The sequence below is a fragment of the Ochrobactrum sp. WV_118_8 genome, from assembly GCF_039631535.1.
Taxonomy (GTDB): domain Bacteria; phylum Pseudomonadota; class Alphaproteobacteria; order Rhizobiales; family Rhizobiaceae; genus Brucella; species Brucella anthropi.
Genome location: NZ_JBDIUZ010000002.1, coordinates 517,820 through 575,490 on the forward strand (window position 1 = coordinate 517,820; position 57,671 = coordinate 575,490).

Sequence of the window (57,671 nt, forward strand, 5' to 3'; positions counted from 1 at the left end):
CGCACGGATCGGGATGCAGAACGGCTGGGCGCTACTCGGTCCGCTTGCCGTTTTACCGTCGAGGCATCGCCAAGGCATCGGCACGGCCCTTATAGCCGAAGCTTTACTGCGACTTCGGGCAACCAGCAGGGGCGCCGCATTGGTGGGTGATCCCGGCTACTACGGCAGGTTCGGTTTTCGGACTTTCATTGACCTGTGCGTCGTCGGTTGCCCTCCCGAGTTTGTTCAGGCCTTGCCATTCGACGGCGTTGAGCCGCGTGGTGAACTGATCCATCACTCGGCATTCGGTCTGAACCAGCAGGGATGACACAAGGTTGGGCTGCATTTCCCGAGAGGTGCAGCCCGGCCCCTATCGTCGCAGACGGCGAATGCGACAGTGCTCGAACCGTCCTTCCGTTATTTTCCGATGCCGGCGGGAGCTTACCGCTCTGTTGCGTCGCGTATACGAAAAAAGCGGATGTCCGCTCTGATGCAGAAACAGCAACCGACAGATCAACTTCTCATAGCTTGCAATCGAGCTCCAGAGGCGCTCACCCAGCCAAGCGCGCCAGAATTGCTTCGACATCGTCGAGAAAGTCTGTCCAGGTGCCGTCCTCGTCAATGCCATTCATGCGCATGAGGAACAGCCCCTCCACCGCAAGAAAGGCCACACGCGCCGCCTGTGCATCCGGTGACGCTCCCGAAAGCCGGCGAAAAATCCCGAGATACCAGTCGCGTGTTTCACTAAGGTTCACCGGATCCTCCAGGTAGCTGACCAAAAGCCCGGCCACCTTGGCATTCATTGCTTGCTGTGAAGCTCTGGTCGCCGCGATGTAGCGTCTGACGAACGTGACCGGGTCCTCGGCAGCGTCGTCCCCCAGCATCGCGTCGAATTGGCTGGTCCAGCGATCAATTACAGCGCGCACCAGGTCGTCCTTGGTAGCGAAGGAATATTGCACCCCGCCTTTGGAAATCCCCGCCGCCTGTGCAAGGGCGCCGATGGTCAGCGCTGACCCGCCGCCACTACACACAATCTCTTCGGCTAAATCCAGCAACCTGTCGCGGCTGATCGTCGGTTTCCTGCCCATCGGTCCTCTGCCTGCTCACTCGCCTATTGAAATCCATACGTATGTATTTATATCGGAGCCTGCAACAGAATTCTAGGTGAATAGACTATGGCCGCCCTTCAACCCGATCCGAAACGCTGGCTGGTGCTGCTGGCCGTAATGCTAGCCTTTCTGCCAGTGGCGTTGGACATGACCATCCTTCATGTCGCGGTGCCAACGCTGACTCAAGCACTGGGTGCTTCCAGCACCCAGGTACTGTGGATCATCGACATCTATCCGCTGCTGATGGCCGGGCTTCTGGTTCCGATGGGGACGTTGGCAGACAAGGTTGGCAATCGCCGCATCCTCTTGACCGGGCTTACAATCTTTGGTGTTGCCTCGGCATTGGCGGCTTTCGCGCCGAATGCACCCATGTTGATCGCGGCGCGGATGCTGCTGGCGCTTGGTGGTTCGATGATCATGCCGTGCGTGCTCGGCATCATCCGCCGCACGTTTGATGATGAGTCTGAGCGCGGTCTGGCCCTTGGCCTCTGGGGAACAGTCGGCGCCGCGGGCGCGGCGGTGGGTCCGCTGATCGGTGGCGCACTGCTGGAGCACTTCTGGTGGGGCTCGGTTTTTCTCATCAACATTCCGGTGATGCTGGTCGTTGCCCCCGCCTGCTGGTTCCTTTTACCCCGGCGTGAGGAAACCAGTCCTGGCCACTGGGCAATCGGGCAAGCGCTCTTGCTGATCGTCGGAATGATCTCGGTAGTCTATGCAATCAAGGCAGGGTTCGGTGCCAAGCAGCCGCCGGCGGTGGCTCTGCTGGTGCTGGTCTTCGGTGTCGTTCTGCTTGTGCTCTTTGCCCAAAAGCAGCTGCGCACGGCTCAACCGATGCTGGATCTGTCACTATTCGCGCACCCGTTCATTGTCGCGGGCATGGTCATGGCGATGGTTGCCAGCGGAGCGTTGGCCGGGGTCGAGCTGACCTTGGCGCAAGAACTGCAATACGTGCTCGACAAGACACCGCTTCAGGCAGGGATCTTCATGATCCCGATTATGGCTGCCGCAGCGGTGGGCGGGCCGTTCGCGGGCTGGCTGTCGGGCCGGTTCGGGCTGAGACCCGTGGCCTGCCTTTCGATGGCGATCTCGGCACTGGCGCTGGCCTGGCTCGCAGTCAGGGATTTTCACACGCCGGGGCTGATCGTGCCGGCACTGCTGGCAATTCTGGGGCTGGCGCTAAGTATCGGTCTGACGTCTTCCTCAATCGCGATCATGGGATCTGTCGAGGCCAGCAAGGCCGGCGCAGGGGGATCGCTGGAGGCCACAGGCTATGAGCTTGGTACCGGCCTCGGGATCACACTGTTCGGAGTGTTCATGTCGGCCGTTTACGAGCGCAACTTCGAACTGCATTCGGAAATACCGGAGGGTCTAGCCCAACAGGCCGCGCGCTCCATCGGTGACAGCTATTTGGTGGCCCATCAGCTTGTGGCAGATCAGGGGAGCGAAGTGATCGCGGCGGGGAAAGCTGCGTTTTCAATGACCCATTCGGTACTGCTGATGACTGCCGCGGTGTTGATCGGAATGCTGGCGGTGCTGGTATTCTTTCTTCTTGCGGGGTCCCGAAAGGTCGCCAGCAGACATCATTGAAGCGTAGGCAGCCAACAGCCACCGCATTGAGCAAGCAAGTTCGAGTGGCAGCAATGGGCGGCCAAAATTGACCCAAGCTTCTGCGTGAGGGCAACAGCCTTAAGAGGAAGAGGACTTTGGAAGGGGGTCGAGTCCGTGCGGTCGAGAGAGAGCGCCGCCGGAACTTTACCCTTCCGACTCTCTGGAGGCATCAACCCCATGTCCTTATCCGATACCGCAGTACGCCTTGCTACACTCGTCCCTGAGCGCCGCCGTCAAACCTTCCTCCCAACGATGTTCGGCACTCGGCACCTGATCATCGCAGAGAACACCCTCTACAATCTCATGGGCTGGCTCAGTCCGCAGGATTACGGCGGGGGTCTCTGGGACTTCTACGAACAGGAGGGCATGCCCCTCTATCTTGTGCCAACCTCCAGGCCCCGCTACCGGATCGTCTGTGAGACGAACGGCTACGAGGGCGAAGTCCCCGCCGAGGCAGCCGGCATCATCGCCACGCTGTTCACCTTCTCCCATCTCTCGTTCAAGTACCAATCCGATCTTCTGGTCGAGGGGTATGACCGCCTCTATGCATATGCTGCGGATCATTCCGAGGCGTCCGAAATTTTTCAGGCCATCGACTGAGCATACTGAGCGCCCCGCCTCACGGCCGGGCGCTTTTTTCATGTCGGCCACGGCCGTTCCTTTCAGAGGAAGAGGAAGGCCGGGACGGGTTTGAGCCAGTGCGGTCGAGAGAGAGCGCTGCGCGGCTCGATCCGTTCCCGCTCTCCGAGGTTCCTCCCATGACCCACGCTTCCGTCGCCGCACCGCTTCCGGCGGCCCCGATCATCCCTGCCGTCGATACCGGCTCCGCCATCCATCAGGCCGGGCTTCTCCTTCTCCCCTATCTCGAGCGCGGCCAGCGCGTCGACGCCGCCACGCTGCGCGGCGCGATGGAAACCGCCTTCGGCGCGTCCGACGCAACCGGCGCCTGGAACTGGAAGACCGCCTATGAGGCCTGTGAGGCCGCGATCGTCCTCTTCTTGCGCAAATACGGAAAGGCACTTTTCCGCAAAGCCGGTTCTCAGGCGGCCAGCCTGCCGCTGCTGACGAAGATCGCCGGGCTTCTCCCCACCCACACGCGCCGCTCGGAAGAAAGCCAGACCTTCCAGCAGTTCTCGACGCCGATCCCGCTCGGACTGATCGCAGCGACGGCCGCCGCCATCACGCCCTCCGACCGCATTCTGGAACCCTCCGCAGGCACCGGCCTGCTCGCCATCCTGGCCGAGATCGCCGGCGGATCGCTCGTCCTCAACGAGCTGGCCGACACCCGCGCCGACCTTCTCTCCCACCTCTTTCCGGCCATTGCTCTCAGCCGTTTCGATGCGGCACAGATCCACGATCATCTCGACCCCGCGCTCGTTCCGACCGTCGTGCTGATGAACCCGCCATTCTCGGTGATGGCCAATGTCTCCGGCCGCATGGCAGAGGCCGCCTATCGTCACGTCGCCTCGGCGCTGGCGCGTCTGGCTGACGGCGGGCGGCTGGTGACAATCACCGGATCGAGTTTCGCACCCGACACGCCGGCCTGGCGCGACGCCTTCATCCGGCTTCAGGAACACGGCCGCGTGGTGTTCACCGCCTCCATCGACGGCTCCGTCTATGCCAAGCATGGCACCACCATCGACACGCGCCTGACGGTCATCGACAAATTGCCCGCCGACGACCCGGCCGCGTTTCCGGCTTCGCCGGGGATCGCGCCCGATGTCGCCACACTGATCGGCTGGATCGCGGAGCATGTGCCCACGCGCCTGCCGTTTGATGCCTCCGTCGCCGTTCCTGCCGCCACAACCGCCGATGCACCGCGCTCGGTTCGCGGCTATCTGGCACGCGCAGCCGCTTCCAGCCCCGCTCGCAGCCTCTCCGAACCGGAAGGCGTCGAACTCGCCTACGAGACCCTCGACTGGACCGCTGCCGAGGACGGCCGGATCACCGATGCGATTTATGAAGAATACGGATTGCAGGCAATCCGTATTCCCGGATCTCAGGCCCATCCCACCAAACTGGTGCAGTCGGCGGCCATGTCCAGCGTCGCGCCGCCGAAGCCGAGCTATCGTCCACGCCTCCCGGCCAGCATCGCCGCCGATGGCATCCTGTCCGACGCCCAGCTCGAAACCGTCATCTATGCCGGCGAGGCCCATGCCGACTTCCTCGCCGGATCATGGACGCTGGACGAGACCTTCGATCTCGTCTCCGCAGCAGCCGAAGATGCCGCAAACGCCGTGCGCTTCCGTCGCGGTTTTATGCTTGGCGACGGCACCGGCGCCGGTAAAGGTCGACAATCGGCGGGGATCATCCTCGACAACTGGATGCAGGGCCGCCGCAAGGCCGTCTGGATCTCCAAGTCCGACAAGCTCCTGGAAGACGCGCAACGAGACTGGTCGGCGCTCGGCATGGAGCGCCTGCTGGTCACGCCTTTGTCACGCTTCCCGCAGGGCAAGAACATTCGGCTACCGGAAGGCATCCTGTTTACGACCTATGCCACGCTACGCTCCGACGAGCGCGGGGAGAAGGTTTCGCGCGTCCGGCAAATCGTCGAATGGTTGGGCTCCGACTTCGATGGAGTGATCATTTTCGACGAAAGCCACGCCATGCAGAACGCCGCAGGCGGCAAGGTAGAACGTGGTGATGTCGCCGCGTCGCAGCAGGGTCGCGCCGGGCTTCGCCTCCAGCACGCCCTGCCGAACGCGCGCGTCGTCTATGTCTCCGCGACCGGCGCGACCACCGTCCACAATCTCGCCTATGCCCAGCGGCTCGGCCTTTGGGGCGGCGAGGACTTCCCGTTCTCGACTAGGGCGGAATTCGTCGAGGCCATCGAAGCAGGCGGCGTTGCCGCCATGGAGGTTCTCGCCCGCGATCTTCGGGCGCTCGGTCTCTACACGGCCCGCTCGCTCTCCTACGATGGCGTCGAATACGAGCTGGTTGAGCACCAGCTCACGCCGGAACAGACCCGCATATACGACGCTTATGCTGGCGCCTTCGCCGTCATCCATAACAATCTCGACGCCGCGATGCAGGCCGCCAACATCACCGGCGGCGACAGCGGTTCCGGCACCCTGAACCGGCAGGCCAAGTCCGCCGCCCGCTCGGCCTTTGAATCCGCCAAGCAGCGGTTCTTCGGCCATCTGCTCACCAGCATGAAGACGCCGACGCTGATCCGTTCGATCGAACGCGATCTGGCGGACGGCCATGCCGCCGTGATCCAGATCGTGTCAACGGGCGAGGCCCTGATGGAACGCAGGCTGGCCGAGCTGCCGACCGAGGAGTGGAACGACGTCCGCGTGGACATCACTCCGAGGGAATACGTCCTGGACTACCTTGCCCATTCCTTCCCGGTGCAGCTCTACGAACCCTTCACCGACAGCGAGGGCAATATGTCGTCGCGTCCGGTCTTTCGCGATGGCCAGCCCGTCGAGAGCCGCGAAGCCGTCGCCCGCCGCGACCGGCTGATCGAGAAGCTGGCCTCCCTGCCTCCCGTCCCGGGCGCGCTCGACCAGATCGTCCAGCGCTTCGGAACCGACATCGTGGCCGAAGTGACGGGGCGTTCGCGGCGGATCGTCCGAAGGGCTAGCCCCGGCGGTGTCGATCGCCTCGCCGTCGAGAACCGTGCCGCATCCGCCAACCTGGCGGAAACCGCCGCTTTCATGGACGACCAGAAACACATCCTGATCTTCTCGGACGCGGGCGGCACAGGTCGAAGCTACCACGCCGATCTCAACGCGAGGAACCAGCGGCTGCGTGTCCATTATCTCCTCGAACCCGGCTGGAAGGCCGACGCCGCGATTCAGGGGTTGGGCCGCACCAACCGGACCAATCAGGCGCAACCGCCACTGTTCCGGCCGATCTCGACCGACGTGAAGGCGGAAAAGCGGTTCCTCTCGACGATCGCCCGCCGCCTCGACACGCTGGGCGCGATCACGCGCGGCCAGCGCCAGACCGGCGGTCAGGGCCTGTTCCGGCCCGAGGACAATCTGGAATCGCATTATGCCCGCGACGCTCTGCGCCAGCTCTATCTCCTGCTGGTGCGTGGCAAGGTCGAAGGCTGCTCGCTCCAGATGTTCGAGGACGCCACCGGCCTCAAGCTGATGGACGACACCGGCATCAAGGACGAGCTGCCGCCAATCACCACCTTCCTCAACCGCCTGCTGGCGCTGACCATCGACCTGCAGGGCGTCCTGTTCACGGCCTTCGAGCAATTGCTGAACGCCAAGATCGAGGGTGCCATCGCGTCCGGCAGCTATGATGTCGGGCTGGAAACGCTGCGGGCGGAAAGCTTCGTCGTCACCGACCGCCAGACCATCCATGTCCATCCCGGCACCGGCGCCGAGGCCCGCTTGCTCACCATCACGCAGCGCGAGCGCAACCGTCCGGTCACGCTCACCGAGGCGCTCGACCTGGCTGCCGATCCTCGGGCGAAGCTGCTGATCAATGAACGGTCGGGCCGCGCCGCCGTCCAGATCCCGACCACCAGCGTCATGCTGGACGACGGCGAGATTGAACGGCGCGTCCGGCTGATCCGGCCGATGGAGGCGCATAACATTCCGGTCAAGATGATGGGCGAGACCCATTGGATCGAGGTAGACCAGACCGTGTTCGCATCGGCCTGGAACGCCGAGATCGCGGAGGTTCCTGAGTTCGTCGACAGCACCATCCACGTCGTCAGCGGCCTCCTGCTGCCGATCTGGAAGCGCCTGCCGAATGACTCGACGCGGGTGTACCGGCTCCAGACCGATGACGGTGAGCGCATCGTCGGCCGCCGCGTCTCGCCCGCCTGGGTCGCGGGTGCCATGGCCACCGGTACATCGACACTGACGCCGGACGACGCCTTCGTGGCGCTGGTGGACGGCAAGACCATCCTAGATCTCACCGAGGGGCTTCAGCTTCGGCGCAGCCGCGTCATGGGCGCCAACCGCATCGAACTGTCGGGCTTCACCGACGTCATGCGCGACCGACTTCACGCCTATGGGCTGTTCCACGAGATCATCTCGTGGAAGCTGCGGATGTTCATCCCCACAGATGCATCCGGCCCGGCCATCCTCGCCAAGGTGCTGGAACGCTATCCCGTTCAGCGCATCGGCGAACGGGAGGCCGCATAGATGGCTCGCCATGACGCCTCCGAACTTGCACACCGCCTCGGCCGAGAGGCCGAGGCGGTGTGCAAACACTATCTGTCGAACGGCCATCGCGCCGGGCGATACTGGGTGGTCGGCAATGCGCAGAACAGTCCGGGCCGTTCGATGTTCGTGCGACTGACCGGTCCGGAATCGGGCAAGGGTGCCGCGGGCAAATACACTGACGCCGCAACCGGCGAACATGGCGATCTGCTCGACATCATCCGTGAGAGCTGCGGCCTCGTCGACTTCAAGGACGTTGCCGAAGAAGCCCGTTCCTTCCTTAGCCTGCCAAGGCACGAGCCTGATCCCGCTCCCAAACCCCGTTCGGGGACGGCACCGACCGGATCGCCGGAAGCAGCACGGCGTCTGTTTGCGATGGCACAGCCGATTTCCCGGACAGTCGTGGAAACGCACTTACGGAAACGTGCGATTACGGCTTTGCACGATACCGGAAGCCTCCGCTTCCACCCCCGCTGCTACTATCGGCCCGAAGGCGGCGGACCGACCGAGACATGGCCCGCGATGATCGCTGCCGTCACCGACCTTGGCGGCATCCAGACCGGCGCGCATCGCACCTGGCTCCTGCCCGATGGCAGCGAGAAAGCCCCTGTCGAAACACCTCGGCGGGCGATGGGCAATCTCTTGGGGCACGGCGTCCGCTTCGGTATGGCGCAGGACGTCCTGGCGGCCGGCGAAGGGATCGAAACCGTGCTATCGGCACGCTCAGGTCTTCCCAATATGCCGATGTTGGCGGCGCTCTCTGCCGCTCACCTTGCCGCCATCCTGTTCCCCACGACGCTGCGGAGGCTCTATATCGTGCGCGATTCCGATCCGGCAGGCGATGGCGCGCGAGACAGCCTGGTCGAACGGGCGAGAAGCGTCGGGATCGAGGCGGTTGTCCTGTCATCAATGCTCGGAGACTTCAATGAGGATTTGCGCCAGCTCGGCATCGATGCTCTGCGCGCGGCCTTGCGAGTTCAGGTCGCGCCTGAAGACGTCGACCGTTTTCTGGCAGCGTGAGAACGCGTCGGTGGTGCCGGGGTTAAGGCCTACGGCCGCCCGAAACCTGCCGTATCCGGTCAGGATGTCCGCTCAATGGTCGCAAGAGCCGCAGCCCACGGCCTTCTGAGAGGGCGATCGGCCGTCAAACGGGCCGGAAAGGCAATGGCGGCGCCCGGCTATTTTCCGCCGGCGGGCAAGCCCGCCTTTGCAGCGCGAAGCAAAATAGCCTGACTTTGCCATCAGGCCCATCGCTGCGCTCCGGGTGCCAGTCCGGCCCGCTCGACGGCTTTCGTCGCCACGAAGGCCGCGATGGGCGCGGTCGATCCGACAAGGGCGAACACCATGATGACCGACTACGATGACGCAGGCTTCGAGCCGCCGCACACCTCATCCCCTACCGATCACATCCTCACCGAACTCCAACTCTACGGCTACCGTCCGTTTCAGGATGAACCCGACCCAAGGCCGCTTCCCGAAGGCAATGCCGTCGCCGGCGCCGTCGCCGACATCTTCGACGCCCTGATCGTCACCCTCGGCGACACCCGCCTCGAACCCGACCTTGACGAGCTTCTCTGGTCGACCGTCAATCTCTTCCACCGCGCCACCGCCCGGATCGAACGCGAACTCGACGATAACGAGCAGGCACAACGTCGCGGCCAGAGGGAACAGGACGGCTCGGAGGTGAAATCGGTCGAGCTGGAGCGCTTGACGGCAGAGGGGCAGACCTTCCTTGAGCGGCGCAACAGCATGGAACTCTTCCGCGACGTCGCCGCCGAGCAATTCGAGCGCCACACCGGATCGGCCTGGCGGCCGCGCTCCGGATCGATGGTCAACCATCGCAACCTGACCTCAGCAATGATCGACAGCCGGGACTTCCTCGCCGCCAAGCGCCGGGCTGAAACCGAGGTGATGCTGCCAGCCGGTCCCAAGGTCGCCTTCACGGGCGGTCTCGACTTCAACGATCACCGCATGATTTGGGTCAAGCTCGATCAGGTCCACGCCAAGCACCCCGATATGGTGCTGCTGCACGGGGGATCACCGAAGGGCGCCGAGCTGATCGCGGCAAAATGGGCCGACAATCGCAAAGTTCCGCAGGTTGCCTTCAAGCCCGACTGGACGAAGCATGCGAAGGCTGCGCCATTCAAGCGCAACGACGCCATGCTCAACGTCCTGCCCGTGGGCGTCATGGTCTTTGCCGGTACGGGTATTCAGGAGAACCTCGCGGACAAGGCCCGCAAGCTTGGTATTCCGGTCATGAAGTTCGACGGCGGCGCGTAAAGCGCCGCCTGTCATCAAGCGCCTCGTTTGACCGCAACGCCGCCGGTCATCGAGGCCAGATTAGCCGACGGTCTTTATCATCGTCGTCGTAGACCGAAATCCGAATACAGGTTTCAGAGCGCTCATCGAAACGTGGGATCGCGCCTCGAAGCCTCGCGACTGATAGAGAACCCGCGCCCTGGGGTTCTCGTCGATCACGTCCAGGCGAACCTGCTTCAATCCGTTCGCCACGGCACGACGCTCTATCGCTTCGAGCAACGCCGACCCGACACCAAGGCTGCGAGCTTCCGGACGCACAAAGATTCCGTCCATCAACAGCGTGCCGGGCTCGCACTTTCGTTCCAGAATGCCAATCAGCCAGCCTCGAGCGACACTGCCGAGCCAGCCATAGACCTTGGCCATTTCCTCCAAACCACCACCGACAAAGGCGCCAGCCGGTGTCTTGAAGCCAGCAACGCCCAGAAAGGCACCGTCCCGTGAAACCGCACTGATGGCATGGTCGGCGTCGAAAACCCGTTCAAGAAAGACAAGGGCCTTGTTCTCTGGGCCTAGCGGATAGCGGAGTTTACGCGAGAAGGCCTCCCAGTAGCCCGCCGCGGCAATCGCTCGGTGCTCTGTCCGGAGGCCATCTCTGATGGTGTAGCTCGCGCCGGAATCGCCAGCATTGATCATCGCCTTCTCCATATCGCTACATCACAAAGATAAGCGCGCTTTTCGGCATTTCCATAAAAACGTCTTGGTGGATGTAACAAAGCGCTAGAATTATATTCTGTCGTCCTCTGATTTGCGGAAATCACGAATTGATAGCAGCCGGGCGCTTTCCGTTTCAGGCTCTGCGAGCCGCTCGAACGCCAAGTAAATACCCAAACTTCTCGGGTCAGACAGTCACCGACATTCCGGTGAAGCAAGCACTAGCACTTGACGGCGACCTACTGATCTGGCTCAACTAGCGACTTATTGAAGCAACGGTAATTGGCATAGTCGCAGGCGGAGCGTATCCTCGGGTAGCCTGTCGTGATCACTCAATCGATCATGTGGAGGTTTCCATGACGCTGATCCTGCTCGCCATCTCCCTCTCGATCGCGCTCTGCGTGATTGCCTTCAATTTTGCTATCTACGCCTTGCCATTTATGGTCGGGCTCACGGCATTTCAGCATGTCTATGGAACAGGAGGCGGTTTCCTGATGTCGGGCTTCGCAGCCACCGTCGCCGCGCTGCTCTCAATCGGATTAGTCATCGCCGTTCTGGCCTTCGCGAAAAATCCGGCCCTGCGGCTCGTCGCGCTTGCGATCTTCGCCGTCCCTGCCGCCATCGCTGGCTACGCGCTCGTTTACGGCATCACCAAGAATGCGATCGACTCGACCATCGCCCTCAACTTGCTTGGTGGCGCGGGCGGCCTGTTCATCGGTATTGCGGCCATGCTGAACCTCAATGCCATCGGGGAAAGCGCCCTTTCACGCTGATCTCCAACTTGAGCAGGCACAAGCTCTCCAGGGACCAGCCCCAACGGCAATGGCCGCCGGGCTCTCCGGCTCCCGTTCAAAGCCGAACCGCATAATTTTCCGTCGAAGCTGCCTGTCGCATCAGATGGTCTTCTCGGCCCGCAGACGACAACTCGGTCGACGCCAATCTGTGAGGCGACAGCATCGTCAGGCTGTTTGTCGCCATGTTCGTGGCGGGCTGCGGTGGCGATCCAGAACCTCTCCCGTTGCCCATATCCTCCGTGCAGCCGGTAGCGTCAATGATGCAGTCCTTCTGCCACACCAATGCCAGCCTCTGTCTCCGGGAACCATGCCCTCCGTAAGAAGAGACACGGCGCGAAAAGCATCGTGTGGAACTTCTCCCCAGTAACGCAGGTCAGATACTGGTCACGCCACCAGATTGCCGGGAAACACGAAGGTTCTGCACATTGCTCCGAGGCAAGCTTCGCCGAAGGACATATCCCTCCGACTGACTGATCCCCTAAGCCCGTTCTGTTTCCACCAGCAACCCCCGCAGCTCCGTACCGAGTTGGCGCAAAGCGCCTGCCCGCACCACTCCGGGCCTTGGGGGTCAAGTCTCCGCTGAAGCGTCGATGCCAGAGTCTCCCGACGGGACTTGGCCGGGTCTCGTCGGAGGGACGGTCCCTCGGACGGAAGCAACGGAGCACTAAAATGCAGAACATCGTCATTCTCGCCGGCAACATCGGTCAGACCCCAGAAACCCGCTCGACCCAGGGCGGCACCAAGATCACCCACTTCACCCTCGCCACCTCGCGTCCCCGCTACTCCGAAGGCAAGGTCGTCCGCGACGAAAACGGCCACCGGGTTCAGGACACCGAATGGCACCGCATCACCGCATTCAACGGCCTCGGCAAGACCATCGACGAACATTGCAGCACGGGAATGAAGGTTCTGGTCCGCGGCCGCATCCATTACACCAAATGGACCGACCAACAGGGCGTCGATCGCTACGGCTGCGAAATCATCGCCGAGACAGTAGACTTCCTTAGCCGGGTGAAGCAGACCGAAAACAGCGAAGGCAAGTTCATTGACGACGAGGACATCCCGTTCTGAGCGGGAGCCGGAGAGCCCGGCGGCAAGAGCCGCCGGGCTTCTTTTTTACCTCGTATTGCGCTGTTGCCGCGAACGAATCACTCCCTGCACATTCCCGGACTTTGCTGCGCAGAACAGCGATTTCAGGTCGCCTTTCTGGAAAACTACGACTATAATAGCCGTAGTTCTGGCGTGAAGGACTGAGCTGGTGGGAGGTGATCATGCATGATCACCGCCCGACAAACACGGGCCGCGCGCGCATTGCTCGGCTGGACGCAGGAGATGCTCGCGGACAAGGCCAAAGTATCGCTGACCGCGCTTAAGCGCATGGAGTCGGCGATAGGAATGCGCGTGTTCGAAAGCACCAGCGATCAGATACGCAGGGCGCTCGAAGCCGAAGGCATTGTCTTCATAAATTCGGGGCGCAACGAAGGAGTGATGATTGTCGATGGGCAGGAATCTGCGAAACGTGGCTAGCTTTGATTGCCGTCGTCTTACTGGCGCCGCAGAGACCTTTTTTTGCGTCACATTATCGTGATACCAATCCAATTCAAATATCAACCTAAATAAAGAGCACAGCAGCGCTCTCGATGACGAAACTCGATTATATCGATCAAGCCCCTGAAGGCCCAGCGCTCACCGAGTATGACCGCCAGCACATTAAACTCTATATGCGACTCCTCGATGCCGAGAACGACGGCGCCTCCTGGCAGGAAGCCGTCGAAATCCTCTTTCAAATCTGCCCTGACAGCGAACCCGAGCGGGCACGTCGTGTTCATGACAGCCACCTCGCTCGCGCTCACTGGATGACCCAGCACGGCTACCGCCAGTTACGCCGTGGGTTGCCGAATTAGCTGGGGCCGTTGCCGCAACGACAACACCTGTTGCTCTTTCCTGATCTATGCAGGCTCTCTAATCCCCGCAATCAATTCCGGCAGACGTGTATTCAGTCAGTACGGGAAGTTGTTAATGGTACCCGATACAAGAGAATGGCGGACATCAACGCAATATGACTTCATGGACGAGGTCGATGCCAACAATCTTGCATGGGAGTGCTTGCGCCGTAGCCCCCTCTATCAGAAGGACTTCCTAGCGTCTGTCGGTTCAGCAAAGCAACCTCATGAGGTTGCACGCATTTCTTCCGGGTGGGGGTTGCGATTTCCTTGCGCGGCCCAGCCTAACCGGTCTCCAACAAAACGTCTTCTGGACGGCTGAAACCAACACTAGCGCCCTGCATATTGGGCCATCGCCAGAGATGGTCCTTACCGATCCGCGTTTTTCGTCGGATCTGCATCCTTCAAGTTCACAGCCTGCTATCGACGGACTGCACTTGTCTTACGAAGCCGGCACAGGACACATACATCTGATCCTGCTTGATAGCCTTCAGCCCGGCCAACCGATCAGCGCCCACGTTCCCCTTGATGCCGTAGGCCTCGACAGGATCGACGCTCTGTCTCGACTATGGCGAAAGCTACACGGCCACAAGGTGCCACCCGACACCCGGATGACCGCTCAGCAGCGCCGCCGACTGAAAAACATGCTGCGCGCCGTCGATGGTCGCATGAACCACGCCGACTATCGCGAAATTGCCGAAGTCATTTTCGGAGTCGAACGGGTCGCGGCCGAACCTTGGAAAACATCCGCTTTACGCGACGCGGTCCTTGATCTGGTCAAGGATGGCTTCGCCATGATCAATGGCGGATATCGCAAGCTCTTACGCCACCGCCGCCGCAACTGACCTTTATCACGACCCGGGGTGTGCGATTTTGGCCACCTCAAGTTCGCACTCCCCCCAGCCAATTGTTCTCCGCCATCGTGGCCCTCGTCCACCGCCGAACACCGGCGGCTCCAGAGAACCCCACGGAGGCCACCATGAAATCCGATCTTGCGACACTCCCGCCCCGCTTCCTTCGCACCAAGGAAGCCGCCGAGTTTCTCAGTCTCTCAGCTCGCACGCTGGAAAAGCATCGCACCTACGGAACGGGGCCCTCCTATCGCAAGTTAGGCGGTCGCGTCGTTTACGCCATTGATGAGCTGCAGGCCTGGGCCGGGCGCGGTGCCGTCACGTCGACGTCCGATCCACGCGGCAGCGTCCTTCCGGCCAAGCGCCATGAGACCACGCCGGCAGTCCATGCCAGCCGTCACGCCCGCTGATCCACGCGGTTCCCCTCATCATGACGGCGCGACATCGCCCATCCCCGGAGCGCGGACAGCTCGATCTGTTTCACGCACTCCCCGGCGACTTCGCTCCAAGAGACGCGCAGGATCTCATGGCCTATCCGTTTTTCTCCCTCTCAAAATCTCACCGAATCGCGCCAATCGATTTCGTCGCCGGTAGCGTTTCGATCCGGGTCGAAGCCGTTCCCGATCATGGCATGGCCACGATCTGGGATGCGGACATCCTGATCTGGGCCGCGAGCCAGATCGTTGAAGCCCGCGACAAGGGCCTGCGCACCTCGCGCCTCATGGCGGCCACACCCTACGAAATCCTCAATTTTATCGGTCGTGGCGTCTCGCTTCGCGATTACCAGCGCCTGAAGGCAGCGCTGGATCGCTTGCAATCCACGACGGTCGCGACATCGATCCGCCAGCTGACCGAAGGGCGCCGCCATCGCTTCTCCTGGATCAACGAATGGCAGGAGCGCACCGACCGCTACGGCAAGCCCGCGGGCCTCGAACTGATCGTGCCTGACTGGTTCTATCGCGCAGTTCTCGACGACGCGCTCGTCCTCACGATCGACCGCACCTATTTCGATCTCACCGGCGGCCTTGACCGCTGGCTCTACCGCATCGTGCGCAAACATGGCGGGCATCAGCGCAATGGCTGGCGCTTCGACTTCCGACATCTCCATCAGAAGTCGGGCAGCCTGTCGCCATTCAAGCGCTTCGCCTTCGAGCTGCGCGACATCATCCGGCGCCAGCCATTGCCTGGCTACACGCTCTTCCTTGAGGCCGAAATCGGCGGTCGCAATCTGCTCGCCTTTGAGCCGTCACCGCCCTGTGGACAATCTGTGGATAGCCTCGTGCTATCAGGAACCCGACGTGTCGTGCTATCGGGAACCGGGGGCTCGTGCTATCGGGAACCCAAAACGGGCATAACCTACGACAATAAAACACAAAATCCGGCCCTTAACTTAGAGTCTAACCAAGAATCTAACTCTGAAGAGCGCGCGCGCGATGTGGAAAACATCGCTGACCGGCCTGAAAAAGCCAATAAATCAGTCCGAGAAAACTCCACCTCTGCTCCGGCTTTCCTTGAAGCCGGCCTTCTTGACCGGTCTTCTTCCGACAACCTGAAACTCTCCTTTGGCAAAGAGCCGGGAGGGGCGGAATGATTGTCGCGCTCCTCAATCAGAAAGGCGGCGTTGGAAAGACGACGCTCGCTCTACATCTCGCCGGTCAATGGGCGGCCAAAGGCAAGCGCGTCACCCTGATCGATGCCGATCCGCAGGGGTCGGCACTAGACTGGTCACAGCAGCGCTCACGCGAGGGCCTGCCACGCCTGTTTGGCATTGTAGGTCTTGCGCGTGACACGCTGCACCGGGAAGCGCCCGAGCTGGCCCGTGATGTCGATCATGTCATCATCGACGGTCCGCCCCGTGTCGCCGGGTTGATGCGCTCTGCTCTCCTCGCCGCCGATCTTGTGCTGATCCCGGTGCAACCATCGCCGCTCGACGGATGGGCTTCAGCCGAGATGCTGGCGCTTCTGAACGAGGCGCGCATCTATCGCCCGCAGCTGGTCGCCCGCTTCGTCCTCAACCGCTGCGGCGCCCGCACCGTCATCGCCCGTGAGACGGCCGAGACGCTTGCGGATCACGATCCGCCCTTGCTGACTTCGACCGTCGGCCAGCGTGTCGCCTTCGCCGACATGGCGCAGTCTGGCCGCCTGGTCATCGAAGCCAACCATGACAGCACGGCCGCCCGCGAGATCGCAGCCCTCGCCGCCGAAGTGCGGAGGTTGGCGCCATGACCGGCCAGCCCCGCAAGCGTAGCTTTGCAGCGCGTCCTGCTGATCCGGAAAGCTGGATCAAGTCGCTGGAAGCGACGCCGTCTCTACCGTCTCGCGACGCTGGCTTTACCGCCCGACTGACCATCGACATCACGCCCGAGCTGCGCGGGCGCATCAAGATCACCGCATTCGAGCGCGGTACAACCGTCACGGAAATGCTGCGCGATCTGCTCGCGCGCGAATTCCCGCCACCTTCAGGAGATCCTTCATGACCGGCACTGCGGCCTCCCGCATGCGCGGCAGCGCAGTGCCGTTGCCCGTATCACCAGACCACCTGACCCACGTCGAACTGACGTGGATCGAAAAGAAGATCGAATACTGGATCAGGTTCGGCCAGCATACGCGCGAAACAATCCTTGATCGTCGTCGTCGTATCCTTTCGTTTCAGCCAGACACGATCTTCGCGTTCGTCCGCTGGGCTTCGAACGACTTCGGCACGATCATTTCGCGCATCGACATCGTGCGCGCAATTGCACCCGGTGAGGCCTATCAGACACTGCCCTTCGTGCGTCCCGGCGGCGACATTCTGCTGAAGATCGAAGGCTGGCCAAAAGTCGAGACTGTGCTGCACCTGGTCGACGCCATCGAGGCGATGGGCATCGCCCCTGCCGATGCAGCGCCCGACTATTGGCGGCACGTCCACAACCGCCTGACCGCCGGCCATCAACCGCGCGCTTACAGCCACGACCAGCATCGGGCCTGGTTGAAGCGCCGGAGGATCGCTCCATGACCCGCTTCGGCTACGTCATGACGACGTATTTCTCCGTGCTCGCCGTTGCTGGGCTGTCGTTCGTATCCAACGGGCCGAAGCTAATTTGGAACGCATCCGCCAGCGCGCCGATCGGCTTCTATACCGTCGAACCGGCCGATGGCCTCGATGTGACCGAACTGGTTGCGGTCGATGCGCCCGAACCGCTCGCCACCTTCCTGACAGATGGCGGCTATCTGCCGCGCGGAACGCCACTCCTGAAGCGCGTTCTGGGCCTGCCCGGACAGACCGTGTGCCGCATGAATCTCCTCATCACGGTCGATGACGTGGAGATGGGAACGGCGCTCGAACACGACCGCATTGGCCGACCACTGCCCGTCTGGCAGGGCTGCCGCGTGATCGCGGACAGCGAGATTTTCCTGATGAACTGGGAGGTGCCCGACAGCCTCGACGGTCGGTATTTCGGCTCGATTCCTTCCAGTTCGATCATCGGTCGCGCGGTTCCGCTGTGGACCGACAATGACGGCGAAGGCCGCTTCGAATGGCGGACGCCAACGCGGTGAGCGTCACGCCTTCGGCGCGCGTAACGCCCGCCGATCCCATCCCCACCGCACGATGAAAGGACATCGCCATGCCGCAAATCGGCGAATTCACGCGCGAAGAATTTGGTTTCACGGGCCGCATTCATACGCTCACCCTCTACCGTGAAATCACCATTCTCCCTGTCGAACCCTCGGAAGTGGAGAACGCACCGAACTACCGGGTCCACCATGGCGCTGACGACAATGCGCCAGAGATCGGGGCGGCCTGGACGGAGACCAGCGAGAAGGCCGGCGAGTATCTATCGCTGCTCATCGATGATCCGACCTTCCCACAGCCGATCCGCGCGCGCCTGTTCCAGAACGGCGCGGATGCAACCTCATGGTCCCTACACTGGAACCGTCCGCAAAAGCGCGGCGAACGGGAATAGATCATGCGAATCCTTCGTCCGAACCCCGTACCACTGATGTTAGCCTGGCGGCCTCGCGCTGCCCGGCGCATCATCCCTCTTCTCCTTTCCGGCCTCTGCCTTTCTGCAACGCCGTCGGTCGAGGTGCAGGCGCAAAGCGCCCCGCACATCAGGTCCTCAGTCGCCGATCCGCATGCCGGTTTCGTTACCGAAGCTTCGCAGCGTTTCGGCATCCCCGAGCACTGGATACGCGCCGTTCGCCGCGTCGAAAGCGCCGGCGATGTGCGCGCAATATCGTCTGCGGGCGCGATGGGCCTGATGCAGGTCATGCCTGATACCTGGGCGGAGCTGCGTATCCGTTATGGCCTCGGCCGTGACCCATACGATCCCCGCGACAACATCCTCGCAGGCACCGCTTATCTGCGCGAAATGCACGATCGCTACGGTTCGCCGGGATTTCTGGCGGCCTATAATGCCGGTCCCGGACGCTACGATGAATACCTCGCAGGCCGTCGCCTTCCGGCGGAAACCCGCGCCTATGTCGCGACCCTCGCGCCCCTTGTCGGTGGCGGTGAACTTGCACCGGCGACGCGAGGAAAAACCGTCGTCGCCACCTCCAATCCGAACGCATGGCGCCAAGCACCGCTCTTCGTCACGCCGTCTTTCAGCACTTCGGATGCAAGGCAACCGTCGCAAGCCGAGCACTCCAACGGCATGGCCGCTGCGCAGGCCGGGCACGCTGACCCCGCCGATGCACTGCAATCTGGCGACCTGTTTGTCGCTCGGCCCGGTGATGGAGACCGGCCATGAAGAGTCTCGTGGTCTGGCGCAGCGTGGCGTGGTCTGGAGAGGGCTGTGTGGAATTGGGGGGAGAGCAGGAAGGAACGACAGAAGGACGGCGAGATAAAAGGCCATGCCCGAAACTCTGTAAGTCTCTGACGAGACTGGCGTTTTTTCGTGCATGGCGGTCGGTCGCGTGCATGCTGCACGGTTTTTTCAAGCAATTTCAAGACCCCTTTATGCACGCCTCCTGCTTTTGGCTTGCGAGAGCTGCGTCATGAGCGAGGGCGACAGCGAATTCCGCGTCCGTCCTGGGCGCATCAAGAGCCCCCGTGCCGGCAAGCCAAAGAGCTTCATCAACCAGGTGCTGCGCGCCGCGAAGAAGTCTGGGCATGTCGCTTCGCCGTCGGCCTCCGGCAAGCGCGCTTCCGGTTATGGCCGCTCGACTTTCGGCCGCGGCCGCGGCAGCTTCAGCCGCAACCGTCTGTTCAGCTCTTCCCGCCGTGTCGTAGTGAAGGCCCGCGTCGTCCGCCATCAAGGCAAGTCGTTTCGCTCGGCGCCCCTGTCAGCCCACCTCTCCTACCTCAAGCGCGAGGGCGTGAGCCGGGACGGAGAGAAAGGCGTGATGTTTGACGCCGAGAACGAGCGCGCTGACGATCTCGCCTTCTCTGATCGGTGCAAAGACGACCGGCACCATTTCCGCTTCATCATCTCGCCTGAAGACGCGGCCGACATGACCGATCTGCGCGAGTTCACCCGTGACCTTGCGCGGCAGATGGAATCCGACCTCGGCACCAAACTCGACTGGGCGGCCGTCGATCACTGGAACACCGACAATCCCCACGTCCATCTTATCGTGCGCGGTGTCGACCAGACCGGCGCCGATCTGGTGATCTCACGCGATTATATCAGCCGCGGCCTGCGCTCCCGCGCCGAGGATCTGGTCTCCATCGAACTCGGCCCCAAACCCGAGCACGAGATCCGCAGCGCGCTGGAAAAGGAAGTCACGGCAGAACGCTGGACCCGCCTCGATGTCGAGATCCGCCTCGCCGCCGACGAAACCGGCTTGATCGATCTGCGGCCGGAGGCGCCCGGCGTGTCCGATCCATCGTTACGCCGTCTCATGGTCGGGCGACTTCAGCATCTGGAGAAGATGGGCCTCGCCGCGCCCGCCAGTCCCGGCGAATGGATGGTAGGCCTCGAGGCGGAAAAATCCCTGCGCGATCTCGGCATGCGCGGCGACATCATCAAAACCATGCACCGTGCCTTCACAGAGCGCGGACAGGATCGCGGTTTCACCGACTATGTGATCGATGGCACGGCAGGCTCGCCCGTCATGGGCCGGCTCGTGGATCGCGGCCTGCACGACGAACTCACCGGCGAAGCCTACGCCGTCATCGATGCCACCGACGGCCGCGCCCATCATGTACGCTTCCGCGGCATCGAGGCCTTCGAGCATTCCCCTGCCATCGGCGGCATCGTGGAAGTCAGGCGCTTCGGCGGCCCCGATGATGACCGCCCGACACTTGTGCTCGCCAACAGATCCGATCTCGACCTCAACCGGCAAATCACCGCGCCCGGCGCCACCTGGCTCGATCATCGCCTGGTCGAACGCGAGCCAATGCCCATGTCCGCCGGCGGCTTCGGAAGCGAGGTCCGCGAGGCGATGCAGGCACGCGCTGAGCATCTGGCCGAGGAAGGCCTCGCCCGCCGCCAAGATCAGCGTATCATCCTGCAGCGCGATCTTCTCAATACCCTGCGCCAGCGCGAGCTAGATGCCGTTGGGGCAAAGTTGGCCACCGAAACCGGGCTCGCCTTCCAGAAAGCGCAGGCCGGCGAGCACGTCACCGGCATCTACCGCCAGCGGCTCGCCCTCTCCTCCGGCCGCTTCGCCATGATCGACAACGGACTTGGCTTCCAGCTCGTCCCCTGGACCCCGCCGCTGGAAAAGAAACTCGGCCAGCACATCGTCGGCGTCGCCAAAAGCGGCGGAGGGATCGACTGGAGCCTCGGCCGCCAGCGCGCGCTTGGCCTGTGACCCTCAACCCCAACAGACAAGGACCACGATAATGTCCGCAACCAAAATCCTCTGGGGCCAAATACTCATCGTCTTCCTGATCGTGCTGTTCACCACCTGGGGAGCCACACAATATGTTGCCTGGCAGCTCGGGTTTCAGGCGCAGCTTGGGACACCCTGGTTCGCGTTCGGCGATATGCCCTTCTATTATCCGCCCGCCATCTTCTGGTGGTGGTACTTCTTCGACGCCTACGCCCCAGATATCTTCGCCAAAGGTGGCATGATCGCAGCATCCGGCGGCTTCATCGCTATCGCTGTCGCCATCGGCATGTCGGTATGGCGTGCCCGTGAAGCCAAGAACATCGAGACCTATGGTTCGGCACGATGGGCAAACCCACAGGAGATCAAGGCTGCGGGTTTGCTCAGCCCGGATGGCGTAGTGCTCGGCAAGCTCGACCGCGACTACATCCGCCACGATGGTCCGGAGCATGTGTTGTGCTTTGCGCCGACGCGATCCGGCAAGGGCGTCGGACTCGTCGTCCCGACCCTCCTGACCTGGCCGGGCTCAGTTGTCGTTCACGACATCAAGGGCGAGAACTGGCAGCTCACCGCCGGCTTCCGCTCAAAGCACGGCCGCGTGCTTCTGTTTGATCCGACCAACGTCAAATCAGCCGCCTACAATCCCCTGCTCGAGGTGCGCCGCGGCGAATGGGAAGTGCGCGACGTACAGAACGTCGCCGACGTGTTGGTCGATCCGGAAGGTTCGCTGGAAAAACGCAACCACTGGGAGAAGACAAGCCACTCGCTGCTGGTTGGTGCGATCCTCCACGTCCTCTATGCCGAGAAGGACAAGACGCTCGCCGGTGTCGCGGGATTCCTGTCCGACCCTAAGCGCCCGATCGAGACGACACTGGCGGCGATGATGACCACGCCGCATCTCCGCGAAAAAGGCCCGCATCCGGTCATCGCATCCACGGCGCGCGAGTTGCTCAACAAATCCGACAATGAACGTTCCGGCGTGTTGTCCACCGCCATGTCGTTCCTCGGCCTCTATCGCGATCCTGTTGTCGCCGAGGTGACAAGCCGCTGCGACTGGCGCATCGCGGACCTCATCGAGGACGACCGACCGGCCACGCTTTACCTAGTCGTGCCACCATCTGACATTTCGCGGACCAAGCCGCTCATCCGCCTTGTCCTTAACCAGATCGGGCGGCGCCTGACGGAAGACCTTCACACCAAGGAGCGTCGGCATCGCGTGCTGATGATGCTGGACGAATTTCCGGCCCTCGGCCGTCTCGACTTCTTCGAGAGCGCTCTGGCCTTCATGGCAGGCTATGGGCTCAAGGCATTCCTCATCGCCCAGTCGCTGAACCAAATCGAAAAGGCTTACGGCGCCAACAACTCGATCCTCGACAACTGCCATGTGCGTGTCTCCTTCGCCACCAACGACGAACGGACGGCGAAGCGCGTCTCCGATGCGCTCGGCACCGCCACCGAGATGAAGGCGATGAAGAACTATGCCGGGCATCGCCTATCGCCCTGGCTCGGGCATCTGATGGTCTCGCGCTCGGAAACCGCGCGCCAGCTCCTCACTCCTGGCGAGATCATGCAGCTCCCGCCCGACGATGAAATCGTCATGCTGGCGGCAACGCCGCCCGTTCGGGCGAAGAAGGCCCGATACTACGAGGACAGACGCTTCAACGAGCGCGTATTGCCCCCACCCGATCCGGCCAAGACCCGACGAACCACCCGTAAAGACGCCTGGACGGAATTGAAACCGCAAGCGCCGGATGCTCGTCTGCTCGCTGAAATCCAGAAGACGGAAAAGGATGCCGCCAACAGCGGACTGCGCCGCGAGCCGGAACTGCCGGATCACGTCGCCATCGTCAAAGAGACGAGAGATCCGAACCCGTCCGAGGAATTTTCTGTCCTACTAGATGACGAACCGGAAGACGCCGCCCGCCAGCGCCAGGTTCTGCGCCGGCAGATGACCGGCATCGCCCGGCAGGTGTCGATGAACCCCAACGACAATATGGATCTGTGACCATGCGTGACCGCCTTAACCTCACCTTGCCTGTAGAGATGATCGAGCAGATCAGAGACCTGTCTGAGCGCAAGAGCATCTCGCGCTCAGCGATCGTCGAAGCGGCCGTTGCGTCCTTTCTTTCACCCGACAACGCCGACCGGCGCGAGGCCGCTTTCGCGCGCCGCATGGACAGACTTTCCAGGCAGGTCCAGCGGATCGAACGCGACCTTGGCGTCACCGCCGAAACCGTGGCGCTGTTCGTTCGCTTCTGGCTGACCATCACACCGCCCTTGCCAAGCGATGCGCACGCTGCCGCTCAGGCCAAAGGCCGGGAACGCTACGAGGGCTTCATCGAGACCCTCGGCGTGCGCCTTCAGAAGGGACAGAGCTTTCTGCGTGAAATTCCCGATGATGTTGCCGGTGATGTCCCTGAATGACAGAAGCTAACTCAGCATTCGTGGGAAAGCCGTCCCGCAAGTTGTCAGAGAAGGTCCTTGCTGGCCCGTGAGGCCGAAAGGCGAAGAAGGAGCTTCGGCCGGATCGCGCCGTAGCCTATGCAATGGCGGACCCTAAAGTGGCGAGGAACGCCTTTTCGGCGGGGAGCGCGGCGTTGCACAGAAGGCGGGATTGGTTCGAGCTAAAACTAGATGCGAACTGACCCCAGAATGGTTGACCACAGCCTTCCCGATGAGGGCGCATCGCTCGATTGAGTTTCTGGTGTCGCAGGTTTTGGGATTTTCGCGACAGATTCCAAGATGATGGCGCTACGTCGCTGATGTTCTAGAAAATATCGTTGTCTGCACACTGTTTAGGTGCGCCACGAATGGTACCCCATTTTTGCCCCCCATAGCGCCGCTGGTCCCATCAAACCATTGGTGTTGCTCGGTTTCTATAGGAACTATTGTCTAAAAATACCTTGTTTTTGGCTGATTTTAGATAGAGTAGCGGATGCCTACATGCGAACATCGAGACGCCATCATCGACACCGATTGACTTAGCCAGCGCGGGTTATGGTAACGTTCGGCATGACTTTACCTAACGACCTCTCGAAGTGCCTCGTTCTGAACACCATCGCAGCCGCCCGCACGTTGCTGCGGCGGTATGATGCGAAGCTGAAACCGTTCGGCGTCACGGCTCAGCAATTCTGGCTACTCGCAGCGATCCGCTTCTATCCGGGCGAGCCGGTCGCGACGCTGGCGCAGCGGGTGTTTTTGGATCGCACGAGCCTGACACGGAACCTCGATCTTCTTGAACGCAAGGGGCTTGTGCGGCGTGTCTCGGGTGCGGTCGGCAACGCTCGCCTTTGTGAACTGACAGAGTCGGGAGACACGGTGCTGGATCGCCTTCTGCCGGAATGGCAGCAAGCCCAGTCCGAACTCATGGAAGGTCTCTCGGATCAGGATGCCGAGACCTACCTTCGAGTCGCCAAACACCTATAGGCGGCGCGAGAACCTACGGGATTGCCTAAACCCACTCATGTGCTATATGGTGTGTATATACACATGAGGGCGTTCGATGCATGAACCTATTGTCATAACCGGGCTTGGCGCGGTGTCTCCCCTCGGGGCCGGCGTCGCCACGAACTGGAAAAGGCTTATCGCGGGACAATCCGGCGTCAGGACGAACACGCGCTTTGAGACGGATGGATGGAAATGCCGGATCGCGGGCCTTGTGCCCAGCCAGGCGGAAGACGCCGAAGGCTTTGACCCGGAAACGGTAATGGACCCACGGGATTTGCGCCGAACCGATCTGTTCATTCACTATGCGATGGCTGCCGCACGAGAAGCATTGGATCAGGCGGGCTGGCATCCAGAAAGCGCCGAGGACAGGATACGCACAGCCACGGTCATCGGAACCGGGGTGGGCGGTGTTCCGGCGATCACGGGTGCGGCCGAGACCATCCGCACCGAAGGGGTGCGCCGCCTTTCTCCGTTCGTGGTGCCGTCGTTTCTGCCGAACCTCGCAACCGGGCAAATCGCCATCCGTTTTGGCTTTCACGGACCTGCTGGTGCGCCGGTTACGGCCTGCGCCGCATCCGCGCAGGCGATTGGCGATGCCCTCCGGCTGATCCGCACCGGCGAGGCCGACATCGCTTTGTGTGGCGGCACGGAGGCGTGCGTCGATCCTGTTGCTATTGGCGGGTTCACCGCTGCAAAGGCGCTCTCCTTCAACTTCAACGACGAACCTCATCGGGCTTCACGACCCTTCGATGCCGACCACGATGGCTTTGTGCTCTCTGAAGGAGCCGCCATGCTGGTTATCGAACGCTTTAGCCACGCGGCGCGGCGCGGCGCGCGTCCGCTGGCAATCTTGTCAGGATACGGCACCACAACCGACGCCCATCATGTCACGGCCGGATGGCCCGATGGGCGTGAGGCGGCAAGGGCGATGGAAATCGCACTCGCGATGGCTGGAATCGATAGCGATGCCATCGGCTATGTCAACGCTCATGCAACCTCCACGCCGGTTGGCGATGCTGCTGAACTGGCCGCGTTGGAAAAGGTCTTTGGAGCAGGCAAGAGGAACACGCCCGTTGGATCGACCAAATCAGCGACCGGGCACATGCTCGGGGCCGCAGGCGCGATAGAGGCGGTCTATTCGGTTCTCGCAATTCAGAACCAGATACTTCCGGCAAGCCTCAATATCGACAAACCAATGCCGGACGCGGAAGGATTTGATCTGCTTTCCTATGGCGCACGCCCGGCCAAGGTCGATCATGTTCTGTCCAACGCTTTCGGGTTCGGCGGCGTCAACGCGGCGCTGGTGTTCAGCCGTTACGGGTGAGGCTCCATATCGGGCTAGGCACAACCCCATGCGGCGCAGACGAAACAGCAGAGAGTCGGAAGCCACACCCGCGCCTTTGCTTTTACGTGGCCGCATCAGCATCCCCATGACCGCATTGGTTCAGACACTTGCGGTTGCCGAGTATCTCAGCTTTTCCGCTCACTCCATCGTCTTCATCGGCTTGTTGCCGCTGGCGACGGCGATTTTCGGGGTTCTGCGAGGCGGCGAGCGTCCACGCCCTGCCTTCTGGCTTTTCTCCTGTCTCGGCAGCGCCCTCGTCGCAGGATTCGCCTTGTCGCAAGGAATTACCGGCTCTCCCACTGACAACCTGCTCATGCTGGCCGCGATCATCGTATGCGGCCTTGGCTATGCTGAAGGTGCTAAGCTGTCGCGTCAGCTTGGCGGCTGGCAGGTGATTTCCTGGGCGCCCGTCCTGTCCTTGCCGATTATGCTGATCCTGACGGTATTCACCATGCCGCCATCGCTTGCGAGCATCAGCGGTGCGGCCTGGGCCTCACTCGCCTATGTATCGCTGTTCAGCATGTTGATTGGCTTCGTGTTCTGGTATCGCGGACTGGCGCAGGGTGGCATAGCTGCCGTGGGACAACTACAATTGCTCCAACCCTTTTTCGGCCTCGCCCTAGCCGCAAGCCTGCTGCAGGAAAAGGAAAGCGTTATCCTGCCCGTCTTGATACCGTCGAGAAACCGGCTCTTGAACAGCATGGCGTTCCCTATATTGGTCGCGATAATCCCGAAACTGACATTTCAAGCCACCTTCCGGCTGATGAACCGCCGCTTTCCTTGCCAACCTCAAGAACACCATTACCGGCCTGAGATGCTTCGGTGATCGCATCAGCCGATTTCGGCATGGTATACTCGCTATTGACGGCAAACTTCCGGCTGTCGCCTTAATGCTGTGCATTGCCAGAAGTTATGTACGACATGAATAAGGATCCTCCATCGTTGCATGATTCGCGCAATACCCGGACGTTATTGCTACCTCGGCAAAAGGAGCATCCCGCCTTTCTCCTGTATTTGCACGCTACACTACTACGACACCAAACACTTGTTGAATCAGCCTAATTTCTGGCTCTTTTAATCGTCCCCGATCCAGGGCTTGCCGAACGGTCCCTGAACGCAAGGGGACGACATGGCGGAAAATCACCGGAAATCTGAGGCGATCACGCGGGGCGCGCGCATGCTGCGCACCGCCCTCGGCCCCGCCATCGCCCGGTTTCTGGAAGACCCGTCGATCGTCGAGGTGATGCTCAATCCTGACGGCCGGCTCTGGATCGACCGGCTTTCCGAAGGCCTCGCCGATACCGGTGAGCGCCTGTCACCTGCGGATGGCGAACGGATCGTCCGTCTGGTGGCGCACCATGTCGGCGCCGAAGTGCATTCCGGCGCTCCTCGTGTCTCAGCCGAACTCCCCGAAACGGGAGAGCGGTTCGAAGGCCTTCTACCCCCTGTTGTCGCTGCCCCGAGCTTTGCGATCCGCAAACCCGCCGTCGCCGTTTTCACCCTCGACGATTATGTCGCCGCCGGGATCATGGATGCCGACCAGGCCGAGATGCTGCGGCAGGCCGTCGCCTCTCGCGCCAATATTCTTGTCGCGGGCGGCACCTCGACTGGCAAAACCACCCTCACAAATGCGCTGCTCGCCGAAGTCGCCAAGACTTCGGACCGGGTCGTCATCATCGAGGACACCCGTGAGCTGCAATGCGCCGCGCCGAACCTTGTGGCCATGCGGACGAAGGATGGCGTGGCATCGCTCTCCGATCTCGTCCGGTCATCCCTACGTCTGCGGCCCGATCGTATTCCGATCGGCGAAGTGCGCGGCCCTGAAGCTCTTGATCTCCTGAAGGCCTGGGGAACCGGCCACCCCGGCGGGATCGGCACCATCCATGCCAGCACCGGCATCGGCGCGCTGCGGCGCCTCGAGCAACTAATTCAGGAAGCCGTCATCACGGTGCCCCGCGCACTGATCGCAGAGACCATCGATCTTGTCGCCGTGCTGTCGGGCCGCGGATCCCTGCGCCGCCTTTCCGAGCTCGCCCGCGTCCATGGCCTCGGCACCGACGGCGATTACCGCGTCAGCCCCGCAGCCCATTCCTCAAGTCCAACAGGAGAATTATAATGATCCGCCGCTCATTGCGTATCCGCCGCCACATCGCGACGGCCGCCGCTGTTACCTACGCGACCTTGCTCTTGGCGCCTGCAGCCCATGCCTCCGGCTCATCCATGCCGTGGGAAGCACCGCTGCAATCCATCCTTCAATCCATCGAAGGCCCGGTCGCCAAGATCATCGCAGTGATCATCATCATTGTCACCGGCCTGACGCTCGCCTTTGGCGACAGTTCTGGGGGCGCCCGGAAGCTGATCCAGATCGTCTTCGGTCTCTCTATAGCATTTGCTGCCAGCTCATTCTTCCTGAGCTTCTTCAGCTTTGGCGGCGGAGTACTCGTCTGATGGCTGGCTCATTTGAAAACCTGGCCGATGTGCCGGGCTTCGTCGTGCCGGTCCACCGGGCGCTGACCGAGCACATTCTGCTCGGCGGCGCTCCGCGCTCAATCGCGATCGTCAACGGAACGCTTGCCGCCGCTCTCGGCCTCGGCCTGCGACTTTGGTTGGTCGGCATCGCGCTCGGGCTGCTCGGGCACCTCGCTGCCGTTTGGGCAGCTAAACGCGATCCGATGTTCGTCGATGTGGTGCGCCGCCATCTGCGCATCCCCGGTCACCTCGGCGTTTGAGGAGTCCTACCATCATGATGAACCTCGCAGAATATCGCCGCACCTCGACCCGCCTCGCCGACTTTCTGCCATGGGCAGCATTGGCCCACGACGGTGTGGTGCTGAACAAGGACGGCTCCTTCCAGAGAACCGCGCGATTTCGTGGACCGGATCTCGACAGCGCCGTTCCCGCCGAACTGGTGGCCGTAGCAAGTCGCCTCAACAACGCCTTCCGCCGCCTTGGTTCAGGCTGGGCAATCTTCGTTGAGGCGCAGCGACACACCGCAGCGATCTATCCATCGAGCCGCTTTCCGGATGCCGCATCGGCCCTGATCGATGCAGAACGCAAAGCAGGCTTCGAAGAAGATGGCACACATTTCGAGTCCAGCTACTTCCTGACCTTCCTATACCTGCCGCCGGCTGAAGATGCGGCGCGTGCCGAAAGCTGGCTCTATGAGGGTCGAGAGCAAACCGGCGTCGATGCGGGCGAAATTCTGCGCGGCTTCATCGACCGCACTGACCGCGTGATCCAACTCGTCGACGGCTTCATGCCGGAATGCGAGTGGCTCGGTGATGCCGAGACCTTGACATATCTGCACGGCTGCATCTCGACCAAACGTCACCGCGTTCGCGTGCCAGAAACGCCGATGTATCTGGACGCACTCCTGGCCGATCAGCCTCTGACTGGCGGATTGGAACCGCGTTTGGGCGCTTCCCATCTGCGCGTCCTCACCATTGTCGGTTTTCCGACTGCGACAACGCCCGGAATTCTAGACGAACTCAACCGGCTTGCCTTTCCCTATCGCTGGTCGACGCGGGCGGTAATGCTAGACAAGACCGACGCCACCAAGTTGCTGGTCAAGATCCGACGGCAATGGTTCGCCAAGCGCAAGTCGATCGCATCGATCCTCAAGGAGATCATGACCAACGAGGCATCGGCTCTCGTTGACACCGATGCGTCGAACAAGGCCGCTGATGCCGATCTGGCGCTTCAAGAGCTCGGCGCGGATTTTGCCGGACAAGCGTACGTCACCGCGACCGTGACAGTCTGGGACGACGACCCCAGGATCGCCGCCGAAAAACTCCGACTCGTCGAAAAGGTCATCCAGGGTCGCGACTTCACGGCGATGGCAGAAGGAATCAACGCTGTGGACGCTTGGCTCGGCTCCTTGCCCGGGCATGTCTATGCCAATGTCCGCCAGCCTCCGATTTCCACGCTCAATCTCGCCCATATGATCCCGCTCTCAGCGGTGTGGGCGGGGCCGGAACGGGACGAGCATTTTGCAGCGCCCCCACTGCTCTTCGGCAAGACCGAAGGCTCGACCCCGTTCCGGCTTTCCCTTCACGTCGGCGACGTCGGCCACACCCTGATTGTCGGCCCAACGGGCGCGGGCAAGTCCGTCCTACTCGCCCTGATGGCCCTGCAGTTCCGCCGGTATCTGGGCGCTCAGGTTTTCGCCTTCGATTTCGGCGGCTCGATCCGTGCGGCGGCGCTCGCGATGGGCGGGGACTGGCACGATCTTGGCGGCGGTCTGAGCGGGGACGCTGACGACAGCGTTTCCCTTCAACCGCTCGCCGGCATTCACGATGTCCCTGAGCGCGCCTGGGCAGCCGACTGGATCGTCACGATCCTTACCCGCGAAGGCGTGACCATCACGCCGGAGGTGAAGGAATACATCTGGACGGCGCTGACCTCGCTGGCCTCCGCCCCGGTGAACGAGCGCACCATCACCGGCCTCGCCGTCCTGCTGCAATCCAACGATCTGAAGCAGGCGCTGCGGCCCTATTGTGTCGGCGGTCCCTATGGCCGGTTGCTCGACGCCGAGGCCGAGCATCTCGGCGCGGCAACCGTGCAGGCCTTCGAGACCGAGGGGCTGATCGGTACGGGGGCTGCGCCCGCCGTTCTCTCCTATCTCTTTCATCGCATCGAGGATCGACTCGACGGTTCGCCGACCATGCTGATCATCGACGAAGGCTGGCTGGCGCTCGACGATGACGGCTTTGCGGGCCAGCTTCGCGAGTGGCTGAAGACCCTGCGCAAAAAGAATGCATCCGTCGTCTTCGCCACCCAATCGCTCTCGGACATCGACGGCTCGGCCATCGCCCCCGCCATTATCGAAAGCTGCCAGACCCGACTGCTGTTGCCGAATGAGCGGGCGATCGAGCCACAGATCACGGCGATCTACAGACGCTTTGGTCTGAACGACCGGCAGATCGAGATCCTCGCGCGCGCCACGCCCAAGCGGGATTATTACTGCCAGTCCCGCCGCGGCAATCGGCTGTTCGAGCTCGGCCTGTCCGACGTGGCACTGGCGCTCTGCGCCGCCTCCTCCAAAACCGACCAGGCCGAGATCCAGCGCTTGGTCGCTGAACACGGCCGCGAGGGCTTCCTTGCCGCCTGGCTGCGCCATCGTGATGTGGCCTGGGCCATCGACCTCGTCCCCACCCTAACCCTACAGGAGAATTTACGATGATTATCCGTCGCTCGCGCTCGGTCCTTGTCGCGGCCACCCTTCTCGCAGCGCCCCTGATGATATCGCTTGTTGTGATCAGGCCTGCGCATGCATGGCGTATCGTCTACGATCCGACCAACTACAGCCAGAATGTGCTGACGGCGGCGCGCACGCTCCAACAGATCAATCAGCAGATCACCCAGCTTCAGAACGAAGCACAGATGCTGATCAACCAAGCCCGCAATCTGGCGAGCCTTCCCTATACCTCGCTCAAGCAACTCCAGCAGTCCGTCCAGAAAACGCAGCAGCTTCTCAGCCAGGCGCAGAACATCGCCTTCGACGTTCAGAAGATCGATCAGGCCTTTCAAACCCAATATGGCAATGCGTCGATGTCGGCGTCTGATCAGGCGCTTGTCGCCGGCGCCCGCGAACGCTGGCAGAACACGGTCGGCGGTCTTCAGGACGCCATGCGCGTGCAGGCCGGTGTGGTCAGCAACATCGACACCAACCGCGCCGAGATGTCGGCGCTAGTCGGCCAGAGCCAGGGGGCCACCGGCGCGCTTCAGGCAACGCAAGCCGGAAACCAACTCCTTGCGCTTCAGGCCCAGCAACTTTCCGATCTGACCGCGTTGCTGGCCGCAAACGGCCGTGCCGACGCTCTCACCACTGCCGAACAAGCCGCGGCCGCCGAACAAGGCCGCGAGCAGCGGCGCCGCTTCCTGACGCCCGGCTCCGGCTACCAGCCGGGCAATGCGCAGATGTTCAACAACGGCAACTGAGCCCGGAAGGGAAATACAATGGACGGCAAGATGCTGGCCCGCCTGGGCGCCATCATATTCGTCGCGATCGCTATCACGGCGACCGCTATCGAGATGACCCGAGAGGAGGAGGTGCCCGGAGAGCCGTCTACCCGGCATGTTCAGCCGTCCAGTATCGATTCGCTGCGCGCCAGGCAGCGACGATGCCAGCTTCTGGGTGAAGCCGCGACCCGCGATACGGAATGCCTGGGCGTCTGGGCCGAGAGCCGCGACCGCTTCCTCGGCATCCCTTCACCACTAGCTCCCGTACTGCCGACCGCGCCACATCAGAACGAAGGACAATAACAATGGGCGGCACCGGCGTCATCGACCGATTCCTCCAGGTCTTCACCAGCTACATCGACAGCGGCTTTGGCCTGCTCGGCGGCGAAGTCGCCTTCATCGCCACCACACTGATCGTCATCGACGTTACGCTGGCCGCACTATTCTGGTCCTGGGGCGCTGACGACGACATAATCGCACGCCTCGTCAAAAAAACTCTGTTCGTTGGCGCGTTCGCCTACATTATCAGCAACTGGAACAATCTGGCGAAGATTGTGTTCGACAGTTTCGTCGGACTTGGCCTCAAAGGCTCAGGCACCAGCTTTACGACCGCCGAATTGTTGCGCCCCGGTAAAGTCGCCCAGACCGGCCTCGATGCGGGTCGACCGCTTCTCGAATCCATCTCCGGCCTGATGGGCTACTGGTCCTTCTTCGAGAACTTCATCCAGATCGCCTGCCTGTTGTTCGCCTGGGCCCTCGTCCTGCTCGCTTTCTTCATTCTCGCCGTCCAGCTCTTCGTCACGCTGATCGAGTTCAAGCTGACGACATTGGCCGGCTTCGTGCTCATTCCCTTCGGCCTGTTCGGCAAATCCGCCTTCATGGCCGAGAAGGTGCTGGGCAATGTAGTTTCCTCGGGCATCAAGGTGCTGGTGCTCGCCGTCATCATCGGCATCGGATCGACACTCTTCGGCCAGTTTACCGCCGGCTTCGGGGGAGCGGCGCCGAGCATCGACGACGCCATGGCGATCGTGCTGGCGGCGCTGTCCCTTCTCGGTCTCGGCATCTTCGGCCCAGGGATTGCCAATGGCCTCGTGTCAGGCGGCCCCCAGCTTGGCGCTGGGGCTGCCGTCGGCACCGGGCTTGCGGTTGGCGGTGCGATGATGGCTGGCGCTGGTGCTGCAGGCCTCGCGGCCAGAGGTGGCGCTGCTGCCCTGTCTGGCGGGGCTGCCGCCGTTCGTGGCGCCGCCGCGGCTGCTGGCGGCGCATCCACCGCCTACAGTCTTGCTTCCGCTGGCCAGTTCGGTGGCGGCAGTGTGTCCTCCGGTCTCGGTGGCGTTGCGAAAGCTGCTGGCAGCGCCACCGTCTCGCCCCTCAAGCGCGCTGCGTCCACAGCCAGCGAGAGCGTCAAAACCAGCTTCTCCGAGGGAGCCAAATCAGCCTTCGAGACCACTGGCGGCTCCTCCTCGATGGGCACCATCGGCGGGGAATCCGCTCAGGTTGCATCTCCCGCCGCATCCGGCGGCGAGCCCGCCTGGGCAAAGCGCATGAAGCGCTCGCAGTCGATGTCACACGGCGTCTCGGCCGCCGCTCATGCGGTGCGCTCCGGCGACGCCCATGGCGGTGGCTCTTCCATCAATCTTTCTGAAAGTGACCGCTGATGAACATCTTCAAACGCCCCGCTACCCACTATGGTAAATCGCCCGAACCCGAAACGCCCTACCAGAAAGCCTCTCAGGTATGGGATGACCGTATCGGCTCCGCGCGCATTCAGGCGAAGAACTGGCGCTACATGGCCTTCGGCTCGCTGATGCTATCGGCCGGTCTCGCTTCAGCTTTAGTCTGGCAGTCGGCACGCGGCACTGTCGTTCCATGGGTCGTACAAGTTGACAATCTCGGTCAATCGCAGGCCGTCGCCCCTGCTGCCAGCGATTACCGTCCAACCGATCCGCAGGTGGCCTGGCATCTGGGACGGTTCATCGAGCAGGTACGCTCGATCCCTGCAGACGCGATCATCGTTCGCCAAAACTGGCTGCGCGCCTATGAGTTTACGACCGATCGCGGCGCAACTGCGCTCAACGACTACGCCCGCGCCAATGATCCCTTCACGAAGGTCGGCCGGAACCAAGTCACCGTCGAGGTATCGAGCGTCATCCGGGCATCGCCCGACAGCTTCCGCGTGGCCTGGACAGAACGCCACTACGAGAACGGCCAACTCTCCAGCACGCAGCGTTGGACCGCGATCCTCACGATTGTCGTGCAGCCTCCGCGTAACGCCGAACGGCTGAAGTCCAACCCACTAGGCATCTATGTCAATGCGATCTCCTGGTCGCGGGAGATGAGCCAATGAGCGTTATCGTCAGCGCATCGGACCGACCCGCAAGAAAAAAAGCTGCCCCTTTCGCTGTTCTCTTCGCCGCAACCATGCTCGCTGGCTGCGCAACAATGCAGAAGCCGCCGGAAATAAGCTACGATTCCGATGTTCCGCCGCTGCCAGCCGTTCAGGCCGTCGTGACAGAACAGGCGCCCCGGCCCTTGCATGTGCCCCCTGGCTGGACTGCGAGCCGGGGCGGGACTGCGGCAGGAACGCCCAGCGGACGTATCGAGAGCGCCAACGTCGCAGCCCGCGTGGAGCCGAGGCGCGAGGGATACTACAATGCCATCCAGATCTACCCCTGGAGCGAAGGGGCGCTTTATCAGGTCTACGCCGCGGTCGGCCAGATCACCACGATCGCACTTGAACCCGGTGAAAACCTGACTGGCGCAGGTCCGATCGCAGCCGGTGACACCGCACGCTGGATCATCGGCGATACTGAAAGCGGCGCTGGCCTGACCCGGCGTGTGCAAGTGCTGGTTAAACCGACGCGTCCCCACATCTCCACTAACCTCATCATCACCACCGATCGCCGGACATACATGATCGAGCTTCGTGCCCGCGAAACCCTCTACATGCCGGCGGTCGCATGGGCCTATCCCGCACAGCCGGGATCGAGGCAGTCCGTACCCACCACACCCATCATTCCGGCCGCCACTGCCCGGAACTACCGCTATGGCCTCACTGGGGGCAATCCACCCTGGAAGCCCGTGTCTGTTTATGACGACGGTCGCCGTGTCTATGTCGAATTCCCCCGTGGCATCGTCCAGGGCGAGATGCCTCCTCTCTTCGTCATTGGTCCTGAAGGCGAAGCGCAAATCGTCAACAGTCGCATCCACCAACATATCCTGATCGTGGATCGCATGTTCGGCGCCGCCGAGTTGCGTCTTGGCAGCGGCGATCGCCAGCAAGTCGTCAGGATCGTTCGCACCGACGGAAGGCCCGCATCATGAGCGAAATCGATAACAGCCGAAACGAGCTAACCGAACCCGACGACGATTCCGCCGTCTCGCTGACCGGTGCGACAGGTGATGCCGCGCCGGCAATGCGCCTGCGCGCCGAGGCCCCACGGGTCACCCGGCTGTCGCGTAAGGTTCTGGCCGGACTTGGCGTTATCTCCGCGCTCGGCGTTGGTGGTGCGCTGATTTACGCGCTTCAGACCCGCGGAGCAGGTCCTGGCGGCGAGGAACTCTATTCCATCGACAACCGCAGCACCGCAGATGGCTTAGCGGGCCTGCCACGTGACTACACCGGCCCGGTTCTCGGCCCACCCCTTCCCGGCGATCTTGGCGGTCCGATACTCGACGCCCGGAACCGGGGGCAGCCCGTCATTCCACCGACAATGGCTGGCGCTCCAGGAATAGATCAAGAGGAGCAGCGCCGCCTCGCGGAAGAGGAAGCCGCCCGCACCAGCCGGATGTTCTTCCAGACCGAAGCCCGACCCGGCGTTGTGCCAGGCAGCACCACTTCGGGGTTCGCAGGCATGGCTCCCGGAGGTCAGGGCAGCCCACAAACGGGACAGGATCGCCAGTTGGCATTCATCAATGCCCCAGTCGATCGGCGCACCGTGTCGGCGGATCGCGTCGCGGCCCCGGCATCGCCCTATATCCTTCAGGCTGGAGCGGTAATCTCTGCCGCGCTCATCACCGGTATTCGCTCCGACCTTCCCGGCCAAATCACCGCGCAGGTCACGGAAAACATCTATGACAGCCCGACCGGCCGCATCCTGCTCTTGCCGCAGGGTAGCCGCATCATCGGTGAATATGACAATGGCGTCGGGTTTGGGCAACGCCGCGTGCTGCTGGTTTGGAACCGGCTGATCATGCCCAATGGCCGGTCGATCGTTCTGGAACGCCAGCCGGGCGCGGACAGTCAGGGCTACGCTGGTCTGGAAGATGGCGTGGACTATCACTGGTGGGATCTCGCCAAGGCGGCCGGTCTCTCAACCCTATTGTCCATTGGCGCCGAGCTCGCCGTTGACGACCAGGACCGGCTGCTCCGAGCGATCCGAGATGGAGGCCAAGACACCATCAACGATGCTGGTCAGCAGATAGTGCGCCGCCAGCTCAACGTCCAGCCAACCCTTACCATCCGCCCGGGCTTCCCGGTGCGTATAGTTGTCACCCGCGACCTCGTGCTGGAACCATATGGAGGCTGACATGACCAAACTCAAACTTGGCCCACTCACTGAAGAGAAGCCTGTACGGATCACAATAGATCTTCCGGGTCGACTGCATCGGGACTTGATCGAATACGCGGAAGCATTGGGTCGCGAGAGCGGTCGAGCCTCAACGGATCCGAAGAAGCTGATTGTACCCATGCTGGAACGGTTCATTGCGTCAGACAGAGGCTTCTCAGCAGCGCGCCGGGGATCAAAACAACCGGGTAAGCCGGTTTAGAACAACTAGCTGACCCAAATAGTGACAGTAGAAATTCAAAGACCCCTCTCTTTCTCCATTTTTTCTCGAATGCCGCGAATTTCGATCAATCAGTCAGAGTACGCGATCCGCAGGGGCCACACGCTTTACAAAACCATCCAGATGGTATCTTATCGTGCCAAAGTTGGATATTGGGAGCGCTGGGAGACGACGCTGCGTATTCAGTTTGCCCAAGCCAAATTCAGGGCAAGCAGAAAAGGCAGCAAGGTCGGCGTGGCAAGGTTGATCGAGGAACTGTCTCTCAGGTCTTCGCGGAAATGAATAACGCAAGTTGCAAACGCGATTGACGGTTGTTTTGAGAGGGATGAGAGATGGAGCTACTTGAACGAGTTGCAGTATCAAACACGCCGCCATTGGACATACGGCTTCTAGACCGCTATTGGCGCGCCGCGAACTATATTTCGATTGGGCAGATCTATCTTCTCGACAACCCCCTGCTGCGAGAGCCGCTCAAATCCGGGCACATCAAACCGCGACTCCTGGGCCACTGGGGTACGACCCCCGGCCTCAATTTCATCTATACGCATCTCAACCGGGTGATCAAAAACCGCGACCTCGACATGATTTATATCTGCGGGCCGGGCCATGGCGGACCGGGCATGGTCGCAAACACCTGGATGGAAGGGACTTATAGCGAGGTCTATCCGGACGTTCCAGAAAACGCGGACGGCATGCGCAAGCTGTTCCGGCAGTTCTCTTTTCCCGGCGGCGTACCGAGCCATGTGGCCCCCGAAACCCCCGGCTCAATCCATGAGGGCGGCGAACTGGGTTATGCACTGGTGCATGCCTTTGGTGCAGCCTTCGACAACCCGGACCTGATCGTTGCCTGCGTCGTCGGCGACGGTGAAGCCGAAACCGGACCACTGGCCGCAAGCTGGCAGTCGAACAAGTTCCTGAACCCGGCACGCGACGGCGCGGTTCTGCCGATCCTGCACTTGAACGGCTACAAGATCGCCAACCCCACGGTCCTTTCACGCATTCCGCACGATGACCTGAGGAAGCTGTTCGAGGGTCACGGTTATGCGCCGATCTTCGTCGAGGGTCACGAGCCGGAGGCGATGCACCGGCTGATGGCGGATGCGATGGATCTGGCAACGGACATGATCCGCGCGATCCAGGAAAAGGCTCGCTCGGGAGCTGCTTCCACGCAGGCACCGCGCTGGCCGATGATCATCCTGCGCAGCCCGAAAGGATGGACCGGACCGAAAGAGGTCGACGGCAAGAAGGTCGAGGATTTCTGGCGCGCACACCAGGTTCCGGTTGCCAACTGCCGTGAAAACGACAGCCACCGCAAGGTTCTCGAAGACTGGATGCGAAGCTATAATCCGGAAGACCTGTTCAACGCAGACGGAAGCCTGAAGGCGGAGTTGAAAGCTCTTGCACCGACCGGCAATCGCCGTATGGGCGCAAACCCGCATACCAATGGCGGCATCCTTCGCAAGGAACTGAAATGCCCGCCGATTTCCGACTATGCCGTCGATGTGACCTTGCCGGGCGAAAAGATCGTCCAAACAACGGAAGTGCTCGGCAAATACCTGCGCGATGTGCTGAAGCTCAACGACCAGGAGAAGAATTTTCGTATATTCGGACCCGACGAAACGGATTCTAACCGGCTGGGTGCGGTATTCGAAGTTACCGACCGCGTCTGGATGGAAAAGATCGAACCTTATGATGTGCATCTCTCGCCCGATGGGCGGGTGATGGAAGTGCTCTCCGAACACCTTTGCCAAGGGTGGCTGGAAGGCTATTTGCTCACAGGCAGGCACGGATTCTTCTCCTGCTACGAAGCCTTCATCCACATCATCGACAGCATGTTCAACCAGCACGCCAAATGGCTGAAGGTGACGCGCGATCTCGAGTGGAGAAAGCCGATAAGCTCGCTTAACTACCTGCTGACCTCACATGTATGGCGACAGGACCATAACGGCTTCTCCCACCAGGATCCGGGGTTCGTAGATCTGGTTGCCAACAAGAAGGCTGACGTGGTGCGAATCTACCTTCCGCCGGATGCCAACACGCTTCTATGGGTGGCCGACCATTGCCTTAACACCTGGGACCGTATCAACGTGATCGTGGCTGGTAAGCAGCCGGAACCGCAATGGCTTTCGATCGAAGATGCGGCCAGACATTGCGAGGCCGGTATCGGGGCATGGGACTGGGCCAGCAATGAGGATGACGCGATTGCGCCGGATGTGGTGATGGCCTGCGCGGGCGACGTGCCGACGATGGAAACGCTGGCGGCCGTGATGATACTGCGCGAGGCGATCCCGGAACTGAAGATCCGTGTGGTCAACGTTGTCGACTTGATGACGCTTCAGTCAAAAGAGCACCATCCGCATGGGATTTCTGACGATACATTTGACAGGCTCTTCACCACCGAGCGGCCTGTCATCTTCGCCTATCACGGTTATCCTTACCTCATCCACCGGCTGACCTATAAGCGCAACAACCACCGCAACATGCATGTTCGCGGCTTCGTTGAGGAAGGCACGACCACAACGCCTTTCGACATGACGGTGCTGAACCAGCTCGACCGCTATCATTTGGCGCTCGAAGCTATCGAGCGGGTGCCGGGGCTGAAGGAAAAGGTTCCGCATGTAATCGACATGCTGATCGGCAAACTTGCGCTGCACAATGCCCATGTTCGTGAATACGGCGAAGACATGCCAGAAATCCGCGACTGGAAATGGTCTGCGTCCCGCTGATCCGAAAACGCGCCCGCATTGCGTGGATGTCGCGATAGTCGTGGTGCATTCCAGAGAGCTGGCCCTAGTTCGGGCGCAGCAGGCTCATGTCCAGCTTTGCGACCTGACAGTAGGCCAGACCGTCAACCTCGGAAGGACGCTCGCAGCGACGTAGCGTCGAAGCTCGAAAAGGTAACGGTTTCTCTATCTTTTCGACACAGGAAACGAGATGAACAAGAGTTTTCTAAAAAACCGCACGTTCGACGAAATCCAGATCGGTGAGACCGCAACGTTAACAAGGGTCGCGGGTCAGGATGACACCGACCTTCTCACCGTGATGGTGGGAAGCGGCAACTCAACTGCGGCCGGCTCAGTGGAGGAAGCTGCAAAGCTCTTCGACAATGTCGTCACAAACGGCATATGGACCGGTGCCCTCGTCTCTGCCGCGATTGGGTCCAAGCTACCGGGACCCGGAACCGTCTATTTGGGACAAGACTTCCGCTTCCTCAGGCATGTCAAAACCGGAGACAGCATTACAGCCGTTGTCCGGGTTACAAGGAAGTTACCAGAGCAGCGAGCAGTCATTCTCGACACCACCTGCACTAGCCAAGACGGGGAAGTCGTTTTGACGGGAACGGCGACTGTGCTGGCGCCCTACAAAACGATGGAGTGCATTGCTGATCGGCCAATTCCTGTACCGATACGAACAGAAAACTCCTTCAAGGCAATCATAAAAGAGGCGCGAAATCTCCCCAGGATCCGGGCAGCTATCGTCCATCCCTGTTCGCCGGAATCTCTGCTGGCTGCCATAGAAGTTCGTGATCAAGGTCTGTTCGATCCGGTGCTGGTCGGGCCGGAAGATAAGATCCGCACCGCCGCCAAGGCCGCGCGGGTATCGCTAGACGACATTGAGATAGTAGCCGTACCGCACAGTCACGCAGCAGCCGCTCGAGCCGTAGACATGGCGGTATCCGGAAAAATCTCCGTGCTGGTCAAGGGTAGCCTCCACACCGACGAACTGCTTGCCGCAGTTGTCGCTCCAGAATCCGGCCTGAAAACCGAACGGCGCATCAGTCACGTTTTTGCTCTCGACGTGCCGGCCTATGATAGGCCGTTGATCGTCACCGATGCAGCGATCAATATTCAGCCTACGCTCGAACAAAAGCGCGACATCTGCCAGAATGCGATCGATCTTTTGCATACGCTTGGCGTGAAAATACCTCATGTCGCCGTTTTGGCCGCCGTAGAAACCGTCAATCCTAAAATGCCGACAACGCTCGATGCCGCAGCACTCACAGTGATGGCAGCGCGCGGGCAGATCACTGGCGCGAAGGTAGACGGGCCGCTCGCTTTCGACAACGCCATCAGTATCGATGCGGCGCGAACTAAGGGCATCATCTCATCGGTCGCGGGCACAGCGGACATCTTGCTGGTACCGGATCTGGAGGCAGGCAACATGCTTGCCAAACAACTCATCTATTTTGCTGGCGCGACCGCAGCCGGCGTAGTCCTTGGCGCACGTGTTCCAATCGTACTCACCAGCCGAGCCGATCCACTTTCTGCCCGCATTGCATCCGCTGCGCTCGCCAGACTTATGGTTGCCCGCAGTCAACCGGCGGCAGGACGATTCGCATGAATGATAAGCTGCTGCTCACATTCAACGCCGGCTCCTCTACGATCAAGATCGGTCTGTTTACCGTGGAAGATGGGTCTCTACGTCAAACCGGTAGGGGGAAAATAGATTTTCGTGAGACGCCGCTGCGTCTGGAATTGTCAGATGGTCCGGATCGGTTGGATATCATTCTCGAAGCCGAGCAGGACGAAGAACTGGACACAGTCATCAGCGAGACCTTCAGCCGCCTGGCCCGGCATTATGATCTTTCCAACGTGGTCGCGATTGGTCACCGCGTCGTACATGGCGGTGACATCTTTGACGGACCGGTCTTTGTCGATGATAAGACGATCATCCAAATGCAGGCACTTGTGCCACTTGCACCGCTGCATCAGTCTCAGGCCATGCATCTGATCCACGCCATCAGGCGCCTCCGGCCGAACATTCCCCAGACAGCTTCTTTCGACACCGCCTTCCACCGTACCAACGCCGACATCGTTCGACGTTTTGCGCTTCCGCGAGCGCTGCACGACAAGGGGATCAAACGCTATGGCTTCCATGGCCTTTCGTACAAGTTTATCGCTGGCGCCCTAACGCGGGAATGGCCCATGGAGGCGGCAGGTAAAGTCGTGGTCGCTCATATGGGTTCTGGTGTCAGCCTCTGCGCCCTCGATAGCTGCGTCAGCCGCGATACCAGCATGGGTTTTTCGACGCTTGACGGCGTACCTATGGCGACACGCTGCGGAACGCTCGACGCTGGCGTTGTGCTGCATCTTGCTCGAAACGGCGAGAGCGTTGGGCAACTTGAGACCTTGTTGTATCACAAATCCGGTCTCCTTGGTGTTTCCGGGATCAGCGGTGATACACGGGTTTTGCTTGACAGCGAGAAAGAGGAAGCGCGGGAGGCGCTCGAACTGTTCACCCTTCGCATCGCCGGCGAAATCGCCCGGCTCGCTAATACTCTCGGCGGCCTTGACACTCTGGTGTTCACCGGTGGCATCGGCGAGAACCAACCTGCCGTCAGGGCCGAGATCTGCACGCGGTTGATGTGGCTTGGAATCGACCTCGATCCTAAGGCAAATGAAGGATCCCAATCCGTCATCACAAGCCAGGCAAGTCGGATCACCGTTCTGGTAATCCCTACTGATGAGGAGCGAGTGATAGCCGACGAATCCTTGCACGTGCTGAGAAGCACTCCTTCCTGAGCGCCGTCGTTTGCTTTCCGGGAGACGCGGGTGTGATTGGTGTCGTCGAATTATAATTGCGTTGAAAGCGGTTGCGCGGCCGCGGCCAACACGGCCTCACCGCTTGGATGAAGCAATTTCAGCTAGCTCCCTTCGCTGAGAGAGCGCCATTTTCTGGTTATTCCTGAGCCGGATAAGTGAGGCCAAAACAATCCTCCCACAACCGACTTTGAGCGCCAGCGAATACAACACGAACCTGCGGGCAATATAGTTACTATCTTCAAGCTGCCTGCGTTCTGTCGACATAAGCCCTCACCAGCCGAAGGGGCGAAACCATTCTTTACAGGCAACCATCCAGATGGTATGTTTGTGTAATTGGGTGGCGTTCTCGCTTCCCTGGCATCATGTGCCTTATCTGGCAGATCGAAGGATGGAAGCCTGAACATGTCTCTATTTACAACTTACATTGCCCTTGGCATCGCGATCGCGTTGGAAGTCGTCGGTACTTCGGCCTTGCAGGCATCACAGCAGTTTACCCGCACTGTCCCGACAATCGTCATGGCCGTGAGTTATCTCAGCGCCTTTTACTTTCTGTCCCTGGCGCTGCGCACCATTCCCGTTGGAATCGCTTATGCGATCTGGAGCGGATTGGGGATCGTGCTCATCTCGATCGTCGGCCTTGTCGTCTTCAAGCAGAAGCTTGATCTCCCGGCTGTGCTGGGGCTGGCGATGATCGTGGGTGGTGTCGTCGTGGTGAATGTGTTCTCCAAGGCTGTGACCCACTGACAATGCCAGGGCCAGCCCCAAATCCGTCAGAACGGCAGCTCGCCCCCTCAAAGGATACCATTCGAAAATGACGACAGGATATCACCGCAAGAAGCAGCCCGAACTTGTGCGACAGCAATTGCTCGACGTCACGGCGCAAGTATTGGCCGACAAGGGTACGGCGCATCTGACGCTCGATCTGCTTGCTCGCGAGGCAGGCGTTACCAAAGGCGGGCTGTTGCATCATTTCCCCAACAAGAATGCTCTGCTGGAGGCTTTGTGCGACGAACTTTTGCGGCAGATGAATGACCATATCGCCGAGGTCATGGCGAATGATCCTGAACCGACGGGGCGGTTTTCCCGCGCTTACCTGGATGTTTTTTCGCGCAAGGCTTCCGAAGCGGGCGGCACCAACACGCTCTACGCCGCGCTTTTTGCCGAGGCCAACATGCGCGATCGGTGGCGTGACTGGCTCGAACAGCGCTATCGTCAGCATGAAGATACCGACTCTGCGCTCCTGGCCGTGATCGTCCGTCTTGCCGCGGACGGACTATGGTTCGTCGAGTTGATAGACGGCCCAAAACAATTGCAGGACCGTCGCCAGGAACTCCTCGCTGAACTGAACGCAATGACGCGTCGCAAGTGAGGTAGCCGTGACCTCTTCTGCCAGCATTCCTCAGCCACCAACCAGACCCATTGTCGGCAATCTGTTTGACATGGATGTCAATGCTCCTGTGCAGAGCATGATGAAGCTGGCCGAGACCTATGGTCCGTTTTTCCGGCTACGCGTTTTCGATCAGGTATTTCATCTCGTCAGTTCACAGGAACTCGTTGATGAGTTGAGCGACGAGAGCCGCTTCACCAAGCGCGTCGATGTTTCCCTTGAGCAATTGCGCCCCATCGCTCGCGATGGCTTGTTCACCGCCTATACCGAAGAGCCGAATTGGGGAAAGGCGCACCGCATCCTCATGCCGGCTCTCGGCCCGATCGGGGTGCGCTCGATGTTCGGCGAAATGCAGGACATCGCCAATCAGATGTTTCTCCGCTGGGAGCGTTTCGGACCCGAGGTCGGCATCGACGTCGCCGACAACATGACGCGTCTGACCCTCGACACGATTGCGCTGTGCGGATTCAACTATCGTTTCAACAGTTTCTATCAGAACGAATTGCATCCTTTCGTGGGCGCAATGACGGGCGCTCTGACCGAGGCTGGCCAAAGAGCCATGCGTCCCGAATTCCTGACCGCTCTGATGTTCAGCAAGTCGCGGCAATTTCGCAAGGACGCCGAGACACTGCATTCCGTCGCCCAGAAAATCGTGGCCGACCGTAAGGCCGACCCCGATGCGGCTGAACGGAACGACCTTCTCAGCCGCATGCTGAACATGGCGGATCCCGAGACCGGCGATAGGCTCTCGGAGGAGAACATCGCCTATCAGATGGTGACCCTCCTCGTCGCCGGTCATGAAACGACCAGCGGGCTCCTGTCCTTCGCGACCTATCTTCTGCTGCGTAACCCCGAAGGGCTTCAGAAGGCTCGCGCTATCGTCGATGACGTTCTGGGCGACGAGATGCCCCGCATCGAGCATCTTGCCCAGCTCCGCTATATCGAACAGTTGCTGATGGAAAGTCTGCGGCTTTGGCCGACAGCCGCCGCCTATTCCGTCAAGCCTTTGAAGGACACCACCCTTGGGGGGCGCTATCCGGTGACGACAGACGACACGGTGATGGTCCTCGGGCCGTCGCTACACCGGGATCCAAAGGCATGGGACGAACCTGAAGCGTTCCGCCCGGAACGCTTCGCTCCGGAAAACGCCGACAAGCTGTTGGCCAATGCCTGGAAGCCATTCGGCAATGGCCAACGTGCCTGCATCGGCCGATCGTTTGCGATGCAGGAAGCACAGCTCGTCCTGTCGATGATGCTGCAGAGGTTCGATTTTAGTTTCGAAGACCCTTCCTACAAACTCAAGATCCATGAAAGCCTGACGCTCAAGCCGGAAAATCTCAGGATCAAGGCGCGCATTCGACGTCCTGCCGACCAACTCGTGCGCGCGACGATCGTCGCGACGAGCTCTGGCGCCACAACGTCGGAATGCTCACCTGCAATTGCCGACGATGAAAGCCTGACGCAGCTCAAGGTTCTCTATGGCAGCAATGCGGGCTCAGCCGAGGCTTTGGCGAACAGGATTGCCGCTGAAGCGCGCGCGCATGGATTCGCGCCGACCCTGGCCCCCATGGATCGTTTCGCCGATGACATTCCTCGCAATGGAGCAGTGATTGTCGTCACAGCTTCATATGAAGGTCAGCCGCCGGACAATGCGCGTCAGTTCGTACCCGCAATCGAAAGCTGCCCCACAGACAGCCTGCGGGACTTGCGTTTTGCCGTGTTCGGTTGCGGCAACAAGCAATGGGCCCGCACTTGGCAGGCCATTCCGAAGCGTGTCGATGCCGCGCTGGAAAAAGCAGGGGCACAGCGTGTGTGGGAACGGGGTGAAGGCGATTCCGGCGGGGATTTCTTCGGAAGCTTCGATGAATGGTCCGCCGGAATGTGGTCTGCGCTTGCGGTAGCGTTCGGCAAGGAAGCAATTGCACTCGAGACCGCTTCGCCTCTTGAGCTGGAGTTTATAAAGGGCAGGCGTGAGGCACTGCTTCGACTTGTGGACCTGCGGCAAGGGATTGTTGTCGAAAACCGGGAATTGGTGAGCTTGCATTCACCGGATGCGCGGTCGAAGCGCCATATTGAGCTCAAGCTGCCGGTGGGAGTGACGTACCGGGCGGGCGATTATCTGGCTGTTCTCCCACGCAATTCCGATGACCTTGTCGACAGGGCGCTGCGGCGGTTCGGTCTTGCATCCGATGTGATGGTGACAATCAGCAGCCAAGCCGCGTCACGAGGGCTGCCTGCTGGACACCCGATCAGTTGCGGCGATCTCCTGTCCAACTATGTCGAACTGTCAACGCCTGCAACAAAAGCGCAGGTCCGCACGCTTGCGATATCGACCAAATGCCCACCGGAGCAGGCCGAGCTTCAGTTGCTGGCGGCGGTGCGCTACGACGAGGAGGTTCTCCCACGGCGATTGAGTGTGCTGGATCTGCTGGACCGTTTCGCCTCGTGCGCGCTTGGCTTTGCGGAATGGTTGCAGATGCTGCCACCCATGACGATACGGCAATATTCGATTTCGTCATCGCCGCTCTGGAACCCTCAGCACGTCACACTTACCATCTCAGTCGTGGACGCGCCGGCACTGTCCGGTATGGGTCGTCATCGGGGCGTGGCCTCCAGCTACATGGCGTCTCGCGCGCCAGGCGACCGGGTTTCCATCGCCGTGCGTCCGTCAAACTCCCGTTTCCATCCCCCCACAGACACATCTAAGCCCATCGTGTTGATCTGCGCGGGATCCGGGATAGCGCCGTTTCGGGGCTTTCTTCAGGAGCGGTCGATACAGAAGTCCAATGGAAGGAAGGTTGGCCCCGCGCTCCTGTTCTTCGGCGTCGATCACCCGGATGTGGATTTTCTCTATCGCGACGAACTGGCCGCCTGGGAACGCGATGGCGTCGTCACCGTACTGCCTGCCTTCTCGGCTCGGCCTGAGGGCGACGTATCGTTCGTCCAGCATCGGGTGTGGTCCGAGCGTGCCCGCATCGCAAAACTGTTTCAGGAAGGGGCGACCGTCTTCGTCTGCGGAGACGGCAAGCAAATGGCTCCTGCCGTACGCGATACGCTCATCAAGACCTATCGCGAAGCCTCGGGGGCGAGCGAGGACGAGGCGCACGTCTGGGCCGACGTGATCGAGCGGGAACAGGGGCGATACGTCTCCGACGTCTTTTCCTGAGAGCTCGCGCATGCAAGGGGAGCCGTTTTTGTGCGGCGCGCCGATGCAGGTTGATGACGCACTCGAAAGCCTTCCGACGAATTGGGCGGCAGTCTGGGGCAAGAATAATGACACTTACACTGTGGGAACCTCAAGCAGGTCCCACAGACAGATGAGAAAAGCCTTGGAGGGCGATATTTTGAATTTCATGCGGAACGGGCTTCTTATTATCGCCGGCATTTCTGTTGTTGCCGCCGGTTACTATGCATGGACAATATATGGCAGCTCCGGGCTTCCAGATGGCATAGCGAGAGGTAACGGTCGCATTGAAGCGACCGAGGTTGATGTGTCGGCCAAAGCAGGGGGCCGCATCAAGGAAATCCTTGTCAACGAAGGCGACTACGTCACCGAAGGACATGTGCTCGCCAACATGGACACGCTTCAGCTTCAGGCAAGACGCCGGCAAGCTGAAGCGGCCTTGCAGCGGGCCGTTATAAGTATAGACACAGCGAAAAGCACCCTTGACCAAAGGGAGGCTGAGAAAAAAGCGGCATTAGCCGTCGTTTCTCAACGTGAATCCGAGCTTGGCGCGGCGGAAGGGCGGCTCGCTCGCAGCGAGCAGTTGATGCGAACCAACACAACGTCGCAACAGGTCCTTGATGACGATCGCGCCAGGGCGCAAAACGCCCGCGCCGCAGTTGCTGCAGCCGAGGCGTCTGTCGGAGCCTCGAACGCCGCTATCAGTGCAGCCAGAGCAATGATTGTCGATGCCAGCGCTGCTGTTGATGCGGCGCGGGCGGAGATTGAGAGTATCGAAGCGGATATCGACGACGGCACCCTCAGATCGCCTCGCGACGGACGCATCCAGTATCGCATCGCACAGCCCGGAGAAATCCTGTCTCCTGGTGGCAAGGTCATCAATCTTGTCGATCTCGGCGATGTCTACATGACTTTCTTCCTGCCGACCGTCCCGGCAGGCCGTATCGCCATCGGATCGGATGTTCTGCTGGTTCTGGATGCCGCGCCTGAATACACCATACCTGCCACGGTCAGCTTCATCGCGGACGTCGCCCAATTTACACCAAAAACCGTCGAGACGACGGAGGAACGTCAGAAACTGATGTTCCGCATCAAGGCGAAAGTCTCGCAGGAACTGCTTCGCCGATATGTTCAGCACGTCAAAACCGGCCTTCCCGGCGTAGCCTACATCCGCACTGATCCTGCGACCGCCTGGCCGGAAAACTTGAGCCGGAACCTCGTTAAATGAATAGCCCTTCACCCTTGATCTCGGGTGCCTGGGAACCTGCCGGCACGGTTGCCAGCTTGAGTGACGTCAGCTTGCGCTATGGCAAGACGCTTGCCCTCGACAGCATTACACTCGACGTCCCCGCAGGCGGGATGATCGGTCTGATAGGTCCTGACGGCGTCGGCAAGTCCAGCCTGCTTTCGCTGATATCGGGTGCGCGCGCCGTCCAGGATGGGACCGTTGAGGTGCTGGGTGGCGATATGCGTAGCAAGCACCACCGTAACGCAGTGTGCCCGCGCATTGCCTATATGCCTCAGGGATTGGGCAAGAACCTTTATCCCACGCTTTCGGTCGAGGAGAACTTGCAATTTTTTGCAAGGCTTTTTGGCCACAACGCCGCTGAACGACGCCGACGCATTGATAATCTCACCCGCAGTACGGGACTGGACGGATTCCTGTCGCGCCCTGCCGGAAAGCTTTCGGGGGGCATGAAGCAGAAACTCGGTCTGTGCTGCGCATTGATCCATGACCCCGACCTGTTGATCCTTGACGAACCGACCACGGGAGTCGATCCGTTAGCGCGGGCCCAGTTCTGGGACCTGATCGGGCGCATCCGTCTGGATCGTTCCGATATGAGCGTGATTGTGGCCACCGCCTACATGGACGAAGCTCAACGCTTCGACTGGCTCGTGACCATGGATGCTGGTCGGGTGCTCGCGACCGGCACACCGATCGAATTGCTGGAACGCACACATAGCCAAAATCTGGAACAGGCGTTCATCGCAATGCTTCCGGACGAGAAAAAGAGCGGGTATGCGCCGGTGGAGATCCCGCCGCTCCACGCCAGCGATGACGACATAGCAATTGAAGCTGAAGGCCTGACCATGCGTTTCGGCGACTTCGTCGCTGTCGACCATGTCTCATTTCGTATTCGTCGGGGCGAGATCTTCGGTTTCCTTGGATCCAACGGTTGCGGCAAGTCCACCACGATGAAGATGCTGACCGGCCTTCTGCCCGCCAGCGAAGGACGGATTTCATTGTTCGGCAAACCGGTCGATCCGAGCAATATCGATATCCGGCGACAGGTTGGCTACATGTCGCAGGCGTTCTCGCTCTACCGCGAATTGACGGTGCAGCAGAACCTGGTTCTGCATGCGCGGCTTTTCCATGTGCCTGAAGCCGAAATTCCATCCCGATGCCAGGAGATGGCAGAACGCTTTAGTTTGCAGGAAGCGCTCGACAGTCTGCCTGACAGCCTTCCTCTCGGGATCCGCCAGCGCCTGTCGCTGGCTGTCGCCATGGTGCATAGGCCCGAGTTGCTGATCCTCGACGAGCCGACATCCGGCGTCGATCCTGTAGCACGCGACAATTTCTGGCGGCTGCTGATCGAACTGTCGCGGCGCGACAAGGTTACGATATTCATCTCGACACATTTCATGAATGAAGCCGAGCGTTGCGACCGTATGTCGATGATGCACGCCGGCAAGGTGCTCGATAGCGACGTACCGGCGAAACTGGTCGAAAAACGTCAGGCGCAAAACCTTGAAGATGCTTTCATCGGCTATCTGATCGAAGCGGGCGGCGGCGCGGCTGAGCCGGGACCGGGCACCCCTCAGACGCCCGATACGTCGCAGCAGCGGATGGAACATGCACCGGTGCAACGGTTCTTCAGCTTTCAACGCATGGCCAGCTATATGTGGCGTGAGGCGCTGGAACTGCGCCGCGATCCAATCCGCGCAACGATGGCACTTGCGGGCTCGCTGCTGCTGATGTTTGTCATCGGATACGGGATCAGTCTTGATGTTGAGAAGCTCCGTTACGCGGTTCTCGATCGCGATCAGACCACGCTCAGTCAGAATTATAGCCTGAACCTGACTGGCTCGCGTTACTTCAAAGAGCAACCACCCATCATTGACTACGACGATCTCGACGCGCGCATGCGCAGCGGTGAATTGACCTTGGCAATAGAGATTCCACCAGGCTTTGCGCGCGACGTCATGCGTGGGCGAAACGTGCAGATCGGCGCCTGGATCGACGGGGCAATGCCGATGCGCGCCGAAACCGTGCAGGGCTATGTTCAGGGAATCCATTTCCAATGGCTGGCTCAGCAGATAACCGATCGCACGGGCACCGCCCCAAAAGGCAATGCAGTCATTGAGACGCGCTTCCGGTACAATCCCGACGTCCGCAGCCTGCCCGCAATGGTTCCGGTCGTCGTCCCCCTCCTGCTCCTGATGCTGCCGGCAATGCTGACCGCACTGGCTGTCGTGCGTGAAAAGGAGATGGGGTCAATTATCAATCTTTATGTCACCCCCGTAACCCGCACCGAGTTCATGCTCGGCAAGCAAATGCCCTATGTCGTGCTGGCGCTGATCAACTTCTTTCTTATGACATTGCTCGCGGTGACTGTCTTTGATGTTCAGATGACCGGTAGTTTTTGGCCTCTCCTGCTGGCAGCACTTGTCTTCAGCATCAGCGCGACCGGGATGGGCCTCCTGGCCTCAGCGATCACAAAGAGCCAGGTCGCAGCGATGTTCATCACGATGATTGGCACGCTGATACCCGCCATGCGCTATGCCGGCCTTCTCGACCCCGTGTCATCGCTGGAAGGCTCGGGCCGCCTGTTTGGTGAGATCTATCCAGCCACCCACATGTTCACCATCAGTCGCGGCGTGTTCAGCAAGGGCCTGGCGATGCCGGATTTGTATGACACCCTGCTGCCACTATTGCTCTCAGCACCGGTGATCGTTGGCGTAGCGATTGCACTTCTGAAGAAACAGGAGCGCTGAGACGATGAAGCGCCGCCTCGCCAACATTTTCCGTCTCGGTGTCAAGGAGCTCTGGAGCCTCTGGCGCGACCCGCTGATGCTCCTGCTGATCGTCTACACCTTCACATCCCTGGTGCACACCACCGCAACCTCGATGCCGGAAACGCTCCAGAACGCTCCCATCGCAATCGTCGATGAGGATGGCTCGCCGTTATCTCAGCGCATCGTGTCGGCCTTCTACCCCCCAAACTTCAGTCCGCCACAGCTGATTTCACTCGAGGAAATGGACAAGGGGATGGACAAGGGCCGCTTCACGTTTGTGCTCGACATTCCACCCAATTTTCAAAGCGATGTGCTGGCCGGTCGCTCGCCCCAGATCCAACTCAACGTCGATGCGACCCGCATGACGCAGGCGTTCAGCGGCAACGGCTACGTACAACAGATCGTCATGAATGAGATTGACACCTTCGTGCAGCGATATGGCACCAAGGATACCCTACCCGTCGATCTCGCTTTGCGTACGCGGTTCAACCCCTCCCTTGAGAAATCATGGTTCGGTGGATTGATGGAAATGATGGACAGCGTCATTTTGCTGTCGATCGTCCTGACCGGGGCTGCGCTGATCCGTGAGCAAGAGCACGGCACCATCGAGCATTTGCTCGTAATGCCGGTCACCCCATCCGAGATCATGCTGGCGAAAATCTGGTCGATGGGCGCGGTCGTGCTCGTCGCCGTGACGTTCTGTTTGACCTTCGTCGTGCACGGTGTTTTGCACATGCCGGTGCAGGGCTCAGTCCCATTGTTCCTCGTGGGCACGGCAGTCTATCTGTTTGCGACGACTGCCGTGGGCATATTCATGGCCACTGTTGCGCGCAGCATGCCGCAGTTCGGCATGCTTCTTGTGCTGGTACTGGTCCCGCTGCAAATGCTCTCGGGCAGCATGACGCCGCGGGAAAGCATGCCAGAGTTCGTGCAAACCATCATGCTGGCGGCACCCACCACACACTTCGTCGAAGTAGGCGCAGCAATCCTTTTTCGGGGCGCCGGATTTGACGTGGTCTGGAAGCCGTTTCTGGCGCTTCTCGTGATCGGCACCGTGCTGTTCATCCTGGCGTTCCATCGCTTCAGGCAGTTCCTGCGATGAGTTTCACCCTGCCGTTTCCTGTTCGGATAAGGAGCTTCGACCGCGGACCAGCACTCCGGGCTTGTTACGCATTTGCCAATTGCGTTTCGAGAAGACGGATATCTCTCGGCGCATCGCACGCACATATCGCCTTCGTGTTCGCGCTCGTGATGATTTTGACGGGCTGTGCCGGAAAGCCGGGGCCAGAATTGCTGCTCAACACTGTTAATAGTGTCGAAGGTGCCCGGATCGTGACGGTCTATGTCGCCACCACCAGGGAACGGGACGAAACCGGTGCCTTCACATCTGGCCGATCCCGTCAGGTCAGCTATCTCCGATACAAGATATCGATTCCTCCCGGCCACAAGGCCGGGAATGTCGAATGGCCGAAATCACGACCCAATCCGAAAACCGATTTCGTGACGGTAGAACAACAGCTTCTCGACCCCGTTGCTTTCGAAAATGAGATTTCCCGCAAGCGCAACGGCAAACCGCCGACCGTCGGCCTTTTCATTCACGGCTTCAACACCAACTTCACCCAATCCGTCTTCAGAACGGCCCAGGTGGCTTTCGATGCAGACCCGGACGCAACTCCGGTTCTGTTCGCCTGGCCATCGGAGGCAACGGTGGATGGCTACGTCACCGACAAGGATGCAGCCACCTATTCGCGCGACCAATTGACTCAACTCATGACCAGCCTTGCTCGCACCCGCACGGCTGGACCGATTACGGTGATGGGCCACAGCATGGGGGCATGGCTAACCGTCGAGGCTCTGCGTCAGCTTCGCATCAGTGGGAACAATGCCACAATACGTCGTCTCCAGGTAATCCTCGCGGCACCAGACATTGATGTAGATGTGTTCACAGCACAGATAACCGCAATCGGACAACTTTCACCGCCGATGACGATCCTCGTGTCACGCGATGACGTCGCCCTTCGGGTCTCTGAGTTTCTATCCAGCGAGCGACACCGGGTGGGCCGGATGGATGTTAACGCACCTGATGTTCAGGCAGCGGTTCGGGCGGCCGGCATACAGGTTGTCGATATCACTGACCTGCCGACAGACGACGCCTTCAAACACGGCGGACTGTTTGCCATCGTCGCCCGCTATCGGGGATTTTCTGACGCCGACGCGTACCGGGCAGATCCCGGTCTCAGACATACCGGAGCGTTCGTATTCAACGCCGTCGGGGCGACGCTATCCAGCCCATTCGTTCTGGCAGGACAGATCATCGGAGGAAAGTGATCATCTCACAATCAAACGCCTCTTTATTGAAATTCGAGTTGCGGCATTTGCGTTATGTCATCGCCGCAGCAGATCATCATAGTTTTCGCCGTGCGGCCCAGATCCTTGCAGTGGAGCCGTCAACGGTCAGCCGGCGCATTCGAGATTTAGAGGACTCCATCGGAACAGCTCTGTTTATCCGCGGAAAGCAACGGCTCACCCTTACCCATGCTGGAGAACGTTTCCTGCAACGGGCACGAAACGCTGTGAACCAACTCACCCAGGCCACCCTGGATGTTGGAACGATTGGCCAAGGCCAGTCCGGCGTCGTGCGAATTGGTCTGATATCCTCAATGGCATCGGGTTTCATTTCCGAGTTGCTGAGAGCCTACGCCGCCGAGCATATAGGGGTGAGAATTGAATATGTCGAAGGAGATACGAACGCGCATGTTTCGGCAATCAAGCAGCACCAAATCGACTTAGCATTCCTGGTCGGCGGTTCCCATACTGAGGACTGTGATGAGGTGCATCTCTGGAACGAGCAGGTCTATGTGGCAATGTCAGCGAACCATCAGCTGACCAAAGAAGACAAACTGCGATGGGGCGATCTTTTACACCAAAGTTTCGTCATCAGTGAGGCCCAGTCGGGCTCTAAAATTCAAGAGTATCTTGTAAAGAATCTCGCTGAACAGGGATACAGTCCGAACATCGAGCGCCACGCCGTTTATCGAGACACTCTAATGCAAGTCGTGGCCAGCGCCGAAAGCCTTACAATAACCACCGAAGCGATGGTCGCAGCACACTTCCCCGGTGTCGTGTTCCGTCCGCTTATTGGAGAGAAATTTTCCTTCTACGCTGTCTGGTCGCCCAGCAACGATAATCCTGCCCTTCGTCGAATGCTCAGTTTGGCAAAGATTCTGTCGGATAGCAGTCGAGCGAACGACGCTATAAGCGCGGTTACTGAGTAGCGAAAAATACGATTTCACAACGATAATCATCGAACAATAGTAGATATTTTTATCCATCCCCACTCCTCTTCGGCCTTATAGGCACTCCGCGAGCCGGAGCCACGCGAGCTAATATACGCTGCAAGGGCGGACTTAAGGCGGGACACTGTCTTTCCACTCTACACGGCGTCACTGCCCCGTCGGCACGTATCTTGAACGCTCTACGTGTGGATACAAAGTACGCATCCGGCGTGGGCCGCCTTTTCAGTTTGATGTGAATGTGGCCGATTGTCCTTATGGACGTGAATAAGGACAGTTACCGGTCGGATGTGAGCCGGATGGACATTATCGAGCTTGGCCGCCGGCGCAAGTTTACCGATGCGGTGCGGCTGCGGATTGTGGAGGAGAGCTATTCTGCTCCACGCCTTGCGTCTGCGACGGCGCGCAAGTACGGGCTCTCTCGCTCGCAGTTGAATACGTGGCGACGCGCGTATCGGGAGGGTCGGCTTGCCATCGGCAATTTTGATGGCTTCGTGCCGGCACTTGTCGTGGCGGAGGCGACCGTGCCGGCGCCTGTACCACTGAATTCGCCATCGGACACTGGGCGGATGGAGATACTGAGCGCGAACGGTCGGCGCGTCATCGTCGATCGTGACGTTGACGTCGATGTGTTGGTGCGCATCCTGCGGGGGCTGGAGACGCTGGAATGATCCCGATCCCGACAGGTGTTCGGGTGTGGCTGGCGACGGGCCATACGGATATGCGGTGTGGGTTCCCGTCGCTGGCGCTGCGGGTGCAGGAGGTGCTGAAGCACGATCCGCTGGGTGGCCATCTGTTCTGCTTCAGGGGCAAGCGCGGCGATCTGGTCAAGATCGTCTGGCACGATGGCCAGGGGGCGTGCCTGTTCACGAAAAAGCTGGAACGAGGAAGGTTCATTTGGCCCTCAGCCGAAGGTGGCGCGGTGGCAATCTCGTCGGCACAGCTTTCCTACCTGCTCTCCGGAATTGATTGGCGCGCGCCGCAGGAAACTTGGCGACCAACGCGAGTATGATTGCATTTAAGCATTGAGATTGTTGGGAAATCTGGTTGAATGTCACGATGACATTACCGCCGCTTTCCCTACCTTCGGACCTCGCCAGCGCCCATGCGGCGTTGCTGGCCGAGCGCGCGGCGCGGGTTCAGGCCGAAGCGGAAGCCGCCAATGCGAAGGCGCGGCTATCGAGTACCGAAGCGCTGATCGCGCATCTGCAATTGCTGATCGGGAAGCTGGAACGGGCCAAGCACGGGCCGAGCCGTGAGCGTACCCAGCGGCTGATCGACCAGTTGGAATTGCAGCTCGAAGAACTCGTGGCGTCGGCCGCCGAGGACGAACTGGCGGCCGAGGAGGCCGCGGCCAAAACGCAGACCGTGCGCGCCTTCACGCGCAAGCGGCCGGTGCGTCAGCCCTGGCCGGAGGATATCGAGTGCGAGCGCATCGTTCTCGACGCGCCGACGGCTTGCACCTGCTGCGGTGGATTGCGGCTGTCGAAGCTGGGCGAGGACGTCACCAGAACGCTGGAGGAGATCCCGCGCCGCTTCAAGGTGATCGAGACGGTGCGCGAGAAGTTCAGCTGCCGCGATTGCGAGGCGATCAGCCAGGCTCCCGCGCCGTTCCACGCCACACCGCGCGGCTTCATCGGCCCGAACCTTCTGGCGACGATCGTCTTCGACAAGTTCGGGCAGCACATCCCGCTGAACCGCCAGAGCACGCGCTTCAAATGTGAGGGCATCGATCTGTCGACCCAGACGCTGGCCGATCAGGTCGGACACGTCGCCTTTGCCCTCAAGCCGGTCTTCGACCTGATCGAGACGCATGTGTTCCAGGCCGAACGGCTTCACGGCGACGACACGACGATCCCGATCCTGGCCAAGGGCCATTGCACAACCGGGCGAATATGGGTTTACGTGCGTGACGATCACCCGTTCGCCGGGCCTGCGCCGCCGGCAGCGGTCTTCTACGCCTCCAGCGATCGGCGCGGAGAACACCCGCAAAAGCATCTGGCCGACTTCAGCGGCATCCTTCAGGCTGATTGCTACAACGGCTTCAATCCGCTGTTCGACCGGACGAGGAGGCAGATGCCGGCAACGCCCGCGTTCTGCTTTGCCCATGCGCGCCGGAAGTTCTTTGAACTGGCCGATGTCGCCCGCAATGCCCGGCGCGGCAAGGGGGCCAAACCGATCTCGCCGGTAGCCCTTGAGGCCGTGAAGCGCATCGATGCCCTGTTCGCCATCGAGCGCGATATCAACGGCCTGAGCGCGGCAGAGCGGCTTGCCGTCCGGCAGGAGAAGAGCAAGCCCTTGCTGAACGATATGGAGGAATGGCTGCGCGCCGAGCGGGCCAGCCTCTCGCGCTCGTCGCCGGTGTCCGGGCCGATCGACTACATGCTGTCACGCTGGGCCGACTTTGCCCGCTATGCCGACGACGGCAGGATCTGCATGACGAACAATTGCGCGGAAAGAGCGTTGCGCGGCGTGGCTTGCGGAAGAAAGGCCTGGCTCTTCGCCGGCTCCGACCGCGGCGCCGATCGCGCGGCCATCATGCTCACGCTCATCATGACCGCACGGCTGAATGACGTGGACCCCAAAGCCTGGCTCGCCGATATCCTCACCCGTATCGCTGACCTTCCGGCCTCGCGTCTGCCCGAATTGCTTCCGTGGGAGTGGAAGCGGCTACGCCAAGCTGAAAGCCCCGCCCTCATGCTGGCGGCCTGACGATGGCAGCTTCCCTGGTCCGTCTGAAGGTCACTCTTGATCATGTCGAGCCAACGGTGATGCGGCGCATTGTCGTGCCGTGGCGCATCCGGCTCAGCCGATTGCATGAGGTCTTGCAGGCCGCGATGGGCTGGACGAATACCCATCTGTATGAGTTCCAGATTCGCGACGTCGGTTTTGGTTTGCCCGACAAAGAATGGGGGGATGGCCCGATCGATGCGCGCAAGGTCTCGCTCCTGTCGGCAATCCAGGACACCGGCGCGAAATCCTTCAAATACCACTACGACTTCGGTGACGGTTGGACGCACAGCATCAAGATCGAGCGCACGTTCCCTATCGTTGCGCTGGGCGACCCCATGCTGATCGAGGCGACGGGGCGCTGCCCGCCTGAAGACGTCGGCGGGCCTTGGGGATACCAGGAGTTCCGGGAGGCGCTCGCCGATCCCGCTCATGAGCGGCACGCCGAACTGGCCGAATGGTGGGGCGCCAAAGACTTCGACCCGAACAATGCTGCATTCGCCGACCTCAACAGAGCCGTTGAAGACCTGGTCGAAAAATGGGCGCGTCGAACACGCCGGAAAACCTGACGGCCCGCTACGCCAAGCGCCCCACTTCGACCAACCTAATCTCCATAGACCGATTGGTCGTCATCCGCGCGTGCAGATACCGCGTGGCTGTTCGGATGCTTACGATACAAAACTACTACTGAAACATGCTGAATGACCGCGAGAGATGTTGCCGCGGTATCTCCAACAGCGCCCCGCCAAGCGATGTTTGTGGTTTCTCTTGCCATCAGCACACGGCACGTCACCACCTATTGCCATCAAACCATCCAGATGGTATCTTCTGGAA

General features: G+C 60.7%; 53 protein-coding genes and 2 pseudogenes (1 of these 55 cut by a window edge). 53 read left to right on the forward strand and 2 right to left on the reverse strand.

All coding sequences use genetic code 11. The features are described from left to right. Positions 1-307, forward strand: partial view of a GNAT family N-acetyltransferase gene (locus tag ABDF71_RS16510; RefSeq protein WP_062425010.1) — the 3' portion only. Its footprint begins 194 nt before the window's first position; the window shows 307 of its 501 coding nt (coding positions 195-501); its start codon lies beyond the left edge, outside the window; the stop codon is at positions 305-307. Positions 308-530: 223 nt separating this feature from the next. On the opposite strand, the gene ABDF71_RS16515 is transcribed toward ABDF71_RS16510, so the two are convergent. Next, complete coding sequence (locus ABDF71_RS16515; protein ID WP_062425011.1) at positions 531-1,067, reverse strand: TetR/AcrR family transcriptional regulator; 537 nt, start codon at positions 1,065-1,067, stop codon at positions 531-533. Positions 1,068-1,154: 87 nt separating this feature from the next. Between ABDF71_RS16515 and ABDF71_RS16520 the strand changes: the two genes are divergently transcribed. The 5 genes from ABDF71_RS16520 (at position 1,155) to ABDF71_RS16540 (ending at position 10,105) form a co-directional block, all read left to right on the forward strand. Continuing rightward, the gene (locus ABDF71_RS16520; protein WP_062425012.1) at positions 1,155-2,675 is read left to right on the forward strand and encodes an MFS transporter; all 1,521 of its coding nucleotides are present in this window, start codon (positions 1,155-1,157) and stop codon (positions 2,673-2,675) included. Between the two features lie 198 nt (positions 2,676-2,873). Next, positions 2,874-3,296 carry an antirestriction protein gene (locus tag ABDF71_RS16525; protein ID WP_062425013.1) on the forward strand — a complete coding sequence of 141 codons (423 nt, stop codon included), beginning with the start codon at positions 2,874-2,876 and terminating at the stop codon, positions 3,294-3,296. 158 nt (positions 3,297-3,454) lie between these two features. Then, a complete protein-coding gene (locus ABDF71_RS16530) occupies positions 3,455-7,807 on the forward strand; it encodes a strawberry notch family protein (RefSeq protein WP_062425014.1) in 4,353 nt (1,450 codons plus the stop codon). Beyond that, a complete protein-coding gene (locus ABDF71_RS16535) occupies positions 7,808-8,845 on the forward strand; it encodes a DUF7146 domain-containing protein (RefSeq protein WP_062425015.1) in 1,038 nt (345 codons plus the stop codon). 324 nt (positions 8,846-9,169) lie between these two features. Beyond that, the gene (locus ABDF71_RS16540) at positions 9,170-10,105 is read left to right on the forward strand and encodes a DUF2493 domain-containing protein (RefSeq protein WP_062425060.1); all 936 of its coding nucleotides are present in this window, start codon (positions 9,170-9,172) and stop codon (positions 10,103-10,105) included. A gap of 60 nt (positions 10,106-10,165) precedes the next feature. On the opposite strand, the gene ABDF71_RS16545 is transcribed toward ABDF71_RS16540, so the two are convergent. Continuing rightward, a complete protein-coding gene (locus ABDF71_RS16545) occupies positions 10,166-10,777 on the reverse strand; it encodes a GNAT family N-acetyltransferase (RefSeq protein ID WP_062425061.1) in 612 nt (203 codons plus the stop codon). 374 nt (positions 10,778-11,151) lie between these two features. Here ABDF71_RS16545 and ABDF71_RS16550 point away from each other — a divergent pair, with 374 nt between their 5' ends. The 47 genes and pseudogenes from ABDF71_RS16550 (at position 11,152) to ABDF71_RS16780 (ending at position 57,406) form a co-directional block, all read left to right on the forward strand. After that, a complete protein-coding gene (locus ABDF71_RS16550; protein WP_062425016.1) occupies positions 11,152-11,568 on the forward strand; it encodes a hypothetical protein in 417 nt (138 codons plus the stop codon). A 690-nt stretch (positions 11,569-12,258) separates the two neighbouring features. Then, positions 12,259-12,660, forward strand: coding sequence for a single-stranded DNA-binding protein (locus ABDF71_RS16555; protein ID WP_062425017.1), 402 nt, complete (start codon positions 12,259-12,261; stop codon positions 12,658-12,660). Between the two features lie 204 nt (positions 12,661-12,864). Beyond that, entirely contained in the window at positions 12,865-13,116 is a 252-nt protein-coding gene (locus ABDF71_RS16560) for a helix-turn-helix domain-containing protein (protein ID WP_062425018.1), read from the forward strand. A 113-nt stretch (positions 13,117-13,229) separates the two neighbouring features. Further along, the gene (locus ABDF71_RS16565) at positions 13,230-13,493 is read left to right on the forward strand and encodes a DNA -binding domain-containing protein (protein ID WP_062425019.1); all 264 of its coding nucleotides are present in this window, start codon (positions 13,230-13,232) and stop codon (positions 13,491-13,493) included. 115 nt (positions 13,494-13,608) lie between these two features. Next, positions 13,609-13,854 carry a transcriptional regulator domain-containing protein gene (locus ABDF71_RS16570; RefSeq protein WP_225244829.1) on the forward strand — a complete coding sequence of 82 codons (246 nt, stop codon included), beginning with the start codon at positions 13,609-13,611 and terminating at the stop codon, positions 13,852-13,854. Between the two features lie 115 nt (positions 13,855-13,969). Further along, complete coding sequence (locus ABDF71_RS16575) at positions 13,970-14,377, forward strand: DUF2285 domain-containing protein (protein ID WP_235972491.1); 408 nt, start codon at positions 13,970-13,972, stop codon at positions 14,375-14,377. Positions 14,378-14,511: 134 nt separating this feature from the next. Then, positions 14,512-14,793, forward strand: a complete 282-nt coding sequence (locus tag ABDF71_RS16580; protein WP_062425021.1) for a helix-turn-helix transcriptional regulator — start codon at positions 14,512-14,514, stop codon at positions 14,791-14,793. A gap of 20 nt (positions 14,794-14,813) precedes the next feature. Beyond that, the gene (locus tag ABDF71_RS16585; protein ID WP_082546386.1) at positions 14,814-15,974 is read left to right on the forward strand and encodes a replication initiator protein A; all 1,161 of its coding nucleotides are present in this window, start codon (positions 14,814-14,816) and stop codon (positions 15,972-15,974) included. After that, positions 15,971-16,609 (forward strand): ParA family partition ATPase, encoded by a 639-nt coding sequence (gene parA / locus ABDF71_RS16590; protein WP_062425023.1) that lies wholly within the window; start codon positions 15,971-15,973, stop codon positions 16,607-16,609. The genes ABDF71_RS16585 and parA overlap by 4 nt, the downstream gene beginning before the upstream one ends. After that, complete coding sequence (locus ABDF71_RS16595; RefSeq protein WP_062425024.1) at positions 16,606-16,860, forward strand: hypothetical protein; 255 nt, start codon at positions 16,606-16,608, stop codon at positions 16,858-16,860. The genes parA and ABDF71_RS16595 overlap by 4 nt, the downstream gene beginning before the upstream one ends. After that, complete coding sequence (locus tag ABDF71_RS16600) at positions 16,857-17,378, forward strand: DUF2840 domain-containing protein (RefSeq protein WP_062425025.1); 522 nt, start codon at positions 16,857-16,859, stop codon at positions 17,376-17,378. Before ABDF71_RS16595 ends, ABDF71_RS16600 begins: the two co-directional genes overlap by 4 nt. Continuing rightward, positions 17,375-17,920: a S26 family signal peptidase gene (locus ABDF71_RS16605; protein WP_062425026.1), complete on the forward strand. Its 546-nt coding sequence runs from the start codon at positions 17,375-17,377 to the stop codon at positions 17,918-17,920. Before ABDF71_RS16600 ends, ABDF71_RS16605 begins: the two co-directional genes overlap by 4 nt. Positions 17,921-17,988: 68 nt before the next feature. Further along, positions 17,989-18,327 (forward strand): DUF736 domain-containing protein, encoded by a 339-nt coding sequence (locus tag ABDF71_RS16610; RefSeq protein ID WP_062425027.1) that lies wholly within the window; start codon positions 17,989-17,991, stop codon positions 18,325-18,327. Positions 18,328-18,330: 3 nt separating this feature from the next. After that, on the forward strand, positions 18,331-19,116 hold the full coding sequence (locus tag ABDF71_RS16615) for a lytic transglycosylase domain-containing protein (protein WP_062425028.1): 786 nt from the start codon (positions 18,331-18,333) through the stop codon (positions 19,114-19,116). Positions 19,117-19,363: 247 nt separating this feature from the next. Further along, positions 19,364-21,124 (forward strand): relaxase/mobilization nuclease domain-containing protein, encoded by a 1,761-nt coding sequence (locus ABDF71_RS16620; RefSeq protein WP_062425029.1) that lies wholly within the window; start codon positions 19,364-19,366, stop codon positions 21,122-21,124. A gap of 31 nt (positions 21,125-21,155) precedes the next feature. Then, on the forward strand, positions 21,156-23,147 hold the full coding sequence (locus tag ABDF71_RS16625) for a conjugal transfer protein TraG (protein WP_062425030.1): 1,992 nt from the start codon (positions 21,156-21,158) through the stop codon (positions 23,145-23,147). A gap of 2 nt (positions 23,148-23,149) precedes the next feature. Then, a complete protein-coding gene (locus ABDF71_RS16630; protein ID WP_062425031.1) occupies positions 23,150-23,566 on the forward strand; it encodes a ribbon-helix-helix domain-containing protein in 417 nt (138 codons plus the stop codon). Positions 23,567-23,652: 86 nt separating this feature from the next. Next, a pseudogene (locus ABDF71_RS16635) lies at positions 23,653-23,787 on the forward strand (DUF930 domain-containing protein); the annotation flags it as partial. A gap of 367 nt (positions 23,788-24,154) precedes the next feature. After that, a complete protein-coding gene (locus ABDF71_RS16640) occupies positions 24,155-24,568 on the forward strand; it encodes a MarR family winged helix-turn-helix transcriptional regulator (protein WP_062425062.1) in 414 nt (137 codons plus the stop codon). Between the two features lie 76 nt (positions 24,569-24,644). After that, positions 24,645-25,913, forward strand: coding sequence for a beta-ketoacyl-ACP synthase II (gene fabF / locus ABDF71_RS16645; protein WP_062425032.1), 1,269 nt, complete (start codon positions 24,645-24,647; stop codon positions 25,911-25,913). 154 nt (positions 25,914-26,067) lie between these two features. Beyond that, a pseudogene (locus ABDF71_RS16650) lies at positions 26,068-26,760 on the forward strand (DMT family transporter); the annotation flags it as partial. A 303-nt stretch (positions 26,761-27,063) separates the two neighbouring features. Beyond that, positions 27,064-28,050 (forward strand): P-type conjugative transfer ATPase TrbB, encoded by a 987-nt coding sequence (gene trbB, locus ABDF71_RS16655; RefSeq protein WP_062425033.1) that lies wholly within the window; start codon positions 27,064-27,066, stop codon positions 28,048-28,050. After that, a complete protein-coding gene (locus ABDF71_RS16660) occupies positions 28,050-28,382 on the forward strand; it encodes a TrbC/VirB2 family type IV secretion system protein (RefSeq protein WP_062425034.1) in 333 nt (110 codons plus the stop codon). Before trbB ends, ABDF71_RS16660 begins: the two co-directional genes overlap by 1 nt. Next, a complete protein-coding gene (locus ABDF71_RS16665; RefSeq protein WP_062425035.1) occupies positions 28,382-28,663 on the forward strand; it encodes a VirB3 family type IV secretion system protein in 282 nt (93 codons plus the stop codon). Before ABDF71_RS16660 ends, ABDF71_RS16665 begins: the two co-directional genes overlap by 1 nt. A 14-nt stretch (positions 28,664-28,677) precedes the next feature. Further along, on the forward strand, positions 28,678-31,116 hold the full coding sequence (gene trbE, locus ABDF71_RS16670; protein ID WP_062425036.1) for a conjugal transfer protein TrbE: 2,439 nt from the start codon (positions 28,678-28,680) through the stop codon (positions 31,114-31,116). Further along, positions 31,113-31,874 (forward strand): P-type conjugative transfer protein TrbJ, encoded by a 762-nt coding sequence (gene trbJ, locus ABDF71_RS16675; RefSeq protein ID WP_062425037.1) that lies wholly within the window; start codon positions 31,113-31,115, stop codon positions 31,872-31,874. Before trbE ends, trbJ begins: the two co-directional genes overlap by 4 nt. Before the next feature lie 18 nt (positions 31,875-31,892). Further along, positions 31,893-32,198: a putative entry exclusion protein TrbK-alt gene (gene trbK-alt / locus ABDF71_RS16680; RefSeq protein ID WP_062425038.1), complete on the forward strand. Its 306-nt coding sequence runs from the start codon at positions 31,893-31,895 to the stop codon at positions 32,196-32,198. 2 nt (positions 32,199-32,200) lie between these two features. Next, positions 32,201-33,553, forward strand: coding sequence for a P-type conjugative transfer protein TrbL (gene trbL, locus ABDF71_RS16685; protein ID WP_062425039.1), 1,353 nt, complete (start codon positions 32,201-32,203; stop codon positions 33,551-33,553). Then, positions 33,553-34,242 (forward strand): conjugal transfer protein TrbF, encoded by a 690-nt coding sequence (gene trbF / locus ABDF71_RS16690; protein ID WP_062425040.1) that lies wholly within the window; start codon positions 33,553-33,555, stop codon positions 34,240-34,242. The genes trbL and trbF overlap by 1 nt, the downstream gene beginning before the upstream one ends. Before the next feature lie 74 nt (positions 34,243-34,316). Beyond that, positions 34,317-35,219 carry a P-type conjugative transfer protein TrbG gene (gene trbG, locus ABDF71_RS16695; protein WP_370359676.1) on the forward strand — a complete coding sequence of 301 codons (903 nt, stop codon included), beginning with the start codon at positions 34,317-34,319 and terminating at the stop codon, positions 35,217-35,219. Further along, positions 35,216-36,424, forward strand: coding sequence for a TraB/TrbI/VirB10 family type IV secretion system protein (locus ABDF71_RS16700; protein ID WP_062425042.1), 1,209 nt, complete (start codon positions 35,216-35,218; stop codon positions 36,422-36,424). The genes trbG and ABDF71_RS16700 overlap by 4 nt, the downstream gene beginning before the upstream one ends. A 1-nt stretch (position 36,425) precedes the next feature. Next, positions 36,426-36,665 (forward strand): DUF2274 domain-containing protein, encoded by a 240-nt coding sequence (locus ABDF71_RS16705; RefSeq protein WP_062425063.1) that lies wholly within the window; start codon positions 36,426-36,428, stop codon positions 36,663-36,665. 350 nt (positions 36,666-37,015) lie between these two features. Then, on the forward strand, positions 37,016-39,409 hold the full coding sequence (locus ABDF71_RS16710; RefSeq protein ID WP_062425044.1) for a phosphoketolase family protein: 2,394 nt from the start codon (positions 37,016-37,018) through the stop codon (positions 39,407-39,409). Positions 39,410-39,617: 208 nt separating this feature from the next. Further along, positions 39,618-41,024: a bifunctional enoyl-CoA hydratase/phosphate acetyltransferase gene (locus tag ABDF71_RS16715; RefSeq protein WP_062425045.1), complete on the forward strand. Its 1,407-nt coding sequence runs from the start codon at positions 39,618-39,620 to the stop codon at positions 41,022-41,024. After that, positions 41,021-42,205: an acetate/propionate family kinase gene (locus tag ABDF71_RS16720; RefSeq protein WP_062425046.1), complete on the forward strand. Its 1,185-nt coding sequence runs from the start codon at positions 41,021-41,023 to the stop codon at positions 42,203-42,205. The genes ABDF71_RS16715 and ABDF71_RS16720 overlap by 4 nt, the downstream gene beginning before the upstream one ends. 423 nt (positions 42,206-42,628) lie before the next feature. Beyond that, entirely contained in the window at positions 42,629-42,970 is a 342-nt protein-coding gene (locus ABDF71_RS16725) for a DMT family transporter (RefSeq protein ID WP_062425048.1), read from the forward strand. Between the two features lie 67 nt (positions 42,971-43,037). Beyond that, positions 43,038-43,595, forward strand: a complete 558-nt coding sequence (locus ABDF71_RS16730; RefSeq protein ID WP_062425049.1) for a TetR/AcrR family transcriptional regulator — start codon at positions 43,038-43,040, stop codon at positions 43,593-43,595. A gap of 7 nt (positions 43,596-43,602) precedes the next feature. Next, positions 43,603-46,779, forward strand: a complete 3,177-nt coding sequence (locus tag ABDF71_RS16735) for a bifunctional cytochrome P450/NADPH--P450 reductase (RefSeq protein WP_062425050.1) — start codon at positions 43,603-43,605, stop codon at positions 46,777-46,779. A 151-nt stretch (positions 46,780-46,930) separates the two neighbouring features. Continuing rightward, the gene (locus tag ABDF71_RS16740; protein ID WP_279851678.1) at positions 46,931-48,025 is read left to right on the forward strand and encodes an HlyD family secretion protein; all 1,095 of its coding nucleotides are present in this window, start codon (positions 46,931-46,933) and stop codon (positions 48,023-48,025) included. Next, a complete protein-coding gene (rbbA, locus tag ABDF71_RS16745) occupies positions 48,022-50,793 on the forward strand; it encodes a ribosome-associated ATPase/putative transporter RbbA (RefSeq protein ID WP_156379280.1) in 2,772 nt (923 codons plus the stop codon). Before ABDF71_RS16740 ends, rbbA begins: the two co-directional genes overlap by 4 nt. A gap of 4 nt (positions 50,794-50,797) precedes the next feature. Continuing rightward, positions 50,798-51,916, forward strand: a complete 1,119-nt coding sequence (locus tag ABDF71_RS16750) for an ABC transporter permease (protein ID WP_062425051.1) — start codon at positions 50,798-50,800, stop codon at positions 51,914-51,916. Next, the gene (locus ABDF71_RS16755; protein ID WP_235972493.1) at positions 51,913-53,142 is read left to right on the forward strand and encodes an alpha/beta hydrolase; all 1,230 of its coding nucleotides are present in this window, start codon (positions 51,913-51,915) and stop codon (positions 53,140-53,142) included. The genes ABDF71_RS16750 and ABDF71_RS16755 overlap by 4 nt, the downstream gene beginning before the upstream one ends. After that, positions 53,139-54,089 carry a LysR family transcriptional regulator gene (locus ABDF71_RS16760; RefSeq protein WP_062425052.1) on the forward strand — a complete coding sequence of 317 codons (951 nt, stop codon included), beginning with the start codon at positions 53,139-53,141 and terminating at the stop codon, positions 54,087-54,089. Before ABDF71_RS16755 ends, ABDF71_RS16760 begins: the two co-directional genes overlap by 4 nt. A gap of 275 nt (positions 54,090-54,364) precedes the next feature. Next, complete coding sequence (gene tnpA, locus ABDF71_RS16765) at positions 54,365-54,778, forward strand: IS66-like element accessory protein TnpA (RefSeq protein ID WP_500061689.1); 414 nt, start codon at positions 54,365-54,367, stop codon at positions 54,776-54,778. Next, positions 54,775-55,119 carry an IS66 family insertion sequence element accessory protein TnpB gene (gene tnpB / locus ABDF71_RS16770; RefSeq protein ID WP_500061690.1) on the forward strand — a complete coding sequence of 115 codons (345 nt, stop codon included), beginning with the start codon at positions 54,775-54,777 and terminating at the stop codon, positions 55,117-55,119. The genes tnpA and tnpB overlap by 4 nt, the downstream gene beginning before the upstream one ends. Positions 55,120-55,166: 47 nt before the next feature. Continuing rightward, positions 55,167-56,819, forward strand: a complete 1,653-nt coding sequence (gene tnpC, locus ABDF71_RS16775) for an IS66 family transposase (protein WP_500061822.1) — start codon at positions 55,167-55,169, stop codon at positions 56,817-56,819. A 2-nt stretch (positions 56,820-56,821) separates the two neighbouring features. Next, positions 56,822-57,406 carry a plasmid pRiA4b ORF-3 family protein gene (locus tag ABDF71_RS16780; RefSeq protein ID WP_500061691.1) on the forward strand — a complete coding sequence of 195 codons (585 nt, stop codon included), beginning with the start codon at positions 56,822-56,824 and terminating at the stop codon, positions 57,404-57,406. Positions 57,407-57,671: the final 265 nt, after the last annotated feature.

Bases quoted from the DNA above. Each gene is read 5' to 3' on its own strand.
- ABDF71_RS16515 (WP_062425011.1), bottom strand. From the start codon at position 1,067: ATGGGCAGGAAACCGACGATCAGCCGCGACAGGTTGCTGGATTTAGCC.
- ABDF71_RS16520 (WP_062425012.1), top strand. From the start codon at position 1,155: ATGGCCGCCCTTCAACCCGATCCGAAACGCTGGCTGGTGCTGCTGGCC.
- ABDF71_RS16525 (WP_062425013.1), top strand. From the start codon at position 2,874: ATGTCCTTATCCGATACCGCAGTACGCCTTGCTACACTCGTCCCTGAG.
- ABDF71_RS16530 (WP_062425014.1), top strand. From the start codon at position 3,455: ATGACCCACGCTTCCGTCGCCGCACCGCTTCCGGCGGCCCCGATCATC.
- ABDF71_RS16535 (WP_062425015.1), top strand. From the start codon at position 7,808: ATGGCTCGCCATGACGCCTCCGAACTTGCACACCGCCTCGGCCGAGAG.
- ABDF71_RS16540 (WP_062425060.1), top strand. From the start codon at position 9,170: ATGATGACCGACTACGATGACGCAGGCTTCGAGCCGCCGCACACCTCA.
- ABDF71_RS16545 (WP_062425061.1), bottom strand. From the start codon at position 10,777: ATGATCAATGCTGGCGATTCCGGCGCGAGCTACACCATCAGAGATGGC.
- ABDF71_RS16550 (WP_062425016.1), top strand. From the start codon at position 11,152: ATGACGCTGATCCTGCTCGCCATCTCCCTCTCGATCGCGCTCTGCGTG.
- ABDF71_RS16555 (WP_062425017.1), top strand. From the start codon at position 12,259: ATGCAGAACATCGTCATTCTCGCCGGCAACATCGGTCAGACCCCAGAA.
- ABDF71_RS16560 (WP_062425018.1), top strand. From the start codon at position 12,865: ATGATCACCGCCCGACAAACACGGGCCGCGCGCGCATTGCTCGGCTGG.
- ABDF71_RS16565 (WP_062425019.1), top strand. From the start codon at position 13,230: ATGACGAAACTCGATTATATCGATCAAGCCCCTGAAGGCCCAGCGCTC.
- ABDF71_RS16570 (WP_225244829.1), top strand. From the start codon at position 13,609: ATGGTACCCGATACAAGAGAATGGCGGACATCAACGCAATATGACTTC.
- ABDF71_RS16580 (WP_062425021.1), top strand. From the start codon at position 14,512: ATGAAATCCGATCTTGCGACACTCCCGCCCCGCTTCCTTCGCACCAAG.
- ABDF71_RS16585 (WP_082546386.1), top strand. From the start codon at position 14,814: ATGACGGCGCGACATCGCCCATCCCCGGAGCGCGGACAGCTCGATCTG.
- parA (WP_062425023.1), top strand. From the start codon at position 15,971: ATGATTGTCGCGCTCCTCAATCAGAAAGGCGGCGTTGGAAAGACGACG.
- ABDF71_RS16595 (WP_062425024.1), top strand. From the start codon at position 16,606: ATGACCGGCCAGCCCCGCAAGCGTAGCTTTGCAGCGCGTCCTGCTGAT.
- ABDF71_RS16600 (WP_062425025.1), top strand. From the start codon at position 16,857: ATGACCGGCACTGCGGCCTCCCGCATGCGCGGCAGCGCAGTGCCGTTG.
- ABDF71_RS16605 (WP_062425026.1), top strand. From the start codon at position 17,375: ATGACCCGCTTCGGCTACGTCATGACGACGTATTTCTCCGTGCTCGCC.
- ABDF71_RS16610 (WP_062425027.1), top strand. From the start codon at position 17,989: ATGCCGCAAATCGGCGAATTCACGCGCGAAGAATTTGGTTTCACGGGC.
- ABDF71_RS16615 (WP_062425028.1), top strand. From the start codon at position 18,331: ATGCGAATCCTTCGTCCGAACCCCGTACCACTGATGTTAGCCTGGCGG.
- ABDF71_RS16620 (WP_062425029.1), top strand. From the start codon at position 19,364: ATGAGCGAGGGCGACAGCGAATTCCGCGTCCGTCCTGGGCGCATCAAG.
- ABDF71_RS16625 (WP_062425030.1), top strand. From the start codon at position 21,156: ATGTCCGCAACCAAAATCCTCTGGGGCCAAATACTCATCGTCTTCCTG.
- ABDF71_RS16630 (WP_062425031.1), top strand. From the start codon at position 23,150: ATGCGTGACCGCCTTAACCTCACCTTGCCTGTAGAGATGATCGAGCAG.
- ABDF71_RS16640 (WP_062425062.1), top strand. From the start codon at position 24,155: ATGACTTTACCTAACGACCTCTCGAAGTGCCTCGTTCTGAACACCATC.
- fabF (WP_062425032.1), top strand. From the start codon at position 24,645: ATGCATGAACCTATTGTCATAACCGGGCTTGGCGCGGTGTCTCCCCTC.
- trbB (WP_062425033.1), top strand. From the start codon at position 27,064: ATGGCGGAAAATCACCGGAAATCTGAGGCGATCACGCGGGGCGCGCGC.
- ABDF71_RS16660 (WP_062425034.1), top strand. From the start codon at position 28,050: ATGATCCGCCGCTCATTGCGTATCCGCCGCCACATCGCGACGGCCGCC.
- ABDF71_RS16665 (WP_062425035.1), top strand. From the start codon at position 28,382: ATGGCTGGCTCATTTGAAAACCTGGCCGATGTGCCGGGCTTCGTCGTG.
- trbE (WP_062425036.1), top strand. From the start codon at position 28,678: ATGATGAACCTCGCAGAATATCGCCGCACCTCGACCCGCCTCGCCGAC.
- trbJ (WP_062425037.1), top strand. From the start codon at position 31,113: ATGATTATCCGTCGCTCGCGCTCGGTCCTTGTCGCGGCCACCCTTCTC.
- trbK-alt (WP_062425038.1), top strand. From the start codon at position 31,893: ATGGACGGCAAGATGCTGGCCCGCCTGGGCGCCATCATATTCGTCGCG.
- trbL (WP_062425039.1), top strand. From the start codon at position 32,201: ATGGGCGGCACCGGCGTCATCGACCGATTCCTCCAGGTCTTCACCAGC.
- trbF (WP_062425040.1), top strand. From the start codon at position 33,553: ATGAACATCTTCAAACGCCCCGCTACCCACTATGGTAAATCGCCCGAA.
- trbG (WP_370359676.1), top strand. From the start codon at position 34,317: ATGCTCGCTGGCTGCGCAACAATGCAGAAGCCGCCGGAAATAAGCTAC.
- ABDF71_RS16700 (WP_062425042.1), top strand. From the start codon at position 35,216: ATGAGCGAAATCGATAACAGCCGAAACGAGCTAACCGAACCCGACGAC.
- ABDF71_RS16705 (WP_062425063.1), top strand. From the start codon at position 36,426: ATGACCAAACTCAAACTTGGCCCACTCACTGAAGAGAAGCCTGTACGG.
- ABDF71_RS16710 (WP_062425044.1), top strand. From the start codon at position 37,016: ATGGAGCTACTTGAACGAGTTGCAGTATCAAACACGCCGCCATTGGAC.
- ABDF71_RS16715 (WP_062425045.1), top strand. From the start codon at position 39,618: ATGAACAAGAGTTTTCTAAAAAACCGCACGTTCGACGAAATCCAGATC.
- ABDF71_RS16720 (WP_062425046.1), top strand. From the start codon at position 41,021: ATGAATGATAAGCTGCTGCTCACATTCAACGCCGGCTCCTCTACGATC.
- ABDF71_RS16725 (WP_062425048.1), top strand. From the start codon at position 42,629: ATGTCTCTATTTACAACTTACATTGCCCTTGGCATCGCGATCGCGTTG.
- ABDF71_RS16730 (WP_062425049.1), top strand. From the start codon at position 43,038: ATGACGACAGGATATCACCGCAAGAAGCAGCCCGAACTTGTGCGACAG.
- ABDF71_RS16740 (WP_279851678.1), top strand. From the start codon at position 46,931: ATGAGAAAAGCCTTGGAGGGCGATATTTTGAATTTCATGCGGAACGGG.
- rbbA (WP_156379280.1), top strand. From the start codon at position 48,022: ATGAATAGCCCTTCACCCTTGATCTCGGGTGCCTGGGAACCTGCCGGC.
- ABDF71_RS16750 (WP_062425051.1), top strand. From the start codon at position 50,798: ATGAAGCGCCGCCTCGCCAACATTTTCCGTCTCGGTGTCAAGGAGCTC.
- ABDF71_RS16755 (WP_235972493.1), top strand. From the start codon at position 51,913: ATGAGTTTCACCCTGCCGTTTCCTGTTCGGATAAGGAGCTTCGACCGC.
- tnpA (WP_500061689.1), top strand. From the start codon at position 54,365: ATGGACGTGAATAAGGACAGTTACCGGTCGGATGTGAGCCGGATGGAC.
- tnpB (WP_500061690.1), top strand. From the start codon at position 54,775: ATGATCCCGATCCCGACAGGTGTTCGGGTGTGGCTGGCGACGGGCCAT.
- tnpC (WP_500061822.1), top strand. From the start codon at position 55,167: ATGACATTACCGCCGCTTTCCCTACCTTCGGACCTCGCCAGCGCCCAT.
- ABDF71_RS16780 (WP_500061691.1), top strand. From the start codon at position 56,822: ATGGCAGCTTCCCTGGTCCGTCTGAAGGTCACTCTTGATCATGTCGAG.